Below are 57,671 nucleotides of genomic sequence, written 5' to 3' on the forward strand. Positions count from 1 at the left end.
AGGAAGCTGTCTCAGTCGCATTAAAGCCAGGCTCAATCTCAAAACTTAATGATTTATTCCATACAAAAAAGAACAGTGGAGATACCTGATTATTTAGGTATTTCCACTGTTTTTTCCTCTTCTTCTGAAATTGTTTCATTTGGATTTACTTTTGTCTCTTCTTTTAATTCCTCTCCTTCTGGAAGCGTAATGCTTATGGAAACTTGTTCTTCCGTTTCTGGAGGGAACGCATTCTTCTTCCTGATTGGAAGGTGAAAAAGAAATATCTTTAGTTTTACCACTCCCCGAAAGACCGGACTTTCTTTAATCTTACTAAAACAAACCCGTATTCCATATCTTGCCAATCGAATGATCCAGAACAGCGGAAGCAATACACCAGCCTTCTCAATAACAGGATAAATAGTCTCCATATATCTTCTGTCTGGAAATGTCCACTCTAACAGCTTGGCAAGCTTCTCTGCCTTTTTATTCCTTTCGTAGCAGTCCGCAACTGTCTTTATAAGCGGGAGGTATTGTTCACTGACCTCTCTTCCCTCAATCCCTTTTGATAGAATATAAGCTTCTATTGCCTCATAGATTTCCGCATTTTCCACAGCTGCTCCCGTACCAAACCAACGAAGCACCAAATACTCCAACCGCTCTGCAAATTCTGATATCTTAAGCTTCTTTAACCTTTCATAAATATATTTCCAGGAAAATTCCTCTGCATATGTCTTATAAAAAACCCAAAAATCAATTATTTGATTCAGACTTATTTCGCCTTTTGCATAGCAATCCGTCAATCTGCACATCCGGAATAAATACTGATCATCCAACGAAATCTCTTTTACAAATTTACTGTTCTTCTCACGAACAGGACTTTTTAACAGACTTTTAAAAAATCTTCTCATCGGTCTGCTGAAAAAGATGTTATAATCATAAAAGAACACCTTTACACTTGGAATACGATAATATAAATATCCGTTTTCCTGTATTGGACGTTCTGTAAAATCTCTAATTCTCAATAAATTTGCAATTGGATCTGTGTTCTTTTTGTCTGTACCAATTTCAATAAACTCACTGCAGCACATTTCTTCAATGGGATAATGCTTTACCATTTCTGAATAGTTTAAAAAAAAACAATGGATTTCTTTGTATTCCATTACAGCCTTTAACTGTTTTTCTCCTTTTCTCAATCGTTCTGTTCGATGAACTGCTTCCAGATACTTCTGAAAGAACTTTTTTTGAATCGGTTGTGGAATCGTTTCAGTGAGTCCCATAATTCCATAGTAAACAATATGAGCAACATGATGAAAATCTGCCAGACGAAACATCTTTTCCCAATTTAATTGCCGAAATGGTTCCGGAGTCTCCTTCTGATTCATTACTGCCGCAATTATATTTATTAAATACCTTTCTTCGTATCCTTTTTTCATAGTATACTTCCATCCTTAGCTGTCGAGGTACAAAAAACAGCAACAATTCATATATCAATATAAGATCAAGCCTTGCTCCTGTTGTGCCAATGATACAATCGCACGTTCAACGACCGCACCTTTCGTATCTTATGGAAAAATTACATTACATATTATATATCGGTTTTTATGTAAATTTCTTAACTTTGTCTGGTGTTTGTACGATACATATTATAGGCATCAAATATTTTATAATAGAAAAGGTGATTTTTTTGAGTGGAATTTATAATTTTATGATTCAAACTCTATTTCTAATAACAGTTCCCTTTACCACTACTTTTTCATTCAATCCTTCAAACAACATAGAAGTACCAATGGACTCCGCTGCTGCTGGAGCAGCTGATACAAATATTGAAATTCCTCAAGAAGGAAAATATGATTTAATGCTTGATAGTGCGGCAGGGCCGCTTACCTACTATAATCAAAACGACTCCAGGTGGGGGGATTATCTTTGGGGAGGAAAAGACCCTCTGTCTATCTATGGCTGTGGACCGACAATCATGGCCATGCTTATCACAAGCCTGACTGGGAATCAAGTGTTTCCTGCTGATATCGCTAATTGGGCAGCTGCAAACCGATGCTGGGCCCCCGGAGATGGCTCTTATCATAGTATTATTCGTGATTCTGCTTCTGCATTTGGTATTCAGGCAACCCCCATCCGAGAATATACAGCCGAACGGATTAAGCAAGAATTGAATTCTGGCCATCTTGTGGTGGCTTTGATGAAAAAAGGACATTTTACCCAAAGCGGACATTTTCTTATTATTACCCGCATGACAGATGAGGGGAAAATGCGTATCGCAGACCCAAACAATTACAATAATACAACGATTGACTGGGACCCGGCAATCATTCTTCACGAACTGAACCATCATTCTTCAAGCGGGGGGCCATTGTGGGCCATCAGCCTTCCGCAGTCTTACTGATAATAGGAATCTTTCCCTGCCAACCGCAAGCTAATATGGCGGTCCAAATCAATGGTCCGCTTTATCGCGGTTTGCATATTTTTGCATATTTCAACCAATTTTTCTTCCAGTGGAGTTTTCGGTTTTATCTTTTCCTCTCCTTTGATCCAGCCTAAGAGCTTAACCGCATCCTCCTGCTGGAGAACTGATGTGAGCCTCTGGATATTTCTTTCGCTTACATCTGCATTGTCCATCTCTTCCTGTCGCATCCCCAAAAGTATTTGTACTGATGTTCTATCGTTTCTGGACAACGCTTCCCCGATCTCTCTTGTTATTCTTTCAATTTCCAGGATATATTGATTCTTCTTTTGAACTTCTTTTAGAATCTCTATCAACATAGCCTCTTCCATCTTTTCCTCCTAATATTGCTCCTATCACCATTCGCAAATGGCTGGAGAGGATTGTCCCGCTCCAGCCATTTGAATTTATCTGCTTAATTTCTGGGCTTCTTTGAATGCATCCCGCAGGTCTATAATTAAGGGTCTGACTTCAGCTAATATCGCTGAATTCCTTCCGGCCATCGTACGGCTTAATTCATAAAGAAAGAAGTCATACAGCCTCCTTAATTCTGTACTGATATCAAAATTAAAATCTAATGTATTTTTTAGATAAGTAACTATATCAATGGAACGCTGCATTGATTGATCAAACAATTCGAAATCTTTTTTTTCCAAAGCAAGCTCTGCCCTCGTAATCCGTTTTAACAATTCATCATACAGAAGATTCAGCATCTCTCCTGGTGTCATTGTATTTACAGACTGCTCTTTATAATTCTGATATCCATTCATCATCTATACCGCCATTCTTAACCGCCTAAGGAAGAATTCAACCAACTGCTTTGAGAGTTCATTTGAGAAATTACTCTCTCCAGATTCGTGAACTGACTCACATACCGGTCTGTTTCCGTTTTCAACTGAGTCTGAAGACGTTTAATATAGGAGTCAACAGAGTCAATTGATTTTTGCATATAATTGGACAAGACACTTGTCGGGGCATATACAGAACCCGCTTTTTCAATCAAGGTACCTTTTACGGCTCCGGTCGTAGCTGCATATTTATTTGTAATTGCAGTCAACCTGGCCATAACTCCTCCCTTGTCATCCTTATTGGAATCCTCTGACCGGGTGAACAGCTTTTGCACCTCTTCCGGACTTGACTCTAGTGCTGCCCGAAACTTCGTTTCATCAAATACAAGCTTACCATTATCACCATAAGTACTGCTTGTTGTAATACCAAATGAACTCAGCTTATTCCTGTCTTCTGATCCAGCATCAAATATAAATCTAAGATCATCCGTCAAGGATCTTAGTTCACTGTCATTGAAAAGCATTCCAGCTTTTGCCTTTTCTTCCCACTTCTTAATCTGATCCTCTGACATATCCTTTTTTTGTTCCTCTGTAAGAGGCTCATAATCCCGATTTGGTTTTGTGCTTATTTGATCATCTACTAATTTAATGATTTCATTAAAATCCTTAACCATATCAGCGACTGCCGTTACAATCTTATCTGCATCTGTTTTGGAAGAAAAGGTCACTGGTACATCATCTGCGATAGGAGTCCCTTTATCATCATAGCCAAAAGTACCATTAACCGTGATGTTTAAACCGTCCAGATTAAAAGAATTGCTTCCTCGTACCAGTTCCGTTGGTTCGTCAGAACCTGCATATTGAACTTCCACAATCGCATCCTTACCAACTACGGCCTCGTCTGTTTTAACGCCAAATAAAGTACTTGCATTTTTGACATAATCACTATCAATCACTTTTCCATTTTGATCCAAGTCGCCAAAGACGATTTTTCCGCCGGCACCATCTACCGTGGACTCGATCGTAAATTTATCCGCATTTTTCAGATAGCTGATTTTAACGCCAGCATCAGAGGAATTGACTTTATTCATGATATCATTCATGGAACTTGCAAAGGTCAATCCTTCAATTTCTACCCCATTAATCTTCAGCTCTAACTTCGTTCCAAGTGCAGCCTGGGATACCTTAGTCCTGGCTTCTTTTATATTCTCAACAGAATCATCTATCTTAAAATCAGTTAGAATTTTGTCTATATCCGTATCAGACATGGCAGGATTGTTCTCTTTTATCTTATTTCTCAAATCGCCAATCGTGGCCTCATCTTTGAGTGAATCAATGGCTGCCTGAATTGTCTTATAACCAGGTAAGCTTTCTTCCATTCTATCTTCAATTCCTTTTAACCCGGATTCCTGGATGGAAGTATTCATGTTTAAACGATTGGAGGCATCATTAGAAATCTTCAATGCTCCATTCTTACCCATAACACCCCGATCTGATGAAGATATGGAAAGTATGGAGGAATCATCATTCACTCCTCCTTCTCTCACAGTTTCAAACGAAAGATTATAAGGACCAGTTGTTTCATTCGGCTGTACCTTTACTTTAATTCTGTTATCTCCAAATGCTTTATTAAGCTTTTCCTGCAGATCATTGGCAATATTGTCTAAGGACGCTTTGTCATTACCTGCAACCATCCGGGCCTCAAGTTCTGCCTGCGTGCCAAAGGAAATGGATTTTGATGTACCATTATAGGTAAAGGTAACGCTCTTTCCACCTAACCGTTCTGCAAAAGACTTCATTTCAAAAAACGAAGAGTTTCCTGCATCGTTGGGCTTATTGGCTTCTTTCTGGTTTTTCTTCACTACTTCTGATAAGCCTTCTGACGTAACCTTTCTGTCGCTTTCCTCCATCTTGTCAATATCCTTAAATCCCAAAGCGTCTAAAGCAGCCTTACTTCCACCTTCCACTAATAAGGTGTTGCCAGCCGTATCCTTAGATTTAAAATCCAGTTGAAACGGTGTTCCTGACAGCTCGCTGGCTTTTGAAGGATTTCCATCAACAGAACTGGCCGTAACATCAATCACATCGGCCAATGTCTTTCCATTGCCAATCGATACTTCCTTTAATGATCTGTTGATAGAATCAGCAGCATTCTTGCCATTGGAGTAGTCATAGGTAAATCCGTCATTCGTTGTTCCCGTACCAAGCGTTACACTAAAAGACTTACTGCCGTATTTAAAAGTTATATAGCCTCCCTCTAAGGTGCTGACTGGTTCTTCTCCTAAATTTATATTTCCAGTATTCAGGGAAGGATCGGATACACCTGCTTTAGAAGTCATAGAAGCATTCTTAGCCAACTGCTTTACACCAAGAATTGAAATAGAATCTGTAATCGAGGAACTTCCTGAAGCAGTTACATATTTGCTATTCGTTCCGGATACGGTAATATTACTTCTGGACCAGAAACTTGGACTGGATAGGTTTGTTGACGAATTGGTATAAGAAGCATATTTCTTGTTAAATTCAACCAGCTTTGAGCTGATCGACTGATATGCCTCCTGTTTCCATAATAAAGACTGTCTGCTCTTTTGCTGTTTTGCAATCTTGGCTCTGGTGGAGGCCGTCATTCCTTCAATCAAACTGTCTCTGTCCAAACCACTGGCAAGGCCGCCATAACCTCTGATAGAAGATGCACCATTGGTACTGCTGCTACTGCTCGATATTGATGCCATATATAAACTCCTTTCTATTATCTTATAACCGTTTTTTCGTCAAAATTCGGTTTTTTTCTTGTTTTTGCTATACTTATTTATCGACATATTGTATACTAAAGATAATAGTATTATCTTAATTTACGAATGGAGGTATAGAAGTTGTCAACGGTAATTACCATTACTAACCAAAAGGGCGGCGTAGGCAAAACAACCACTTCCTGCTCTCTTGCATGCGGTCTGGCCATGAAGCAAAAAAGAGTTTTGGCAGTCGATTTAGATCCACAGGGTAATCTGGGCTTTAGCCTTGGTCTTGAAATTGAATCCTGTGCTACCATATATGAAGTTTTTAAGGGTACAGCAACTTTGCAGGAGGCGATTCGTTCTGCAAAATATTGTGATGTTATTTCATCCAACATCCTTTTAAGCGGTGCTGAACTGGAATTTACCGGAAAACAGCGGGAAAGCATGTTGAAGAATATTCTTTCTACTGTAGCTGGTTACTATGACTATATTATCATTGATACTCCTCCTGCATTAAACATTCTCACTGTGAATGCTTATGCAGCTGCTGACTATCTGGTAATTCCCATGATTCCGGAAATCTTAAGCCTGTTGGGTGTTTCCCAGATTAAAGAAACGATCAATACGGTTCGGGCCTCTGTAAACCCCAATCTTGATGTTCTTGGCATTCTGCTTAATAAGTACAATTTCAGAACACTTCTATCAAAGGAAGTAAAAGAAATGGCTCAGGATATTGCGTCTCAGATAGGCACTATCGTATTTGATACACATATCCGCTCCAGTGTCAGTGTGGCGGAGGCACCGGCACAGGGCGAAAGCCTTCTGGATTATGCCCCACGGTCAAAACCTGCAATGGATTACATGTCATTGGTGGATGAGATTCTAAAATTGATTAATCAGCGTAAAAATTAATATATAATGAGAGGAGTTTGAAACAATGGCTAGAAAAAGCAGTAAGACTGCCCATGTCATGAATCTGTTGGCGGGTGAGGAATCAGAATCCTCCAAATCAGAAGCAGCGAAAGAGAATCTTGCTGCAAGTCTGAATACAGATTCCTCCGAAACGATAAAAGAGCTTACTGTATTGGCTCATAAAGCTTCCATTCAGACACAGGAGGGACCGTTGTCCCCTTCCCCCATTTCCATTATTGATATGTCTTCTTCTGCTCCTGACCCGGTTTCTGAATTGATCCGGCAACAGCTGGAAGAGGAGGAAGGGATTGCTCCAGAAGATGATACAGAATCTGTCCCTTTGGAAATTACATCTATAGAGAACAGCGTTCCAGAAGCTGATCGTTCTGTTTCTGAGGAATCTTCCAGTACAATGGACCCGGTTCCAAAAGAAGACGTGGCAACCCAAAGACCACCGATTCCAACCTACCAATATGTAAATGTTATGGAATATATCGTGAAAAGTTTGGTGGATACCTATGTGAGTAAATTTGACACCTGTTCCTGCGGACGATGCGTTGCAGACATCACAGCGCTGACGCTAACAAAACTAGCTCCAAAGTATATTGTTGTGGAATCAAATTCTGCATCTCCACTGTTAAATTTTTATACCAACCGATATTCGCAGCAGGTAATTGTTGAAATTACAAAATCCTGTTTTGTCGTAAAACAAAACCCACACCATTAGGCGTGGGTTTTTTCTTCTGAAAGATCTGTTTCCTGTTCTGCGCTGATAATGAGACTATTCCATATCTCATTTACCGCATCTACACAATCCATATATGTTTGTGCAAGTAATCCGGAAGGCAATCCAAGTTCGTCAGACATGGCTTTTACACTCTTCCATTCCGCATTTTCATAGCTTAAGATGAGTTTATATAGCGTGCCGCAGATTCCTTCTTTTTTTATTAAAGCATCTTTGATCTCCTGTGCTACCGGTATTTCCTTTAAAATCTCCTCCAACGGAGCATTGATCATGTACTGAAGGGTTGAAAACATTCCCATGATGTATGCTTCTGAGCGGAGAATCGGGAAATCACGGACATGGTCAGAAAGAACCATAGCAAAATTTGCTCTCAGGAATGATATTTTCATGATTGCTTCCAGAGCCTGATCATGATGAGAATCATTGTTAAAGCTCAGGAGATAAACCCACTGCTTTAACTGACTGATCCCCATGGTAATCAGGGCCTGGCGAATGGAGGATACTCTGCAGCGCATTGCAAAATAAGCAGAGTTTACAATCTTAAGAAGTGTATAACTCAAAGCGGTATCCCGGCTGATGATCTCTTCGATCTGCTCGATGTCCGGTTCATCCTTTGATACTTCTACAACCAACTGAAAGAAGTTTCCCTGCAGGAATTCCATACGGTTTACTTTTTTGGCCAATGCTTCTGCAACATAACTTCCTTCAACAAAATCAGCATTGATCTCCAAGGCAAGGTCGTAGTCTTCTTTTTCTTTCACACCAGTTGCAATACACTTTTTATCAAGACCTTTCATGGTGTTTATGATATTAATTAATGATTCCCGGTCTTTTGGATCTCTCTTATTCCCGATATCAATTTTTATGTATGTGGCAAAGTCCAGCATGGAGAAAAAACTGGGCGAAAACTGAAAATCATTAATAGCGAACTCATACCCTTCCGATCTGTACTTTCTAATAATCGTAGGTGCCAGAGGGTGAATCATAACATGATCTTCAATCTGGATTACCATTTTCTCTTTGTCAAAAATCCTGGGTGTATTTCGAAACAGCAAAGCCGGAGTAAAAGTAACAAAGGTAAGTTTATCATCTGCAAAACTATCGGAATTCTGCATAAGAAAATCCGAAATGGTGTCAGCAACTGCTACATCAGAACTGCTGTAGATGGAATTATAGTCCTTCTGAAACAATACTTCATATCCAACAATCCTGTCCTCCTTCAAAGCCTTAATCGGCTGTCGGGTGACATATCTATCCATTATTATTCTTCCTCCTCTGAGTCAGATGGTCTATTACTTCAACCAGATGGCCGATCTCCGGTTTACTCAACTGCTCATCAGCCCCTAACTGTTTTCCCTTTATCATCAATTCCTGATTGATCATGGATGAGAAAATAATAAGAGGTATCTGTTGTAGCTTAGGGTCCGTTTTTACAAGCTTTGTCAGCCTGTGGCCATCCATCTCCGGCATCTCAATGTCAGTTATGATAAGGCTTACTTTTTTCTCCAGATCGGAATCATCGCGTATCTTTTCCAGATAGTCCCAGGCCTCCTGTCCGTTATTTTTAAATGTCAGATTTTGATATCCGGCTTTTCTAAGCGCTGCTTCTATCATCTTTGTCAAAAGAATCGAATCTTCTGCAATCAGAATCGGACAGTCAATTGCGGTTCTCTGTCCAAGCTTATTAAGCTCGTCCAGCTGAATTCCTGTCTCAGGAGCAATTTCTGCAACGATTTTTTCAAAATCCAAAATCGTAACCAGGTCATCTCCGCACTGAGCTATCCCAGTCGCTACCCCTTCATCGCCCCGGCTGATGGTATCATCCGGTTTTTGGATATCCTTCCAAGAAATACGGCTGATTCCAACTACACTATGAACACGGAATGCGATATGCAGTTTATTGAAATTTGTAATAATAAACAAATCTTTCGGCTGCTTCTCAGAAACTCTTCCTGTCAGGTAGTGAGGAAGATCAATCACCGTAAGCAAAAGATCCCTTGGTTTGAAAATACCTTCTACAGAAGGATGGGCATGGGGGATAGGCTTTACTTTATCTGACATCATAATTTCACGAACTTTTGCAACATTGATCCCATATAACTCGCCATAAATGGTGAATTCCATTATTTCTATCTCATTGGTTCCTGATTCTAACAAAATTTCTGTTTCTGCCATACTTTTTCTCCTTTATCCCTATATGATCAGCAAAAACAACTGCCTACTGATTTATCGACACTCATCCGCTGGTTCATAATGCTTACATAACAATTTCTGCTCTTCCATATGTACGAATTTTGACCAATCCGGTACTGATATCAACCGACATGGTACGTGCATAATTTTCCCCAACATCCTCTGCTGCAAGCCGTATCCCTGATGCTTTTAATATCTGCTTTACGCTGGTTATATTTCTCGCTCCGATATTGCCAAGAGTGCTATTCCCCTGCAATTGGAACATCTTTGCCCCTCCGGCAATCTTAGCGATCAGCCTGGGCTTTCTGGCTCCCATTATTTCAATTTTACGAAAAGTTTCTGCAAGACCTGTATCTGCATACTTAAAAACATTTCCGTCTCCTGAACCGTATACTTCCGGGAGCATGATGTGTACAAGTGCTCCCAGCTTAATCATGGGATCATATAGACTAATGCCGATACAGGAACCAAGTGCATAAGTGATAAGTGTACCTTCCTGCCTGGCAAATTTCATATCCGCGATCCCTACTGTAATTTGTTTATCCATTCGTAATCCCCAGCTTCTCCATTAGAAAGTTTAATGATTCTATATCCGGCATCATCAAAAGATCGCTCTGGAGAGCTTTCCCCCCTATAACAAACTGTCCGCTGATCATCATCATCTTATCCGTCTGGTATCCAAACTCTACCATCGGTACGCTTAAAATGCCTCCAAGCATATTTACAGCAATATCAGGAACCGATAAATTAATGGTCACATCACTAAGTGTCGACATGGCATTCACATAAGAAGAAATGATAATGTTTCCAATTTCTTCAAGTGCAGAGGTTTCCATAACATTTAACTGATAATAGTCTTTTATTTCCTTCTGCATCACGCTGCTTAAAACTTCATTGATAAAATCAAGTTTCAGTATAAACAGCATTAATCCGTTGATTTCTCCAGTCATCTTTACCAGAATTGCAGCAACAATTTCCTCTGGATCACCAAGAAATTTTATGGCTTCGTTATAGCCAAGGATCTGAACATCAGGAAGAGTCATGCGCACGGATTTTCCAAGCATGGAAGACAGTGCAGTTGCGGAATTACCGGTTCCGATACTGCCGATTTCCCGAATCAGATCAAGGCCTAATCCATTCATTTCATCATAACGCCTTATTTTCATATAATCGCCCTCTTTCCTCAACGCATACGTTTATTATTTATCGCAGTGAATTAATTGTTGACTCCACTTCATCAGAAGTCTGTACCATTTTAAGCGCATAGGAATACGCTCTCTGAGCTTCCATCATTCTGGTCATCTCAAGGGCAAAATCGGTTCCTGACTCCTCCAGAGAACCTTTTACCACTTTTGCATTTTCCAGAAGAATGGGTTCGCCATTCTTTGCTGAAGCAACAAAACCATTGTCTCCCACACTATGAATGCCGTCCATTTTAGAGAAGGTGTACACACCAATCGCCCTTGGGTCATGTTCCCCCTCTTCCAGCTCCTCTTCTTCCTCTTCTTCTTCCTCTTCCCCATCAGGATAGGAAGTGGGCTTTACATCATAAGATATTTCTTCTTTATCCATATTCAGAACTCTTTTTCCATCTACATTCACCAGATAGAATTTATCTTCTGTTTTTGCCAGCTGAAAACGTCCGTCTCTTGAATAAGTGATGTCTCCTGTAACAGGGTCTTTTAACATAAAAAACCCTTCCCCTTCAATCGCGTAATCGTTCTCCAACCCAGTGGTGCGGGAAGGCATGACACTCATATTGGTCTTCACCGTATCAATTGTGGTGCCGCTTCCTGTTTTAGCGCCATTCTCTCCCTGCGCATTTCTTACTTCATTATAAATTAAATCAGAAAACACACCGTATTCTGGTTTAAAGCCTACGGTGTTGACATTTGCAATATTATTGGAAACAATATTAAGCTTTGTCTGCTGGTTCATTGCTCCCAAAGCTCCTATGTAAAAGGACTGATTCATCCGCTATACCTCCTTATACTCTGCCTATATCGCTTACGATCTTGCCCATAAGCTGGTCATACATCTTTAGAACCTGGGCTGCACTTTGTGAAGCCCTCTGGCTGGTCATCATGGCAGTCATCTGATCAATGGGATCACTATTGGATCGTTCCAGGGATTTCCACTGGATTCCCCCATCGACCGCATTCCCATCTGCAGTTGTAGTAAAGGTTCCGTTATTGCCTTTTACAAGCTGGTTATAATCATTAAAATCAAAAACCCCTATTTTTCCAAGTAATTGAGGCTCCTCCTCTTCTGAATCGGCTCCGTCTTCCTCTTTTCCAAGACCTTTTAACGGTACTTCATAGATATTCCCCGATTTATCAACCGAGATATGATCCGTGGTCATTTCAATGGGATTTCCGTCTTCTCCAAGCACTCTTCCAAGGGAAGATAAACAAAGATAGCCTTCCTGATCAATCTGAAAAGAACCATTTCTTGTATAGAGTCTGTTTCCTTTTGTATCCTGTACTGCAAAAAATCCTGGTTTTGTAAGGGCAAAATCTAAATTCTCCCCTGTTTCCTCTACATTTCCCTGATTGTAACTGGTCTTAGTTAATCCTACGGCCCGGATTGAGGACAAAGAACCGATCTGTGTTGCATTGTTTTTGTTTAAATTGCCATTGCGATATAGAATCTCATCTTTAAAGGTGGTACTGACCATACGGTCAGATTTATATCCTGGGGTACTTGTGTTAACCATGTTATTACTGATCGTATTCAAGTTCCGGTTCTGATACAGCATTCCAGATGCCAGATTATAAAATCCATGAAACATATTTTTTCCCCTTTCTTATTTCCCATTTATAAAATTAGTCAAATACAGCCGAAGTTTTTGTATCGCATTGGAGTGAATCTGCGAGATCCTCGGCTCACTGACGCTCATGACCTGTGCAATCTCCTTCATATTTAATTCGTCCATATAATACAAAGAAATAACCTTTTGCTCGTTTTCTTTTAAATTATTTATGGCAGAAACCAGAACCTGCTTAAATTCCTCCTGCAGATAATGGTCCTCCGGCTGGTCATTTTCATTAATGGAAGGGAGCTGAAGCACTTTTTTGCTTTCGTTACCTGCTTCCAGAACCATATCCAGAGAAAGAACACTGTAAATATTGGTTTTCCCCAAAGCCTCCTGATATTTTTCCAGACTGATATTCATATGATCCGCAGTCTCCTGGGGCGTTGGGAAACGGCCCAGCCGGTTACAAAGCTCCATAGCAGCGTTATCAAGATCTTTCGCATTCTTTCTGACGCTTCTCGGAATCCAGTCCTGCTTTCTTGCCATATCAATGATCATACCGCGTATCCGCTTGGAGATGTATGTTTCAAACTTGACATTTAATTCCGGATCAAATTTTTCGATCCCGCTCATAATCGTTAAAACGCCTTCATTTACAATATCTTCCACCTGTGCAAAGCTTAAATATACATCTCTCATTTGAATGGATATACTTTTAACCATATACATATAACGCATCACCAGCTCATGCTTGATCTTTATATCCTTTGTCTGCTTATATTTAATTAGTAAATCTTCATTGGTATTTTGGCTAAAATCCTGTTCCATTCCGACTAACACTGCCTTTCTGACATAAACACCCGTCAAACGGTAATATTTCCGACTGCCTGAATCTGAATATTATTTGCAATCTCATTAAATGAAAGGACATATACATTAGGATAAAACTGTTCCATCAAGCGATAAAAATACAGTCTGACAACCTGGCTCGTTAAAACTACCGGTTTCTGATTCAGATCACTGAATTTCTTAATCTGCTCACCCATCTGTCCGATTACCGATTGCATTACATCAGGGCTTAGGGCCAGATATACGCCCTGTTCTCCCTTAGCCATACTGCTGATAATATTTTTTTCCAGTTCTGCGTCCAGAGTCAAAACTTTCATTTGCCCTCCTTCGCAGAACATTCTGGTAATTGTTCTCTTTAAGGAAATTCTGATATTTTCAGTTATGACATCCAAATCCCTGGTTGTAGAGAGCGAGTCTACAATCGTCTCCAGAATCGTCTCCATATCCTTAATCGGAACTCCTTCTTTTATCAGGTTAATCAGAATTTTCTGAAGATTTCCATAGGTAAATTGATTTGGAAACAATTCATCCACCAACTCTGCGGAATGTTTTTTTACATTATCCAACAGCTGCATTACTTCCTGACGTCCCAACAGCTCATACGCATGCTGCTTAATGGTTTCAGACAGATGTGTAAGCATTACGGAAAGTGGGTCAATTACCGTATATCCATAGATTTCTGCCATTTCTTTATTCTCAGGACGGATCCATTTGCTGGGGATTCCATAGGCAGGTTCAATCGTTTCAATGCCGTCTACCTCTCCAGCAAGTACCGGTGGTTCAAGAGCGAGATAATAATCCACCAGGATTTCTCCTTTGGCTACTTCTTCGCCTCTGATTTTTATTACATACTGGTTGGTATTTAAACTGGAACTGTCTCTGAGTCTGACAGACGGAATCACAAATCCCATATCCTGGGCATACTGTCTCCTGAAAATGACGATTCGGTTAATCATCTTCCCGCCGCTGCTCTCATCAATCAGAGGAATGAGGCTATATCCAAACTCCATCTCAATGGGTTCCACATTGATCAACGTATAAACATTATTCACATCACGGTAATAAGATTCTTCATCAGAAGGTGGCTGAGCCAGCTCTTCCGCAGCCTGTGCCGCCTCAGCGACCTGGGTCTTAATAGCTGCCTCTTTCACTTTCCGCTCTAGCTGAAAGCCAGCTGCAACAAGAATTACAGCCATAAATGCAAGCTGTATTTTGGGCATTCCAGGTACTAACATCAATATTACCATGACGAAGCCGGTAAGCATGATCGCCTTGGGCTGAGCCAGAAACTGTGCGGACACATCTTCATTCAGACTTCCTTCTGATACGGCTCTGGTTACAATCATACCAGTGGCAGTTGCAACCAAAAGAGAAGGGATCTGAGAAACCAGACCGTCACCTACCGTAGCAATGCTGTAAATAGTCATCACTTCAGAAAATGGCAGATTGGACTGTACCATACCGATCACGGCACCACCGATAAAGTTGATGAAAGTAATAACGATGGCCATGACCGCATCACCTTTTACAAACTTGGTAGCACCATCCATCGCACCGTAAAAATCGGCTTCCTTCTGAATCTTATAACGTCTTAGCTTTGCTTCCTGTTCATTGATCAGACCGGAACTCAAATCGGCATCAATGGCCATCTGCTTACCTGGCATGGCATCCAGCGTAAATCTGGCCGCTACTTCTGATACACGTTCCGTACCTTTTGTGATAACAAGGAAGTTTACTAAAACTATGATTAAAAATACGATAAAACCGACAACGATGTTCCCCTGTAAAACGAAATCTCCAAATGCCTTAATTACCTGGCCGGAAGATCCCTGTTTGGACAAAATATTACGTGTGGAGGATACGTTCAACCCCAACCGCAACAATGTGGTAATTAAGAGCAGGGAAGGAAATATGGAAAATTCCAATGGCTCTCTAATATTCATGCTTATCAGTAAGATAATCATGGATAGGGCAATATTTATGATAATCATTACGTCCATGAAAAAAGGAGGCAATGGGATGATCAACAGAAGTACAATCATAATGACAAATATTACAACGGAATTTTTCAGTAAATTCTTCATTCTTTTACACCATTTCTTTCAAGTATCTCTTCTGCTTTTTTCTATTCTATGATTTTGTTATTCATACGGTATACGTAAACCAAGATCTCCGCAACCATACCATAATACTCCGGAGGAATCTCCGCCCCAACCTGAGTACTGGCATAAATCCCTCTGGCTAAGGGTTTATTTTCCAGCACGTACACTCCATGTTCCTCACCTACTGCGACGATCCTGAGTGCAAGCTCATCCTGTCCCTTGGCTACCAGCATCGGTGCATTGTCTTTCTCAAGATTATAGCGCAAGGCCACCGCATAGTGGGTGGGGTTACGGATAATCACATCTGCGGCAGGAACCGCCTGCATCATACGGGATTTGGCTCTTTCTCTCTGTAAATTACGAATCCGCCCCTTGATTTCAGGGTTTCCTTCTGTCTGCTTATATTCCTCTTTCAGCTCCTGCTTTGACATCTTAATCTGTCGCTCATAATCCCACCACTGATAGAAATAGTCAAACCCTGCAATCGCCAGAAATACAATGGACACCTTAAAGATCATATTCATTACGGAATTAAGAACAAATACTGTAGATTCCTTAAAATCCATATCAATGGTCCTTGCTACGCCTTTTAATTCCCCCATGATGATTTGATAAAGGATAATGGTTAATATGATGATTTTTATGATGTTTTTGATCAATTCCACCAGGCTTTTTAAAGAAATAATATTCTTGATTCCTTTCAGCGGATTCAGTCTGTTAAATTGAGGAAGAAGATTTTTCTTTGTGAAAATAAATCTAGTCTGCAGCCCTGTTCCTATAACTGCCAACAGCAAGGACACCAGCAGAATGGGCAGCGCACCTTTTATAATTGCCGTTACAGTGTCGGTATAAGCACTGGTTGTATAATCAGTCAACGTCTCAGTCATGGGTGCCAGACTTAAATATTTTATCATATAATCCCGCATCGTACGGTAAATCAGCGGAAACAGCATCTTCAGCATCACAAATGTTCCAAGAAGAGAACAAATCATGACCACATCTTTGCTTACTGCAACATGCCCTTTTTTTCGTTCATCCCGTCTTTTTTTCGGGGTGGCCTTCTCGGTCTTTGAGCCCTCTGCCATTTTCCTTCTTCACATCCTTTTCAATCATAGAAGTTGAATTGTACTCTGAATTGTTAAAAGCATCTGACTTATAATATCACCCAAATAGTCAGACATAGGGGAAAACAAGAAAATAAGCATCAACAAACCAATGATGATCTTGATCTGTATATTAATAACAAATACGTTGATCTGGGGAATAATCTTCATCAGTACCCCTACTGCTATTTCTGTTAAAAATTGTATCGCCAGAATTGGAAAGGCAAACTTAACCGCCATGACAATACATTGTATAAAGATTTCCAACATCGCCCATGCTACCTTTGTACCAAATACCACCTGTCCATAGGGCACGATATCGGCTGATGTTATCAAAAGCTTAAAAAGTGCCAAATGGCCATCGACCGCAAAGAACAGCAGGATAAAGTAGGTATAATAAATACTACCGCTCAGCGCAATCTGTGCGTTGCTTTGAGGATCATAAATAGTAGACATAGACAATCCCATCTGAAAATCAATGATAGACCCGGCAAATGTAATGATAAGAAAAAACAGTTCCATTACAAATCCGATCACATATCCCATGGCAAATTCTTTAATCAGCAGTACTGCATATTCTATAGAATTGACAGGCTCCGGTACCTGAGCAGAGGAAAAGGAATAAATGAGAAGCGTGAATACAATAACCATTCCACCCTTCACCTGCAGCGGAATATTTTTTCTTCCCAGTATAGGATTCAGCAGGATGAATCCTGACATCCTCATGAATACCAGGGAAAACAGCATCATCTGTTCGATATCCGGCATTTAAATCTTCCTCTCCTGCTTTCATCTAGCCCAGCATAGTGTTAAAAATATGTATCGTATAATCACTAAGCATTTCCATCATATTGCCTCCCATAATCAGAAGCATCAGTCCGATTACCAGCAGCTTGGGTACAAACGTGATGGTCTGCTCGTGAATCTGTGTGGCTGCCTGCAAAATTGATATCAAAATACCAATTACCATACTTACTACCAAAATGGGACCTGCAAGTTTAACTGCTGCCCCAAACATCTCATACATCAGGCTGCTAAGCGCAACTTCTGTCATTTAAATTCCTCCTGTCAGTAATGAAAACTTTTAACCAGATTTGTAAACAACAGTTCCCAGCCATTGACCGTCACAAATAAAAGAAGCTTAAAGGGAAGGGAGATCATCGCCGGCGGAAGCATTACCATACCCATGGACATCAGCGTACTGGATACAATAATATCCACCAGCATAAACGGCAGAAAAATCATAAATCCTGCTGTAAATGCTCTTTTCAGCTCAGAAGTCATAAATGAGGGAATTACAACTGTCATCGGAAGGTCTTCCAAATTCTCAGGCTTTTCTATTTTTGAGAGATCCACAAAAACATTTAAGGTTTCTGTTTCTGTCTGTTTCAGCATAAACCTTTTTAAGGGAACCTCTGCCCGCTTCAGCGCCTCTTCCTGTTTTATCTCTTCCCGTACATAGGGCTGGTATGCATTGGTGTTGATATCTTTAATTACAGGGTCCATAATGAACAGCGTTAAGAACAATGCGATTCCCACCAATACCATGTTCGGAGGTGTTTGCTGAATTCCAAGTGCATTTCTGGTAAAAGACAAGATAATGACAATCCTCGTAAAGGATGTCATCATCACTAAGATAGAAGGCATCAATGATATGATGGTCAGAATGAGAAAAAGCTCGAGGGTCGGTACCCGGCCGCCATTAATATTAATCAAGGCATCTGTATTCATTCTGTTCCTCCTTACTCATCTTTCCTGTGTCTGTCTGTATATTTCTTTAATAATTTTTTAAAATCAGGATATCCTTCTCCGCCTTCAGGCAGTGAGGCTCCAACGGTTTCCAAATTGATGTCTTCTTCTGCTACTTCCGCAAGAAGCGTAATCTGTGAAGATGCGATACCAATGAGGTAATAGTGACTGCCCAGCCGAACAACTGCAACCGCTTTATCCTGTCCCAGCGGAAGCCTGTCCAGCATCTGCATACCTGTTCCCCCACGTCTTAATCCGATGCCCTTCCCCAGACTCTTTGTAAATACATAGCTTAAGTAAAGAATCAGAATGGTAAGAATCAATACCGATGCCAGACTTATCACACTGTTCAACGACTGCCACTTCCTCTCTACATCATATTCCCTTTTACGATTTCCGTAATCCGAATTCCAAAATTGTCATCGACAACAACAACGTCCCCTTTGGCGATGCAGCGTCCATTTACGTATAAATCGACCTGATCACCTGCCAATTTATCAAGAACAACCAGAGATCCTTTTGTAAATTCCAGGATATCTTTCACCAGCTTTCTGGTTCTTCCTATTTCTACGGAAACCTCCAGCGGCACTCCCATGATCAATTCACGGTTTTCTTCCTGTTCCTCATAATTACCGGCTTTATCCTGTAAATTCTTTTGAGGAACCGGTTTTACATTGATTGTTTTCGGAGCAGCTACTTCCTTGCTTATGTTCTGCTGATCATTCTGCAGCTGCAATATCATCTGCTGCATCTGGTTCATCATTTGCTGCTGCATCTGTATCTGGCTCATTAACTGCTGTATGGATGATTGGTCTACACCTGGCATCTGTCCTCCTGCAATAGGTGCAGCAGCTGATGCTGTTGGCTGTACCGGTTTTGGCTCCTCTGCGATTTTGCTGCCAGCCAGAAGACTTTCGATCTCTGCCTGAGACAGTGTACCGCCTGACGATCCCCCAGCCGGCTGTGGTTCAGCTTTTGGCTGTGGTTCCGGTTCTGGCTTTGATTCCTGGGCTGCACCGCCGGATAAAAGCTTTTCAATCTCATCCTGAGACAAAATGCCGCTGCCTGAAGATGGGGCCGGTTTTTCAGATTCCTTCAATGGTTCCGGTTCTGAATCCTGTGTTTCCTGGGTAAAGAATCCGCCAACCAGTTCTTTTGCAAGGCTCGGAGGCATTACGTTAATAAATTCACTCTCCAAACGGTCCGCAATCTTTAATGTAAATCCTACTACGACCATTATTTCGTTTTCGTCGTAATATTTTTTCTTAAAATCATCTATATCCCCAATTTCAAAAGAACTGGGAGTGGAAATATTCACTGCCTTCGTCAAAAATTCAGAAAGCGCTGTTGCAGAGGCACCCATCATCTGATTCATAACTTCACAGATGGCACTGATATTAAGCTCATTTAACTCGAACTCTTCCTCCGGGGTCTCCATCCCCATCATCATATCCACGATTATCTTTACATCATGTTTTTTAAGAAGCATAATATTGCTTCCGCTTAATCCTGCAGTATATGTAATTTCCACCCCTACTGCCGGCTCCAGGTTTGAAATTTCAAACTCTTCCCTTGTTAATACTCTAACCACTGGCGTAGTAATATCAACTCTGGCATTGAGCATGGTAGATACTGCAGTGGCTGAGGCACCAAGGCTTATATTCAGTATTTCACCTATGGCATCAATCTCAAATGCGCTAAAATTCTTCGAATCCATACAACTTTTCTCCCTTTATACTCATTTAGCCCTCTATGCCATACTTTGCCTTATTTCCCGATTTCCAATGCCTTGGAAGCCATCATCTTTATGGCATTAAATGCAGTTATGTTGGCTTCATAGGACCTGGTTGCAGACATACTGTCTACGGTCTCTTTGATCAAATCCACATTAGGCATCTGCACATAGCCATCTTCATCCGCATCCGGATGTTCCGGGTTATAAACAGACTTTAAAGGACTGGTGTCATCCATAATCTGTGAAACCCTGACACCCCCTGTACTTTGCTGCAGACTTCTGCCTGCCGCATTCATCAGTGTTCTTTTAAAACTATTCTCGTTTCTGGCTTCAAGTACTACCATTTTTCTTCGATAGGGACCGCCGGCTTCTGTCCTTGTGGTATCAATATTTGCAATATTCTCAGATGCGACATCCAAACGAAGGCGCTGTGCGGTCATTGCTGACGCACTGATGTTCATAGAACTCAAAAATGACATAGGTACCCTCCTCAAATATCAGCTTTAGCCGATAATGCCAGTGACTGTCTTAAGAATACGGTCTGGCTTAAATGGCTTTACAATAAAATCCTTTGCCCCTGACTTAATCGCTTCAATAACCATGCTCTCCTGACCCATTGCAGAACACATAACAACCGCTGCATCCGGTGCCTTTGCCTTGATTGCCTTCAATGCTTCCAATCCGTCCATGTTCGGCATGGTGATATCCATAATAACCAGATCCGGATTAATTTCAGAGAACATCTGCACTGCCTGTGCACCATCAGAAGCTTCGTACAAATCCGTATAACCATTTTTAGATAACGTGTCCTTAATCATCATTCTCATAAATGCTGCATCATCTACTAATAATATTTTTGCCATTTCTTTACATCTCCTTTTATTATCCTAAATTACTTTATTTAATCCCTGACTCAGTTTTCACTGGTCTGGTAATTTCCCTTATCAACTAAATCATCAATCTGTACTGCAACATTCCTCTTGTGAACACCCAGCTGGCCTTTAAACCACGGCTGTTCCTCTACATACAGCTCTACGTCTGAATCCTTTGGAGTATTCAGATTGACAACATCCCCCACATGAAGGTTATAGATATCATCAAGAGTAATCACAGCATCGCCGACTTTTGCACGAACCAGTAAATCAGAACCTTTAATACTGTTAAAGATTTCCTGCCTGTTGTCCTGGCTCTTGAGCTCATCGCCCATCGCACTGTGTTTCTTCTTATCCATGATGGCAAATATGTTCATAAGCAATGATCCCGGTATACATACATTCAGCCTGCCGGTACATTCCTTTAATTCCACATCTATTACAACAATCACAATGGTTTCATCGACACCAATTTCCTGAAACATTCCCGGGTTTTCTTCCAGCCTGTCTAATTCAAAGTTTAAATCAACATAACTGGACCATGAATCTTTCAGCGCCCCGATTAAGTACTGAACTACTTTTTTGTACAGAGCCATCTCGATCTCTGTATAGGTATAATATTCATCAACGTCTGCTTCTTCCCCTACCCCTCCAAGCATACGGTCGATGAGGCTTAACATCAGACTCATACTGGCATTTATTAAAAGAGGAGGGCTCTGAGGAGCATTCGGGACTGTTACATTAACAATGGTCAGCACATCATTATCATTCAGTGCATTTCCAAACTCATAATAACGCTGTTCCTCTACCGTAATAACCGATAATTCACTGGAGGTCCGGTATAGGCCGTTAATCTGGGAACCAGCAATCCTGGAATAATTATCAAATATGCTCTTTAATATTTTTAGTTTATCTTTTGTAAATTTCTTAGGACTATAAAAATCATATTTTCTGTATTTCGTTTCGTTTCCTTTTTTTTCAATCTCATCGATCGGCTCATCCGTTCCCGCAAGGGAATTGAGCAGTGCATCAATTTGACTTTGGGATAATACTTCAGCCATCTGTTTCACTCCCGCTTTTTATTTGATTGTCCGTTTCTAACTGATCCTGATGGTATACCTGGTTGTAGTACTCTTCTAAGGATTTTTCCACCGTGTTGCTTTTGGTGATCAAAATCTCCACACGCCGGTTTCGTGCCCTCCCATCTTCGGTATCAAGTGGTGCAATCGGGCGATACTGGCCAAAACTCATACTCACCAGCTTTTCCGGAGAAATCGCATTTTTACTTTGAAGATATATGATAACTTCTGCAGAACGCTGTGCTGACAGCATCCGGTCATTGCGGATATTGTTCGGTCTTTCCGGATTCTCCTGAGACGTGTGTGCCAAAACCTGCACATCTTTTATCATGCCGTTTGCCCGCAAAAAAGCAGCCGCAAATTGGTCCAGTACTTCTTTGCCTTCCTGCCGGAGTACAGAGCTGTCTCCATCAAAAAATACTTTATCACGAAATGTTATAAATGTGAAGTCATCTCCAGGAGTTATCTCGACAGAATCCTGTAAATTCCGCGATTCAATTACCTGCTTTAAAACCTGGTAAAGTTGATCAAACTCTGTAATATCATCATTCTCAGAAGGAACATTTTGGACGGACTCTCTCTCATTACCACTTACCGGCGGTACATCGTTACCGCTCCCTTCCGACGAAATGGGTTTAAAACTTCCAACTAACATCTTCCATTTGTTCTGGTCAACATAAGAAACGGAATACAAAAGGATAAAAAAGCACAAAAGAAGCGTAACGATTCCACCATATGTATCCAGCCAGCCTCCGGATTCTTCCTGTTTCTTATACTTCTTAATCATATAACCACCTGTTTTAAGTTCTCTTAGTCGGAAATCATTTTACGATGCAGCATCCCCGCCGTATCCCCCGGTACTTTCATCTCTCATAAATTTTTTCTGCTGGCTTTGAGATAAATAAGAGAAAAGCTTTTCCACCAGAAATTTGGGATTATCCCCAGCCTGAATCGACAGCACACCTTCTATAATGATCTGCTTATATATTACTTCTTCTTCATTGCGGATCCGAAGTTTTTTTGCCATCGGCGCAAAGACCAGATGGGCCAGTATACAGCCATAAAAGGTTGCGATCAGTGCCAGTGACATGTCTGCACCAATGCTGCCTGCACCTTGGTCCATATTCACTCCCTTCAGCATATTGATTAATCCCACAAGAGTTCCTACAAGACCAAAGGCAGGTGCCAGTGAAGTACATTTTTCATAAATACTGATCTGCTGTTCGTGCCGGTCAATCAACGCATTGACTTCTCCCTCCAGAATCTCACGGATCCGTTCCGCGTCGACCGCATCAACAATCAGCATCACACTCTGTTTCAAAAAAGGATCCTGTATCATAGCGGCTTCTTCTTCCAGCACCAGTAGCCCCCTTTTTCTGGCTGTCTGTGCCATATCAGCAAACTTATAAATGACCTCACCTGCATTGTATTTCTGAGTTCCCAGCATGATTGCCACATGTTTGGGGATCTGGACCAGCATTCTAAATGGATAACTGGCAATAAGCGCTGCTGCCATTCCTCCGATAACGATGATAACACTGGGTACGTCAATAAAATTAACAACCTTTTCCACCCCGATCCCAACAACGATCAGAATAATCCCCAGTATCCACCCCACTATCAAAGATACATCCATGAATAACCTCCCGTTTTCCTTCAAACACGGATCATAGCTTCACTCTCTGAACCTCTTTTAAAATCCGTGCATTGTATTCCACTACCCGGTCAATGATCTCATCGACACTTTCCTGCACCACATAGTGCTTGCCATTCATCAATATGACATTGGATTCCGGAATGGATTCAATACGTTCAATTTGTGCACAGTTGATCACAAATTCCTCGTCATTTAACCTTGTCAAATGTATCATTGCATGATCCCCCTAAATCTGGAGAGGCAATACCTGCCTCTCCAAATCATTATAATGACTACCGCTTCATATTAACTAATTCTTCTAACATCTGATCGGTTACAGTGATGATCTTTGAATTGGCCTGGAATCCTCTCTGGGTGGTGATCATATCTGTCATCTCGGTGGCAAGGTCTACCTTTGCCATCTCAAGAGCGTTACCACGGATTCTTCCCTGTGTACCGCCGCCCTCGTACACACTGACATTTCCTGCACTGGCTCCAACTGTATAATAATACCCGCTGTCCTTTTCAAGACCTCCGGTATTCGTTACGCCGCCTAATGCAATCTTACCAATGATCACACTTACACTATCCAATGTAGTTCCCTGGACGGAACCATCTTCCAGAATCTTATAGCTGTCAAACTTGGCCAGGCTATCTGGATCTACCGCTCCTTTTTCCTGTGTTTTCGAGTTGGATTTTTGAGCATTGGCATAACTAGCTTCTGCATCAATTTGATCCTTTTTGGCGGATTTTTCTTTTGCTACAGCCGCATTTTCTGCTAATACAGCTGCATCACGTTTTCCTTCAATTGAATCAGGATCAACTTTTGCAAGCGCTGTCTGTATTTCCTTTAAATTATCCTTTGCATCATCCAGAGTTTTTTTCAAATTTTCATAATTGGCGTCTGTTTCCGGAATTCCCTGAATGGCATCATTCGCATCCCGATAAGCTTTAATTGCAGTTTTTAATTGTTCAGCCGTATACCCCGTACCTGTAGGTGATTTCCGAAGCGCGGACTGAGCAACCAGGAGATCTGCATCTGCATCCTCATAGGCTTTTAAAGCGGTTTCATATTCCTCTTTTAATGTTTTTGCCTTCACCGGATCTGTTTCACTGTTCCATGCGGCATAAGCTTTTTCTGATGCTTCTTTTGCATCATTGCGGATTTTTAATTTATCTGCAATTTTATTATTATCATATTCTAACTGATATTTATCTTTAGCAGCAATGCTTATCTTTCTGGCATCTGCCAACCCTAAAGAAGCGTTTTGATAAGCCACTCTCGCATCCTCTAATGCCTTTCTAGCTGCCTCTAACGCATTGTTTGATGTTTTTCCAGACACATTTGCCATATCTCCATTGGTAGGAATCTTTAAAGGACTCAATGCACTGGTATCAAAACTTTTATTCCCGCTTAAATCACTGTTTTTAAAACCATATACATAGTTACCACTGTCATCGACCAGATATCCGTTAGGGTCTACCTTAAATTTGCCGACTCTGGACAGGTATAAACCGCTGGATTTTACAGCTTCCTCTGAGTCCAGGGAAATGGTTCCTCCATTGATCATTGGCCCTACAAGAAAAAATCCGGTTCCTTCTATCATACAATCCAGACCGCTGTTAGACGGAGATACTCCTCCTGTACTAAAATCATATGAAATAGAACCAGTCGTAACGCCATATCCAACCTGATTACCATTTACCGCACCATATCCTCCATCTTCCGTGCTGCCACCAGATCCTGCGGAAGTAGTCTGATACATGGCGTCCTTAAAGGACATATTTGCAGCTTTAAACCCCCATGTATTCACATTAGCTATATTGTTACCGATAACATCCATTTTCGACTGATGTGCTCTAAGTCCTGCTACACCAGCAAACATTGATTTGACCATACGCTTTTTCCTCTCTGTACTTGATTGGCCGTTCTCCTGGGATCAATCGGACCCACAGGATAAGCCCCCTTAATGGTCCGGCTATAATAAAACGGCACTGTCAATTTTAGTAAAAATATTATCTTTCATTTCATTTCCCGACATGGTAGTAACAACCGTATTGTTGGGGACATTTACAATAAATGCACCTCTTTCACTTATTATCACCACATCTTTTGCACCTTTTGAACGGGCTTTTTCAACAGCAGACTGTAAGTCATTCAAAAATGAATCGGACATCTCAATCCCTCTTTCACTCACCCGCTCTGCCGCATGACGGGAAAATTGAAGATTTCCATTACTGTTTATGCGGCTATGAAGCAAATCACTAAAGCTGCTGCCACATTCTGTAATCGCTGCAGAGCTCCGCAGTTTCAACTGCCGGACGTCTTCATATTGATTTAACTTTTCAATCATGTAGCATCACCTGTCTTAATTATTGTTGTTGGCATCTGCTATGTCACTATCTTTTATGCTTTATTCGCCCTCACCAGTCTTTTTGTCAGAACCATCTGTACCGGTGTTTGTATTGGTATCTGTGTTTGTATTGGTATCTGTATCTGTATTGGTGTCTGTATTAGCATTGGTGTCTGTATTGGTATTGTTTCCTGTATCTGTATTAGCAGCAGTCTTATCGTATACGCTCATGATACCGGAAACAGGATAACCATCCTTTGAATTACCTTCAAGAAAAATAGTAGGACTTCCATTATAAATATCCACTCTGGATACGACACCTTCTTTATTAACCATATTCCCAGCCTTGTCGGTAGTGGCGATTAAAACCTTTTTGCCGATCATAGAGGTGCCATAGTTAATGGTATTGACTTTAGCAAAATCGTCCATCGCTGTGGAGAAATTATCCATCGCCTGCATCATGGCAATCTGAGTCATCTGAGTCATCATCTCTGAGTTGTTCATCGGACTTGACATATCCTGATTCTGCAGCTGGGCTGCCAAAAGTTTAAAAAAGCTCTCCGTACTCAGTTCACTATTCTTTTTGGCTGTGGTTGCTCCGGTCAGCGCATTCGTTGTTAAACCATTTACCTCATTCACCATACTTTATCTCCTTATCAATCACTTACTTGGCTGTATATACCGCTGTCTTCTCCAAAAAATCCAAGCCTCAGCTTTTGAATGAAATCCTCAGCATTGTCATCTGTGTGGTTCTGCTGCTGGTGATGCTGCTGCTGTTCCTGTCTTCCATCCTGTTGGTTTTGCTGCTGGTTCTGCAGATAATCAGCTTCCTGTTTATCAACCATGACCTGGAACGGACGTTCCACATTTGCTTCCAATATGGAACCAATTTCATTTGCTGAATGGGAGAGAAGTTTTAAAGTCTTGCTCTCGGAACAAACAATTGAAACATTAACCTGATTTTCTTCATAGGAAATCTTCAGAAGAATCTTTCCTAAATTGTGCGGTTCCAGCTGAAGTTCCAGATTATTCTTTCCAGTTCTGATCTGGCTTAAGATCTGTTCAGACAGCTTAGCCTCCAGCTCTTCCGGATTGTTTTCATTTACAGTTACCGCGACAGCTTTGTCTTCCATCCGAATCACGTGAGCCGGTTCAAAGCGTTTTTCCTGGACATTGCCCAAAACGTTTTCAGATACTTTTTCTTCTTTAACGGTTCCTTTTTTTTCAAAAAGCCTGCCATTCTTTGCCGCTGCCAGCACTTCTGCATTTGTACCGTCTTCCGTCAAAGCTGTGTCTGTCAATGCATCATTCGATAAAGCAGTCAGTTTCATGGCTTGATCTGCGTCTTTTAGCAGCTTCAATGCATCTGCCCCATCTGTCTGATCTCCTGTCTGCTGTGAGTTAAGACCATGGAGAAGAAATACACCCGAATCTTTTTTTGACTTTCCTGTGAGAACCTCCGAAAAAATGCCGTCGTTAGATATTATTTGCTTCTCTCCGACTGGCTGATTTTTCATATTGAATGGATTTAACATCTGAATCTGGCTGATTGTACCTGAGCGGTTTGCCGTTTCATGATTGACCGGTACTGCCCCGGCAGAGGCTTCCATTCCTGTCTGAGTCTCAAGCAATTTCTGTGCCGGAATGAAAAGTGCCGCCTCCTCACGTTGTAATTCATCCACCTTGCCATTCAAATGCGGTATTATGGCCTCTGCGCCAGGCGTTTGAGCATCTGATCCATGATTTTCGGATTCCATGTTCTTTTTCTGGTGTTTCTCCTTTAACAAGTTCTTAAAACCGGAAATACCATCCTCCGTCTTTCCCTCTTTTTTCTGAGTTCCTGACATCTGTCTGTCAACAAGGTCCACATAACTGTTCTTTATTTCCATCTCATTTCCCTCCTTTCTTTTCTGCCGTTAAGCATTTTTATCTATGGCAACTGTCTGGATTTCCCAGACAGATTACCTGCTTGCCTGAACCGACATTTTGTTGGAGACAAATTCCTCAATGAACAGTTCTTCGCTGCGCAGTACCTGTTTGTTATACTGCACAAGCTTCTTTTCTTTCAGCTTTTCAATAGAAGCCTTCTCTTTTCTGGCTTCCACCACCTCATTGCGTTTCAGTTCTTCTTTCTTTCTGAGTTTTTTCAGCGTTGCTTCCTCTAAAAGGATCTTTTGCTGCATATAAGTGATGTAGCACTCATACTCACGCATAACATTGACCGTCATGCCGCAATGGGTCTCCTCCTGAAACCGCACACAGGCAGCTTTTCTCTGTTCCGTCAAACTCCTGATCTTTTGTTCCTGCTGCTCCACCAGAGCAATGATCTGAGCATGTTCACTTTTCAAATTATCCAATGCCTGGTCCTTATAATTCAAAACAGTATCCAGTGGGAAACTAAATTTCTTCATTTGCAGCCTGCTTTCTCAACTTTATCTTAAAATTTCTTTCATTTTGTCAAGTATTTCTTCATAGCTGTTATTCTCCTGTATGCCCTGACAAAGAAATTCATTGATCTTATCAATCTTTGCAATTGCTATATCCAGCTTAGGATTGGTTCCGCTTTTATAGGCACCGATGGAGATCAGATCTTCATTCTTTTCATAAATGCTTAAAATATCACGAATCTGGGATGCCATCTTCCGGTGTTCTTCTGATACGATATTGTTCATCAGACGAGAGATACTGGCACTTACATCTATGGCCGGGAAATGGTTTGCGTTGGCCAGCTTTCTGCTGAGAACCACATGGCCATCCACGATCCCTCGTACCGTATCCGCAATGGGTTCATTGGTATCATCTCCCTCCACCAGAACCGTATAGATTCCTGTGATGGAGCCTTGCTCAAAATTACCGCTTCGCTCCAATAATTTAGGGAATTCCGCATAAATGGAAGGCGTGTACCCACGCGCTACCGGCGGCTCTCCAATGGCAAGTCCAATCTCCCTCTGGGCCATGGCAAACCTGGTAAGAGAATCCATCATCAGCAAAACATCTTTTCCCTGGTTTTTAAAATACTCGGCTATCGTGGTTGCAACCAGCGGGCACTTCATCCGAAGCATCGCCGGCTGGTCTGAGGTGGCGACCACCAAAACAGAGCGTTTCATTCCCTCCGGCCCAAGATCCTTCTCAATGAATTCCCGGACCTCGCGGCCACGCTCTCCAACCAGAGCCACTACATTGATATCCGCTTTTACATTCCTTGCAATCATACCAAGCAGCGTACTTTTTCCCACACCGCTGCCTGCAAAGATCCCGATACGCTGTCCTTTTCCTATGGTATTCATACCATCAATCGCCTTAACTCCAAATTCCAGTTTTTCTGTAATCGGAGGTCTGGTCATAGGATTTATGTACGGATTTTCGACATAATAAAAACGGGGTGATTCAAAGGGGCCTTTTCCATCCATGGGTTCCCCTTTTGCATCAATGATCCGTCCTCTTAAAAACTCACCTACCGGTATCTTTAAACGGCGCTTGGTATTTCTTACAAAACTGCCGGCTGCAATACCGCTCATATTTTCATATGCCATCAGCTGTATTTTATCATCTTTAAATCCGACCACTTCCACAGGGATCTGTTCCTGCTTATCCTCACTATAGATATAAGCGATGTCACCGATGCTGGCTTTGCCGCCAGATGCCTCCATGGACATCCCTACAATATTTTCAATCTTACCAATATGGTCAATGGTCTCTGTCTTCATAATAAGATCGGAAAGCTCCTTAAACATACGGACTCCTCCTGCTACAGTCTGGCGTTGTTCAGTATTCCCTTAATATTCTCGATCTGGGTGTTTACACTGACATCAATAATCTCTTCCGGAAGCTCTATGATACAGGTACCGTCTTCCGCATGATCCATGGAAATAATTTTAATATTTCCTGAGATGTGGGACAATTCATTCAACAATCCCACATCTCCCTGTATCATCATTCCAGCATCCTTTTGGGACACATAGATTTTTACCCATTGGGTCTTTTTCAGCTTCCCAGCTGCCCCGACAATCATTCGCTTTACGATCTCACCGCTTGATTTCAAGCTGGTCTGAATCACCTTTTCAGCAATGGTCAGGGTGATCTTCTTTAAATCATCAATATATTTTTCCAGAAGCCTTTCTTTTTCCTGTGTCACACTTTCAATCGAAGTCTTCATCGCAGAACGGAATTCTTCCAGCTGTAAATCATACTCTGACTTATGATCATGGTATGCCTTGGCGCTTCCTTCCAGGAGCCCTTCCTCATACCCTTCCTGATATCCTTTTTCCCTGGCCTCTACACAGATTTTATCTGCTTCTTCTCTGGCCTTTGAAAGAATCTCCTCTGCCCTTTTTGACGCTTCCTCATATATTTCCGAAGCCTGTTTATGGAGGTTCTTTGCTTCTTCTCTCAGCTGTTCCGCTTTATGGTCAATTTCCGGCTCCATGACCGGTTCTTCCAAGGAACCTTCTACCGGCTGCTGTTTTTTCGGAATCATAATAATATCATCAAATGTTTTGTTAAAGCCATAGTCCAAAACACGATCTGCGCTTTCCATCCCCTTAATAATATTAGGCAATGATATCATCCTTTCCGCCCTTGCTGATAATCAGCTCGCCTTCTTCTTCCAAACGTCTGATCGTAGCAACAATTCTCTGCTGAGCTTCCTGAACATCCTTCACACGAACATTGACCGTTACTTCCATATCAGATTTGATGCTTTCTTTCATACGGCTTGACATGTTGGCGAAAATAACTTCAGCAATCTGCTCTGTTGTTCCTTTAAGCGCATAAACCATATCCTTCATATCGCATTCGCGGATAAAACGCTGGATCGAGCGATTGTCCATGGTAACAATATCTTCGAATACAAACATCTTCTTTCGGATGGTATCTGCAAGACTTGCGTCCTTTTTCCCCAGTTCCTCGAAGATGAGCTTTTCGTTTCCACGGTCCATACGGTTCATAACGTTTGCAATGTAATCGATGCCGCCAATGGTTGTGTAATCCGTTGTAATGATTCCGGAGAATTTTCTCTTAATTTCATCTTCTACAATCTTAATACCCTCCGGAGACGCGCTCTCCATTCTTGCGATGGCTTCCACCACTTTAAAGCGCTTGTCGGGAGGAAGCTCTGAAATCAATTCTGCCGTCATATCTTCTGTTGTGTAAGAAAGAACCAGTGCAATGGTCTGGGCTCTTTCATGCTGCAGAATCGATAACAAGTTCTTTGAATCGCTTTTTCGGATAAATCCAAACGATCTGGATTTTAAGGATTGCGTCACTTTCTGAAGGAGATTGCTGGCCGTACTTTCCCCAAATGCCTTCTCCAGCACTGTTCTTGCATACTCCAGACCACCGTCTGTAACAACCTTCTGAGTCAAACAGGTTTTATAAAATTCATCGAGTATTTCTTCTGTGGCTTTTGCCTCTACATGACCAAGCTTCGCCACTTCAACGGTCAACTTTTCAATCTCTTCTTCAGACAGATACTTGTAAATCTTGGACGCTTTCTCTACTCCGAGCGAAACAATGACAGTTGCGGCTTTTTGTTCTGGTCTAAGGCCAGCTGTCATACTAGTTGCCATTATTGTCCCCTCCGTTCAACCATGTTTTCAGCAGTTGGGCTGATATCTCCGGATTCTGTTCCGCAAAGTCGCGGATGCTTTCACGCAGCTCTGCACCCCGGTCCACTTCCGGAACCACAATCTCGGGTTCTTCTTCCTTTACCTCCTCTGCCATCTCTTCCTCTTCCTTTATTTCATCCTCATCCTCTTCTTCCGTAATTTCAGGCAGAACAGGAACATCCTCCTGGCTGTCTTCAGCATCAGCAGCCATCGCTTTCTTCTTATTCCTGTGTCTTATTGCCAGAACAATGATCAATACAAGCAATAACAGGCCGGCTGCCGCCGCAATAAGAATCCACTGATTAATAAGAAGGCCGTTTACTCCTGTCTCAACCGGCGTATCCGGTTTTTTCGGTACTTCTACGGTATAGAACGGAGCCGCTACTGCTGTAATCTTTTCCGCTCTGTCCGCCTGCGCAATACCAGCGGCATTCCCCGCCAAATTACGAATATCATCCACTGTCAACGTGCCAAAATCAGCTCCATTCACCACAACAGAGACCGTGAGATTCTCAAGACTGCCTGGATTCACCTGTCCCTGTTCTTTAATCTGATTCACAAGGAACTTTCTGTCCAGAGTGCTGGACCCATAGGAATTATCCGCACCTGTACCGGTCCCTGCTGCATTATATTCGGGAATGTCGGCATTTGCCTCTGACCCTGCTACGCCGGACGCAGTCTGTTTATCACCGGAAAACTCTCTGCCAATGGATTCTTCTGAGATTATGCCTGTTTTATCGTTTTGGTCAATCTTATCCGGAGTGTTGTAAGTAATACTTTCACGGATCAGTTTATCCATATTGACCGTACACTTGGCAGAAACCTTTACATTTCCGTTTCCATATACAGGCCCTAAAACATTCATGACCTTTGCAGCAATCTGGTCCTCAATTACCTTGGCGATCTCTTCACTGGCTTTCCCATTATCAATACCTTCATCCTCTGAATCAACAGAAACCTCACGGCCATTTCCGTCAAATACAGAAACATTATCAATTACCATTCCCGGAATGCTTCGGGAAATCAAAAGCTGAATGGACTTGGCCTGTTCCTCCGTGGGAGAGCCCCCATCCTTCATAACTACAACAGCCTGGGCACTCGCTTCCTTTGCACTGTCCTCAGACAGCGCATACTTAGAAGATTCTCCCAGGGCTATCGTAACATATGCTTCTTTTACTCCATCAAAAAGTTGAATCGTTGATCCAATTCTTGTCTCCAGATCGTAAAGTTTGAAGGTCTGGCGGTCAGAATCTGTGGTCATTAAATTAACATTGTTTTTAAATACATCGTATGTAAAACCGCTTTTTGGATATCCTTCTGAGACAAGTTTTGCTCTGGTGATATCCATTTGTTCTGCGGGAACCAGAATGTCTCCACCCTCATATTGATAGGAGACTCCGTCTTCCTGAAGTTTTCCTATGATCTGCTTTGCTTCCTCGCTGCCTACACTCGTAAACATTACTTCATAAGGCTTCTGCCTCATTGACAATGCTATGATTACCGCTCCGGCTACAACTAAAACACCTACAACACCAGCTAAAACGATCTTCTTTGTTCTGCTGTTAAGATTGCCTAATAATTCCTTGATTTTTTCCATCGCATTAGTCCGCCCCGTTATCCATCTTAAATATTAATTCTAATGATCTCATTATAAGACTCCAATGCTTTATTCCTAAGCACTGTCAAAAGATCTACCGATAACTGGGCTTTTGCTGCCGCTGCAGGCACCGTATGTGCATCATCAATCTGTCCAGTAGACAATAAATATTCCTGAGTTGCCAAATCTTTATCTGTATCTTTTACATTCTGAATTGCCTCTTTAAAAATATCCTGAAACATGGTGCTTCCGGTCTGTCCGGATGTTACCTTTTTGTCATTCCCTACATTTCCTATCGAATTGAGCGGCTTGATGGGTGTAATGAACATCTGTTCCATATTATGTACCTCCTGTTTTAACCTTTAATGATCGTTCTAAGTCTGCTTATATCGCTGTTTAAAGCACTCAGTTCATATTGGTACTGTAATGTAGTCCGGGCCAATTCTACATTCTCTACGTCCATATTGACGTTATTCCCATCCATCCTTGCAGATTCATCATTCGTATTCCGTATAAAGTGCCTGGAACTTCCTATGATATTGCTTATTTCCTTGGATGTACCTCTTCTCCCTGCCATCAGACGCTTGCGGAATTCATCTTCAAACGTTACATATTGGGCTTTATACCCAGGGGTATCCCCATTGGCAATGTTGTTAAGGGTTATCTTTTGTTTCGACCACAGATAATCCAGAGTTTTCTCTGCCATGGAAATATTGTTTCCAAATATTGAATTCATCGGATTGTTCCTCACTTTCACTTCTTTAAAAAACTTTTCCTTCGTATCAGACTGTCAAATATGTAAAATGTAGTTAAATTTCGACAACCTATTGCAAAATCATATTATTTTTGTAATTTTAAACTTACTTTATTTTACATTTTATTACAAATATTGTCAAGAAAGTTCTAGTATGCCAATATCCAAATACTGGTTATATTAGGACCTTCTATTTGGCAATTTGTATAATCTCTTAATTTTCAAAGTACAAACGGAAAATCTTTCCTGTAGTTTTCCTATTTCTTCTTCCATAATTAATGAATCTTTTTCTGGAGGTAAAAATATAAATATCATTTTTCCATTTACAAGCTTGGTTTGCTAAAGCAAACAAAAGTGATTCATTTTTCAAAAATCTGGTTATATATTTCCAATTATTACCATTTCTATACATATATCGAAACCTGATTGTAAAATATTAAGTGATTTTAGTCGATTAATGTCTTTTTATCAGGATCTTTACACAACCGTTTTTTGGTATAAAGTAAAAACCGTAAAATGAACTTTTTTATATTAAAAAAAAATTATATTTTTTCAATTTTTTAATCTGTTCTGAAAACCGGTATTGCATATTTCTGCAACATTACAGAAACCATTTCCTGGTTTCATTTCCAATTGGTGTGTTTTAATCAAATTATGCTTCATATAATATAGCAATAAAGACATACCCCTTTAGTAACCTGTTAATTTATATCATTCAGGCATAATGAGAGATACTTGTCCCCAAAGGGCTTATCAAACAGGAAACACCATCATTCTGATGATATTATTGTTATAGAATAAGAGGACTTAAAATGAATACAGATACTTCAACCACAGGAACCATTGCTGCAGCAGAAGCAGAAGGGTTCTATAGAAAGGCAGTTAAACTCCAGAAATTTCTCATTCCCATTGCCCAGGAACTGAATATATCCTTATTTCATCAGCAAACAGATTACAGCAAGAGTCATTTAAAGATCATTTCCATCGTTCTGACTGAATTGGAACCCCTTTGTCTGGACCAGAAGGTGCTTGAACTGCCCATTTCTTACCGCGCCATGCACACAAATATCAAGTGGACCATAAAAAAAATATCCGAGCTCATTGAATCGGGTCTGATCAGCGAAGCAGAAGACCTGACAGAGTTTCAGCTGGTGCCATTTTTAATCGAATGGAAGGAGGATACTTACTTCTGGCTTTTGCTCTATCCTGATAAGAAGAAAATGGAACACTACTATAAATATGAATTTATTCCAAACCATAGAAACACATACGAAAACCGGGGAGAAAAATATCTGGTTTCTATATTAATTCCGGTCTATAATAAACTGGAGTATACAAAGAAGTGCTTAGAAAGTCTTTACAGAAACACGGACCTGTCAAAAAACTCCTGCGAGCTGATCCTTCTTAACGACGGTTCTACCGACGGGACAGAGGATTATTTCAGGGAACTGGGCGTACGCAAGGTGCTGACATTGAAAGAGAATGTAAAAGCTATGATCTTTTCCCTGATGTTTCGGGTGAGCGAAGGAAAATATGCTGTTTTTGTTAATAATGACACCATTCTAACAAGTCTCTGGCTGGATAATTTGCTGACCTGTATTCAGTCCGATCCGGACATTATATCCGTTGCTCCCAGCACTCCAAACACCAGCAACCGCCAGGGCATGGTGGCGGATTTCACTCCGGAAAATGCGGAGGAAACAGCAAAAAAGCATAATACTCCATGCCCCTACTTATGGGAAGAACGCTGCCGGCTTATGCCTGTTATTGCGCTTTACGATGTGGATAAGGTAAATACCATCGGGTTCGCTGACCGGTATTTTTATACTATGGAATTCTGGGATGATGATTTCAGTCTCCGTGCCAGAAGAGCCGGTTACAAACAGATTCTATGCAAGGACACCTGGTGCTATCACTTTGGCAGCGTTTCGGGGCGGGAATACCAGTTAAAAAACCGGACTCTGCAAAACGGCAGAATTCTATTCATGCAGAAACACGGCGTCGATCCATGGGGCAATAACTTCTGCTATGATCCTTACCTGCTGAACCATCTGGAGACTACCTTTAAAGACCAGCCTGTGGATGTTCCCATTCTTGGAATTGATCCCGGTTACGGGGCTGATGTGATACAGTTAAAGACGCTTTTAAAGAGACTGGGGAAAAACATCTCCTTTTCCTTTGCAATCAGTGACCCGAGATTAAAAGATGATATAAAACCATTAAAGGGCGTGACCTCTGTTTCCGAATCGGTCTTAGATCTGCACAGCCATATTCCGGAAGGAAGCTACCAGTATATTATAATAGGAAGAGAATTATCTGTTTATCCAAATTTTGCAGAGCTTTTAAAGGAATGTGCCTCACGGCTGAGAACCGGAGGAGTGCTGGCATTTTATGTGAACAATCCCTATTCTCTGGTTGTCAAAAAAGAACTGGAGGAAGAAAGGCTCTTAAACGGAAAACATTCGGTCACTCTGATTCCTGTCACAGAACCCATTTCCATTTTAGAGGGGTTTGGGATAAAGACCCGCTTAAATGCCATTCTGGAACCCAATCCTCCGGCTGAACTGAACAAAAACCGGACCGAACATTTAAACCGGTATTTGATCATTGCAGAAAAACCAGAATAAAGATATACAAAAAATGCGTCTTGAAACAGCTTAAAAGCTATTTAAGACGCATTTTCATGTGGTTGACAGATCTTATGCTTTTACATCAATTATGTGTCCCACACCGCTTCCGGGAAGCTGAGCAGATGCTGTCTGGCTCATCATGTCAAGCAGTCCTGCAGCCTGCTGTTCCTGATAATCCATGGCTTTCTTTGCGACACTAAGACTTGCGCTTTGCTGTAATCTGGCGGTACTCATCTCCATACTGACTGCTGCAATATCCATAGGTTCTCCCTTCACGAATCTGCACTTTCGGTAATTCCAAACATTGGCTACATGGTAACTATCGGCTTATGGGAATCCCATGATAAGAGTAGATTCGTAAAATTAAGTTTCCCTGTAACACTCCAGAGTAAACCAGAATTCCACTCCGCCTACCACGTTGCGGACGCCGCAGGATTGCCTGTGGGAATCCATGATTGCCTTTACGATAGAGAGTCCGATGCCGCTGCCTCCGTATTCCCTGGTATGGGCTTTATCCACTTTAAAGAATTTGGTCCATAATTTTGATAAATCCTCCTCTGGTATGCTTTGTCCCGTATTGAACACCGTTACCAGGGCTTTTTCCCCATTTTCCTCCGCAGTGATGACGATGTTACGTTCTCCGGACAAATGATTGAGGGCATTATTTAAATAGTTGGTGATGACTTCTTCAATTTTAAATTCATCGGCGTAAACAAAAATGGGACCGGAATCCTCCAGTTTTACAGTGGCCTCCTTATGCTGAATCAAAATTCCCGCCGAACTAATCACACCACGGATCAGCTCTGTTAAATCAAACCGTTCCAGCTGCAGGCTGTCATTGCCAAATTCAAGGGCTGTAAGATTCAGGAGCTGGCGAACCATTTTATTCATCTTATTGGCTTCATCCATAATGACTTCGCAGTAATAATCCCTGCTTTCCGGGTCTTCGGCCATTCCTTCCGTCAGCCCCTCTGCATATCCCTGGATCAGGGCGATGGGAGTTTTCAGTTCATGGGATACATTGGCAATGAAATCCTTCCGCATCTCGTCAATTTTCACTTTTTCTTCTATGTCCTTTTGCAGCTCCTCATTAGCTGCCCGCAGTTTTCCAATGGTATCTTTTAACCGGTCGGCCAGCTTATTCATGCTGTTTCCCAGCACACCGATCTCGTCTTCCTCTGTTCCATTGTATTTCACATCAAAGTCAAGATCAGACATCTTTTCCGATAAGTTAGCAAGGGTGAGAATGGGGGAAGTGATCCTTTTGGTTGTCAGGTAAATAATAATACTTCCTATTAGAAGTGCCACAATCCCCACATAAGCCAGGAACCGGTTGGAAAGGGAAACACTTTCCCGGATGCTGGCAAGCGGAATGGACAGGAGAAAAATGGTTTTATTGTCCGAAAAATACCCCCAGCTTTCCAGATAATAAGAATCGGAGCGGTGGTCATACGTCTTTTGGATCACATAATTATCATGCTTCTTTAAGACACTGGCATCGGGCATATCCTTTCCAAAGATGTAGTCCTCCACCTTGTTTTTTAAAAACTGCCGGTCACCGCTGGTTGACATAAGTGCCTCATCCGTGGTGCTGTCGATGAGGACCAGCATTAAGTTATATTTCTCCCCCATGGTGCGGAACAGCTTCTGGGCAGGACCTTCATTTTTATAGTCCTGATCATAGGTAGCTTTATAATAATCAATGATCCCTTTGCCGCTTTTATTGGCCTGTGCCACCATGTTGTCGATCTCCGTGTAGGCTTTTTCCAGAATATGCACCTTATCACTGGTATAAAAACGTTCCAGGAACCAGCTGTTGGCACACCAGGTAGAAAGAAGCATAAATGCCATCAGGCCCACAAAGATGATGGCGTAACGCACTTTAATGGAATGTTTCATTGATTCACCTCAAATTTATATCCCATTCCCCATATGGTTTTGATATAATCTCCTTTGTCTCCCATCTTGCTTCTCAGCTTTTTCACATGGGTATCTATGGTTCTGGCATCTCCGAAATAATCGTAATTCCATACATTATTTAAAATCTTTTCCCTGGACAGGGCAATTCCCTGATTTTCCAGAAAATAAGCGAGCAGTTCAAATTCCTTATAGCTCAATTCAATGTTTTTCCCGTCAATGGTTACCTGATGGGCGGCCTTGTCAATGCAGATTCCTCCAATCTCCACTTCATCTGCAGGCACTGCATTGCTTCTTCTTAAAATGGCTTCCACCCTGGCTACCAGAATTTTGGGACTGAAGGGCTTTGAAATATATTCATCCACGCCCAGATCAAAACCCTGTAATTCATCCCGTTCTTCTCCTCTTGCCGTCAGCATGATGATGGGAACCTGGGAATATTTGCGGATGGTTTTCAGTGTCTCCCAGCCATCCATCTTGGGCATCATTACATCAAGAATAATGAGTACAATGTCTTTCTGCTCAAAGAACACATCCACCGCTTCTTCTCCATTGGACGCCTCAGCCACAGTAAAGCCCTTTACGCTCAAAAAATCCTTAACCAGTTTTCTCATCCTTGCTTCGTCATCGACCACTAATATCTTTAACTGTTCCATTGCAACCTCCTGAAATCAGATCTCTTTCTCTCCGTGTATTTCTGAGACATATTGTAACAAATGATCCCGGGAATTTCTACATTTTCACAGAGATTTCACATGATTTGAATAGAAATAACTGTCCATAAGAGAATACCCTTAATGATCCGACACTATTCCGTTTTCTGGCAGCAAAAAGCAGATACATCCCGTAGAATGTATCTGCCGCAAAGAAAAAACTATCTTAATTCAGTTGTAGGAATGGTATCCATATCATCGAATGCCTGGTTCTCACCGCCCATGGCCCAGATGAAGGTGTAATTGCTGGTGCCGGCACCGGAGTGAATGCTCCAGGAGGGACTGATCACAGCCTGCTCATTCTGCATAACGATGTGTCTTGTCTCATTGCCTTCGCCCATCATATGGAATACCACATTGTTTTCTGGAATCTCGAAGTACATATAGATTTCCATACGTCTCTCATGGGTATGAGACGGCATGGTGTTCCATACGCTGCCTGGGTCTAAAACAGTCATACCCATGGAAAGCTGGCAGGTCTCCAGTACATCCGGATGAATGAACTGGTTGATGACACGTTTGTTGGAGGTCTCCATGGCGCCAAGAGGTTTCTTTGCTGCCTTTTCAATCGGAATAAAGGTCGTCTTGCAAGCCTTGTGTGCAGGAGCACTTACCATATAGAACTTTGCAGGATTTGCCGCATCTGCACTTGAAAAGGTAACTTCCCTGGTCCCTTTGGTGATGTATAAGCAGTCTTTATATCCCATCTTAAACTCTTCCCCATCTGCTACAATGGTTCCTGCTCCACCGATATTGAAAATACCGATCTCGCGTCTCTCAAGGAAATAGCCTGTACCAAAATTTTTCCAAATATCAATACCCTTGTCGATGGAAACAGTCTCTGTTGTCGGCATGCAGCCCAGGGTAACCATACGGTCTACATGGGAGTAAACAGCAACCACTTCATTGGCAACGTATAAATTTTCAATTAAAAACTCTTTTCTGGTTTCTTCTGTTGTATAACGTTTAAAATCTTTCTGATTTGCTGAATAACGGATATCCATTTATTAAAACCCTCCTTCTTTTTATATAGAAATAACTGACCACTCCCATGGTATCACATGCAAGTTTTTTATTCAACAGCTTCTTAGATTTATTGTGAAAAAAGTACAAAATGATGCAGAAAAGCCAGCGTTTTTTCGACGCTGGCTCCCTATAATCGTATGTATTGTTTGAATTAATTCAGTTTTTCAAAAATTTTATACAATCTTAAATTTTTCAACTTCATTTCGTAAAACATTGGCCTGTGCGGAAAGCTCCTCACTGGAAGCAGAGCTTTCTTCTGCTGTAGCTGCATTGCTTTGTACCACAGCGGAAATCTGACCGATTCCATAAGTAACTTCATTCATGGCCTCTGCCTGTTCTCTGGACGCACGCTCTACATTTTCCATAAGCACCTTTACCTGATTGGCCTGACCGGTCACTTCCCCAAGAATCTCTGCATTTTCTTTGGCAATGACTAAGCCTCCCTCCACTGCATGGGTTGCATTTTCAACCAATTCTGCGGTTTTCTTTGCGGCTTCGGCCACATTTGCTGCAAGCGTGCGCACTTCATCTGCCACAACAGCAAAGCCTTTTCCTGCCTCACCGGCACGTGCAGCTTCCACTGCAGCATTCAAGGCCAGTAAATTGGTCTGGGAGGCAATGGCATCCACCTCTTTTGTGATCTTTCCGATCTCGTCAGAAGCGCTTTTGATTTCATCCATCGCACTTAGCATCTGCTGCATCCTGGCATTGCTTTCTTCCACCCGCATTACGGTTTGTTCCACATAACCGGTTGCTTCTTCAATATGAGCGGCACTCTGTTCCACCTTATCAGAAACTTCCGCAATGGAGGAAGATAGTTCTTCAATGGTGCCTGCCTGCTCCGTCGCTCCTGCTGCCAGAGCCTGTGCTGCATCTGCCACCTGGGTGGAACCGGCATTGACCTGTTCCGCAGACTGACTGATGGTCAGCAGCGTCCTATTTAACTGCTGATAAATCAAAACCAGGGAATCATGGATGGGGGCAAAGTCACCGGCATAAACCTTATCCACCGGAAGTGTCATATCCCCCAGCGACATGCTTTTCATATGTCTGGTGATATCATTGACCACTTCTCGCATTTCTGTTATAAGCTCATCGGTGGCACGGGATAACACTTCCATCTCATCCCCGGTCTGGCTGATGGTAACGGGGGGTGTCTGCACATCTCCTTCCGCCAGAAGCTTTAAACGACCGGCGATAGAGGTCAGAGGGGCGGTGATCCGGTGCAGCACGGAAGCGAGTATCAAAAGTCCCACCACACATACAGCGACCGCAACCGCCAGGAGCAGTACCACCTCTGTCATTTTCTCCTTCTGGTGCTCTGCAACCGCCCGGTCGATGTCATCAATATAATTTCCAGTGCTGATGTACCAGTCATAGGGTTCAAATTTAAGGGTATAAGCCCGTTTTGCAAATACGCCATCCTGTCCGGGTTTTGTAAAATAAAAGTCCGTATATCCGCCTCCTGATTTGGAGCCGCTTTTAATCAAATCCCGGATATAAAAGTTTCCTGCCATATCCTTATCGTCGTAGCGTTCCTTGCCTTCATATTCCGGATTCCTATGTACCGCACAAATGCCTTTGGAAGTATCCGCCCAGAAATAGCCGTTTCCGTTGTCATACCTGGAGTCACGAACCAGGCTCTCCGCATTTTTTCGGGCTTCTGCTTCTGTGATCTCTCCATTTTCATACCGCTTGTAATTGACTTCCAGCACACTTACCATATTTTCGACTGCTATCTTTATCTTCTGGTCATAGCTTTGATAACTTTCATTAATCCAGTTTTGATATGCACGATTTAAACTTACGTAAAAAATTGATGTCAGCGCAAGAATTGTAAAAAATACCATAACACTGACAAATAAAATCAGCTTTCCTCTTACCTGCAATCGATGCATTTTCGATTTTATCATTTGAATGTCCTCCGTGATTGCACATACTTTTTCATATCCAATATAATACAACCATTATGATTGTAACGCAACGCAAGTTTAAGGGAAGCATGTTTGACTTTTCAAACTTTTATTGGTTTTTGTAATATCAATTGTAAAAATTTGTCGATTTTTATTGTAATATTTATTCTATATATTCTTTATAAGCTGTTTTTTTATATGAATAAATTGTCAATGCATATATCAGACAAATAAGGCTTAGATACAGAAAATGTAGTTAATTGTGATTTAATATCAAAAAATAACCGCAATTAAAATACGTCTTGATTCTGGTTTAAGCCCAATCAAGACGTATTTGTATCATTATGAAATAGAACCAGCAGTCAGGGACCGTTTTCTTCTATTTCTTTTTTGCAGCTTTGATCAATCTTAAATTACTCTGTAAACGGGGATCTTCGGGAGCATGTTCCAGCGCTTTTACGGCATGCTCTTCTGATACATCAAGCATCCCCAGCCGATAAGCTGCGATGGCACACAGATCATCGGGAGTGTAATCCCAGGAATACCCCATATTGACAAAGGTCCTGGATTTCTCTTTGATCTTTAATGCCTCTTCTGCCAGGAAATAGCACATGGGCCAGTCTTTCAGCTCATAACACATTTTAGCAAATTCCACATAGGGGTCCCTCATAGAAGGAACCTCTGCGATCGCTTTAAAATACCAGTTGTATGCTTCCTTCGTATTTCCCAGCCGATAATAAGATCTTGCGATCCACCGCATCGCTGCACAGCGCTCATCATTCCAGCCTGCAGAAGGAAGGTTTAAATAGTCTTTTAAGGTATCAATGCATTTCTGCCACTCACCTTTATACATATACTCTCTACCAAGATAGTAACGCATTCTTTCATCTTCCGGCGCTTCCTTCACTGCAAGCTCCAAAAGCGGCAGATAGGAGCCGCGGGATTTTGAGGGATCGGGATAATGACTGAGGATCATTCCTTCTATATATATGGTTTCCAGGGGCACTTCCCCATAGTATTGAACAAATTCATGAATGGGGCATTTCCACCGGAAGCCTTTCCGCTCATGGACCTTAAAGTAATAAAACTGGACATCCGGAGTTCCGTCTTTCTTCACACTCCAGTTGTATAGATAACGTCCTGTCTTCGCAATGGGACCTTGATGTATGGGCTTGTGGTTCAGCCATGCCTCCTCCAGCTTCTTCCGCCAGCCAGGGTTAAACACTTCATCCAAATCTGTGCAAACGCAAATATCCACATCCTCTGGGACATGATCGAGAGAAATATTTCTGGCTACATCAAATCTCCATGGTTTTACAATATCTACATAGACAATGGCTCCCCGCTCTCTTAACTTTTCTACGGTGCCATCGTCTGAACCGGTATCGGTGACCACAATCAGATCCGCTTCCTTCATGGAATCCATCCATTTGTCGACAAATTTAACTTCATTTTTACAAATAGCATACACACAGATTTTTAATTTGCTCATGATGCCACCCCCTCACCATGTTCTTTTTTTAGTCTGTATTCTATGAGTTTCAGATTATTTTTTAATCTCTCGTTGGAAGGGTCTTCCTTGAGTGCCTTTTTGGCATATTCCAGGGATTGTTCATACATCCCCAGGCAATAGGCACTGATTGCGCAATAATCATATAATGTATATCCCCAGCTTGCAGGGTCCACCAGATAGCTTCCGGTGCTTTGTGTGATTGTCAGTCCTTTTTCCGCCATGGCATAGCAAAGGGGCCAGTTTTTTTCCAGATAACCAGCCTTTGCAAGTGCAACATAGGGCTCCCGGACAATGGGACATTCTGCAAGTGCACGATACAGCCAGGATCTGGCCTCTGCTTTTTCACCTTTTGCATCATAAGAATGGGCAATAAAACGCATGGAGGCGCTGCGTTCTTCCGCCCAGGTTGCTGACGGCATCGTAAGATGATGCTTTAACATTTTGATTGCTTTGTCATACTCTTTATAAAATACATACTCTCTTCCAAGCCAGAAGGCAGCCCGGTCATCTTCCGGGTTCTCTTTGACGGATAACTCCAAAAGAGGAAGGTACTGGGTCCTTGGCTTTGACAAATCCGGGTAATGATTCAGAACAAGTCCATTGATCCAGCCATTTTTTTCCGGTTTTTCGCCGCTGTATTTCAACACCTCATGAACCGGATGGACCCAGCGGTATCCATGTCTTGCATGGATTTTCTCCATGGTAAACTGCTTTTTAGGAGTACCGTCAGGATTGGTGGAAAATGTAAATAAATAACTAGCCCGTGTCTGGTCCGGTTTCCAGGAGGATTCCAGCTTCTTTCTCCAGCCTGGTTCAAAGACCTCATCAAGGTCATTGGATACACATATATCAGCATCTTCAGGCACATGATCCAGAGCCACATTCCGGGCTGTATCAAAACGCCAGGGAGAAATGTTTTCCTCGTAAACCACAGCCCCTCTTTCCCGAAGCTTTTTCACCGTATCGTCCGTGGAACCGGTGTCTGTTACGATTACTTCATCAGCTTCGGATACCGCATCCATCCAGCGGTCTACAAACTGCTCTTCATTTTTACAAATGGCATACACACATATTTTGTAATGATTCACTATGAACAACTCCTTTCGGGGATCTTTTGTTCCCTACAGGTAACCGGCTTTGAACCCCAAATTATTCTGCTAAGTTAAATATATGCGTTTAGGACTTGTTCTGTGAACCCGGAGAAGCAGATGGGACTAATTTACCCCGTAGACCAACCGGTATATTTCCTTTTTATAGACATCAAATTCTTTTTCCGCCACCGGACCTCCATAGCTCATGATCATCAGCTTTATCGGTTCATCTTCCGGTTTTAACGGCATCTGCAGGTAATCAAAGGAGTTAAGATAAAACCCAAGACGTTCATAAAATCTGGCCCTGCGGGCTGTCATCGGATCGTCCTCTGTTACAGGCTCTATCTCAAGGAAAACCGGTTTTTCCGCTTCCGCTAATACCTCTTCAACCAGTAATTTTCCATAACCTTTTCCCCGGCTTTTTTCCGCAGTGGCAAGATGTTCTAAAAAAACACAGCCCGGCAGATTCCAGTATCCCAGGAATGCGGCAACCTCTCCTTCCTCCTCTGCAATGCGGATTCTGTAATCCGGATTTTGAAAGACTTTTTTCTGGCCTTCTCTGGTCCGGCGCTCCACTTCTGGAAAAGCTTCTTCATAAACTCTGTATATTTCCTCAAAGCGGGATTGGGGGGTGTTTAAAAGCATAATTTCATCTCCTAGCGTATTTGGTCATCATTTTCTTACCAGTGTATCATTCTCCGGAAAAAGATACAACCCTGGAAAAAGCCTGTCCCGAAAAACGGAACAGGCTTTTGTATGCCGCACTTTACTGAATGGTAATTCTGCCCTGACCGGCAGGATCCTGATACGCCTCACCTACGTTGCCGCCCAACTGATTGCGGATATAGGAGAAAAGGATGTCTACGTCTGTGATCACCTCATCACGAAGTATTTTGCTGTCTTTAAACATGGCCATCCCGTCTCCGCCTGATTTTAACATGTAGTTGTGGGACGCCACCGTATAAGTCTTATGAACATCAAGGGCCTCATCACCAACCATAATATCAGAGACACGGTACGCACCGTTTACTTGAACAAAGTTTCCTTTTTCGTCCAACTGGACATTGGAGGCCGCCTTAGAATTGATGGTGTAGGTAAGGCCGGAAACCTGAAGAAAACCGCCGCTTTCTTTTGGATAATTCCTGGCCCCCATTTCAAGGGCATCCTTGATCTGCTGTCCGGTTACCTCAGCCACACATCCCATATTGCCGAACGGGAATACGGAAAGCGTATCGTTGTAGGTAATGGCACCTGCTTGAATGCTGGCTCTGATGCCGCCGCCGTTTGTCAGTCCGATATCAGCTCCCAATACCTGACGGTACGCGTCTGCACTTAAATCACCCAGATTGGTTTCTCCGCTTCTGACTTTACGGTTTCCGGTGGCCGGATCATTCACAGTCAGCTCCACATCCGAATGTCCGATCACCGCTTTCAGTGTCTCGTTATACTGAGCCTGAATGTTTTTGATGAACTGGTCCGTATCATGATCGACGGCTTTTCCATCTGCTGTTACGGAACTTTTTGCCGGTATTACAAGCCGGGTCCCTATCGTCAGAACATCCGGGTTTTTGATGGTTTCTCTGTTGGCTTCATAAATTTCCCGGTAACGGTTATAAGAACCTAATTCTCTTTTTGCGATCCGGCTCAAGGAATCGCCCTTTTTTACGGTATATGTACTTGTTACTACAGCTTCGGGAACCTTGGAAACCAGTTCGCTTGCAATGGTTCCGTCGGTTTTAATGGTAAGCTTTCCAATATTTTTAAGTTTTGTTCCTGTCTGGGTAAGAAGCACAGCCCTGCCCTCTTTATTCTTCACATATTTATTGTATTCTTCATGGGAATGGCCGTCGATCAGTACATCAATTCCTTTTGTATGCTTGATCACGTTATCTGATGTCCACGGTTCTGTGGTCCCGTTTTCTCCCAGGTGTCCAACTAAAACCACATAATCCGCTCCTTCTGCTTTTGCCTGATCCACCGAAGACTGAATCTGGGTATAGAGCTTTTGGCCGCTTTCATCTTCACAGAAACCATAGATATAGTTTCCGGTTTCATCCTGGAAATACTTGGGTGTGGATTTTGTAAAGCTCTCCGGTGTGGTGGCACCGACAAATGCAACTTTAGTATCCCCATAGGTAAACATCTTATATGGGGCTAACACAGGTAAGCCTGTCCGCAGATCCATAAAGTTGCTGGAATAATACCCGCTGTTTAATTTTCCTGCCAGTTCCAGGAAACGGGGCATCCCGTAATCAAACTCATGATTGCCTGGTACTGCAAAATCATACCCCACCTGATTCATGATATCAATCAAGTATCCTCCGTCTGACAGTGTTCCGATGGGTGCTCCCTGAATGGCATCTCCACCATCGACCAGCGTCACATAGGGGGTCTGGGCCTGCATTTCCTTCTTATAGAGTGCCAGTCCGGCATATCCAATATTGTCATCAATTCCACAGTGGACATCATTGGTGTATAGAACCACAATATCCTTGTCCGCAGCCAAAGAAGTGACGGAGATGCCTGTTGTCAAAGACACAACCAGGAATAGAATAAGCCCCAATGACAGAACCCTTCTTTTTATACCTTCTTTCATTGCTTAAATCCTCCTTTTGAAACGTGCATTTTTTTCATTATAGCAGATTTATGTAAAAATAATATATTATTTTCTTAAAATTTACCAATTATCTGATATCTTTTCAGAGATAATTTCAAAAGAATCGAAAGTGGGGGCAGGAAACGGTATTTTTCATATAAAAAAGAGTGCCCTCCGCTTGTAAAAATCTTTGGCAGAGGTACACTCTCGTTTAATTATTCATTTTCATCGCTGATTCCAATTCCCAATTCATCCAGCTGCTTTGAATCTACCGGAGCAGGAGCTTCTGACATCAGACAGGAGGCATCTTTTACCTTAGGGAAGGCGATTACATCACGGATGCTGTCTGCACCTACCATCAGCATAACCACACGGTCAAGACCATAGGCAAGGCCTGCATGAGGCGGAACCCCATACTTAAACGCATCCAACAAAAAGCCGAACTGTTCCTGTGCCTGCTCTTTGGTAAAGCCCAGCAGCTCCAGCATCTTGGACTGGATGTCGCTCTGGTGGATACGGACAGAACCGCCGCCAAGTTCCGTACCGTTTAATACGATATCGTATGCTTTGGCACGGACCGCACCAGGGTCGCTGTCAATCAGAGCCCAGTCTTCATCCATAGGCATGGTGAACGGATGGTGCATCGCTGTATACCGTCCCTGTTCTTCGTTATACTCTAAAAGCGGGAATTCTGTTACCCATAAAAACTTAAAATCATCCTTTTTCAGAAGATCCAGCTGTCTTGCAAGCTCTAATCTCAAGTTACCCAGTACATCAAATACTACCTTGTCACGGTCTGCTGCAAACAGCAGAAGATCTCCTGGCTTTCCGTCCATTGCATCTGCCAGCGCATGAAGTTCTTCTTCGGTCATGAATTTGGCAAAGGAGCATTTGTAAGTTCCGTCTTCGTTAATGGCAAGGTAGGCAAGGCCTTTTGCGCCAAACCCTTTTGCATATTCCACAAGAGCGTCGATTTTTTTACGCGGCATGGCTCCCTGGCCTTCGGCATTGATCCCGCGGACAGAGCCGCCCTGTTCCAGTGCACCTTTGAAGACTGCAAATTCTGTATTTCTGACTACGTCGGAAACATTTTTCAGTTCCATGCCAAAACGCATGTCCGGCTTATCTGAACCAAAACGGTCCATTGCTTCCCGCCAGGTCAGTCTCAGGAGAGGAACATCAATATCCACATTACAGATCTCCTTGAATAATTTCTTCAACAGTCTTTCATTGACTTCCAAAACATCCTCTACATCAACAAATGACAGCTCCATATCAATCTGAGTGAATTCCGGCTGCCGGTCGGCACGAAGGTCTTCATCCCGGTAGCACCTTGCAAGCTGGAAGTAACGGTCATAACCGGAGCACATCAGCAGCTGCTTATAAAGCTGGGGAGACTGGGGAAGGGCATAAAAGGCCCCTTTATGAACCCGGCTCGGCACCAGATAATCGCGGGCGCCTTCCGGTGTGCTTTTAATCAGCGTCGGGGTCTCAATCTCCAAAAATCCCTCTTCCGCAAGAAATGCTCTGGTCAGTGTAGCGACCTGGCTTCTTACCTTAATATTCTTTTGAATGTCTGGTCTTCTTAAATCCAGATAGCGGTATTTTAATCTCAGTTCTTCCTTTGTCTTGCTGTTTTCTTCAATCGGAAATGGGGGAGTCTCGGATTCGGACAGAATTCTTAAGCCCTTTGCACGTACTTCAATCGCACCGGTTGCAAGATGTTCATTGACACCGCCGGCCCGGCTCTCAACCACACCGGTGACTGCGATCACAAATTCACTCCTTAACTTTTCCGCTTTTGCAAAGCTTTCCGCTTCGCAGCTGCTCTCTTCAAAAATAATCTGCAGAATTCCGGAACGGTCTCTCAAATCGACAAAGATAAGCCCTCCCTTATTTCTGCTTTTCTGAACCCAGCCCATAACAGTAACTTCACTGCCTATATCTGCTGTGGTAACCTCTGTACATCTATGGGATCTTTTTAATCCCAGCATTGACTCTGCCATATTATCCTCCTGATATCCTTACTTCAGCTCTTCTTTGTAGAATTCCTTGAACTGGGTATACCCTTCCTTTATAAGACTTTCCTTCTGGAATTTTTTATTCTTATTCATCTGGGAAACCAAAACGGTCACTCCCTTGGCCCGTTCTTCCATCGCCTCTTTCATAACCTGGTTGGTGACTTCATCACTTACGCCTTTTTCAATGAGAAATACTTTTTTCTCATCACTTCCAGGTACGGTAAATCCTTCGTCCATTAAAATCGTGATGATCCGCTCAAAACCGATGGAAAATCCGCAGGCCGGAGTATCCATGCCTGTAAATTTGCCGATCATCTTATCATAACGGCCGCCTCCGCCTACGGAACCCGGGAATCCGTCTACCTGGATCTCAAAAATAGTTCCGGTGTAATAAGACATCCCCCGTACCAGAGTCGGATCAAACCGGATCTCAAACTTGCTGGTGGATATGCCGCTCACGCTGTCCATGATTGCCGCCAGATTCTCTGCTTCCCCCGGTTTTAAAACACCGTTCAAAACGGCTCCCAGGCTGCGCACTCCTGCAGAATCAAAGGTGACGGAATCAAAAAGAGACAGATATTTCCTGATCTTTTCCTCTTCATAGCCTGCCTCGGAAAGCTCTCTTGCCACACCGTCCATGCCAATCTTGTCCATCTTGTCCAAAATGATAAATACCTGGTCATAGGCTTCTTCCGGGAAACCGCAGTATGCTGCCATTCCCTTTAAGATGTTCCGGTCATTGATCCGGACCGTATATCCTTTAAAACCGATCTTTCCAAGGAGTGTGGTGGTCGCAAGGATGAGTTCAATCTCTGCCATTCTGGTAGGATCTCCAAGGATGTCGATGTCACACTGTACAAACTGTCTGAAACGGCCTTTTTGCGGACGGTCTGCTCTCCATACACTTCCCATCTGAAGGGATTTAAAGGGAGAGGGCAAAACGGCTGCATTGTTGGAATAATATCTGGATAAGGGAACCGTTAAATCATAACGGAGTCCGCTGTCTACCAGATCATTTTCCTCCCTGGCCTCTTCTAAATTTAATTTTTCCCCGCGTTTCATGATCTTAAAAATCAGCTTCTCATTGTCACCGCCCTGTTTGCTGGAAAGATTCTCGATATGTTCCACACAGGGAGTCTCAATGGAATGAAAGCCAAAGCCACCGTAAGTTTCACGTATCTGTTTCATTACGTATTCACGCACCTGCATCTCAGCGGGGAGAATATCCTTCATTCCGGTAACCGGTTTCTTTTTTAATGCCATTTTATTCACTCCGTTTTTCTGAATTTATAAATTTATCCTGCCTCTATTGTAAATTACATTTCCAATTTTGCAAGCATTTTTTCTTTTCTCTCCAGCATTTCATCAATCCTTGTGATGTATTGCTCCACATCTTTTACATTTTCCACCCGCTCCAGACGGTTTTCTGATGGGAATACCACTTTCGTGGTGGTTCCTGCACCCAATGCGATGATGGTCTGTTTTTCCTCCATGATCAAAATGTTGTAAATACAGGCTTTGCCGGGAAGGGAATAACCTACATTCTCAAAATTCCCCGCCATGTTCTTCTGGCGGTACAGGTAGTAGGGTTCCTGCCCCATTTCTCTGGCATAAGCAGCCGTTAAATCAATCATCTCCTGGGTGTTGGTGATCTTTAAATCGCCATACTTTTCCTTGAACATATTCAGACGCGCCGCACGCTTGATGGCAAGGGAATGAACGGTGATGCTGTCCGGGCCTAAGGCTTTTATCTCTTCCATGGTATGCTTCACATCATCCATATCCTCTTCCGGCAGGCCGATGATGAGATCCATATTGATGTTGTCAAAGCCTAAGGATCTGGCCAGGTGATACTGCTCCTTAACCATATCCACCGAATGTCTCCGCCCAATGATGGATAATGTCTCCTGCTTCATGGTCTGGGGATTGATGGAAATCCGGGTCACTCCATGTCCTTTTAATACCCTTAGCTTGTCCTCTGTAATGCTGTCGGGCCGTCCGGCCTCCACCGTAAATTCCTTGACCGTCTGAAAATCAAACGTTTCCTTCAGTCTTTTGATCAGCCGGTCCAAATGAGCGGCGGAAAGGGAGGTGGGGGTACCGCCTCCAATATAGACGGTATCCAGCGTCCTTCCTTCCATCTTTGCCGCTGTATAATCCATTTCCCGAAACAACGCCTCTAAATACTCTTCCATCCGTTTTTCCCACTGTGCGATGGGGAAAGAGGTAAAGGAACAGTATAAGCAGGTGGTGGGGCAAAAGGGGATTCCCACATATAAGCTGTAACCATGAGCATAGTCTATATCAGAAAGAAGATTCCATTCCCTTTTTGCGATCTCAATGCTCAAATCAATTTTTGCATCACTGGTTAAGTAGGTCTCCTTCATATAAGCCCGGACAGCTTCCTCCGGCTGTCCTTCCATAAGCTTTGTCATGGCGATCTTGGTGGGCCTGATCCCGGTTAAGGTCCCCCATGGAAGTGTCTTCCCGGTAAGTTCCCTTGCCATGCCGTAAAGCATCCTCTTAATGCGGTTTTTCGTATCAAACCGGTCCCCAAACTGGACAGGAGTGCTTTCGGAGCATTCCCTTGCGTTGTCCATATCCTTTATCCGGAGTCCGAAACGGTCCGCCCCTGTCTGGCTATGGACCAGAAGGCGGTAGGTTTCATTTGCATCCTCTTCATGAGCAAACGTTTCTCCCGGATAAAATGCCATCAGCAATTCCCGGATATCCTGTTCAAAAGACTGGTCGTCTAATATTAATCCTATCATGTTCTTTTTCCTATCCTCTGTATAATGCAACCGGATTGAAGGCTTTCTCGTGGCCGATCGTGGTCATTTCGCCGTGTCCGGGGTAAACAAGGGTATCTCCCGGCAGTATAAACAGCTTTTCCCGGATGGAGTTTATGATCTTGGACTGATCTCCGGTTGGAAAATCCGTTCTTCCCAGGGATTCCAAAAAGAGAGTATCACCGCTGACTAAGACCTCCTCCTCTGCCGCATAAAAGCAGATGGAGCCTTCGGTATGCCCCGGAGTATGGATCACCTGAAACGAGATTCCTCCCACCTCTAACCGCTCCTGATCCTTTAAGTCCCGATCCGCCTCCAGAGAATAGGCTCTCCCAAACGAAGCAGATAAATTAACGGAGGGGTTCTGTAAAAGCTCTTTTTCCTGTTCTCCGGCATAAATCCGTATCTCGGGAAATTCACGTCTGATGTCTTCCACCCCAAGAATGTGGTCAAAATGTCCGTGGGTTAAGAAAATCGCCTCCGGTGTTACTTTTAGCTCCCTGCAGCGGGCAAGGATATCGTTTCCCTGTGCGCCTGGATCTACAATGACTGCTTTCTTATAGGCTTCCCGGTAAAGGATGTAGCAATTGGTGCCGATTTGTCCCACCGGATAAGTTTTGATTCTGAAATCACTCATGATTTTGTCTCCTTACTGATATTATCTGTATGTATTTCTGTCTCACAGGGTAAAAACGGGAATATCCGTACCATATTGCAGCTTCACTCCATAGTGGTCCGCATATTCGGTCCACAGCAGATTCTTTTCCTGTCTTGTGGTGATAAAATAATCCGATGCTGCAAACAGGCTTTGTATCTCTTCTTCTGCGGTTCCTTCCTGCAACAATATCCGGGCATTTTGATTCTTGTGCTCCTTCAAAAACTCCCTGAGCAAAGCATCATGCCCCTTTCCCCCGCCAGAGGGAGGAAGATACAAAATAAGCCGTGTCTCCGGCCAGAGTTCCGGGGAGGAACTATACTCTTTTATGACCTTCTGCCATACCGGAAACGGTTCTTCCACATCCGGAATAAAAAGGATGTTCTTCCGGTCATCTTTTTCAATTACCGGTGCTGCCGGACTCCAGAATTCCTCTGCTTCCGTTTGATAGGCTTTAATGAACTCCTCCACCGGCAAAAGGAGAGCTTCTTTTCGTTCCAGCAGCTTATCCGGACTCCAGTTCCACCATGCGATGGCGTTGAGTGCAGTTCTCTGCTCCTCCGGGAAACGGTACCCAATGATCTTTGCGGGATTTCCTGCTGCAATTGCATAGGCAGGAACATCCTTTGTGACCACGCTTTCCGCACCTATGATGGCTCCGTTGTGAATGGTGACCCCGCTTATGATCGTCACCCCATGCCCAATCCAGACGTCGTTCTGGATCAGAACGGAGCCCTTTCGCTTTAATCTGCTTTTCGTACTTCCGCTTATAAAGGAGGGACTTCCCTGAAAAACGGATTTATAATCGTGATTTAGATTCACCAGGAATGTTATTTTTTCTGCCAGGGCAGAATATTTGCCTATTTGTATACAATGAACACCTTCCGCGTAGTTAAAATTGATTCCGGACTGGATCTCAGCTCCCACAATATAACTGTCAACGTCGATTTGTAACAAGGGAAACTGCATTTCCGATCCTGGTACCGGCAGCGGACAAACCGTTGCCTGTCTGATGGTATAAGGGTTGTAGCGCACACCCTGTATCATCCAAATTCTCCTTTCCATCACGGATCTTCGGCTAAAATTAAGAAAACTGCGCTATCCCGCAGTCCTCTCAATGTCTATAACACCCTCGATTTGTCTCAGCTTATCAACCAGTTTTCCCAGTTCCTCCACTCCGTGGATATCAAAGGTCATGGTTATGGTCGCCTTGCCCTGTTTGTTGGTTCTGGAATTCATGGAAGTAATGTCGATCTGCCGTTCCGTAAATACCTTGGATATATCAACAAACATACCGATTCGGTTATTGGCAAATATTTTGATTTCTGTGGAATACCTCTCTTTGGTATCGTCACCCTCCTGCTCCTGCCATTCTGCGTCAATGAGCCGGTTTCTCTCCTCCTCCGGCAGATTAAAGACATTGATGCAGTCGGTTCTGTGAATGGAAATTCCTCTTCCTCTGGTCACAAAGCCGACGATCTCGTCTCCCGGCACCGGGCTGCAGCATTTGGAAAAACGAACCGCAAGGTCATGAATACCCTTGACGACAATGCCGCTTCCGGAACGCCGCTTAATGGGAAGCTTGTTACTCATGTCTTCAATGCCATTTAAAATGGTATTGTCCGTAACTTCCTTCTTTAGTTTTTTATCCCTCTCATCAATCATCTTATTGATGACCTGGCCCTCTTTTAATCCGCCGTGGCCGATGGAGGCAAGAACGGACTCCCAGTCGCGGAACGCATAGCGCTTCATGACTTTTTCCTGGTACTCCGGCTTGTTAATATCCGAATAGGTAATTCCTTTTGCCTTGCAGTAACGGTCCACCATCTCCTTGCCGCGGATAATGTTGTCTTCCTTCAGCTCGGTCTTGAACCACTGGTTGATCTTATTCTTGGCCTGCGTGCTCTTTACCAGATTCAGCCAGTCTCTGCTGGGACCCTTGCTGTTTTGTGAGGTTATAATCTCTACCTGGTCCCCGTTCTGGATCACATATTCAATATTGACAAGTTTGCCGTTGACCCTGGCTCCCACCATCTTATTGCCTACGGCACTGTGAATGGAGTATGCAAAGTCAATGGGCGTTGAACCGCTGGGAAGATTTTTTACATCACCGGAAGGCGTAAAGCAGTAAACACTGTCGGAAAACAAATCCAGATCGCCCTTTACCATGTTTAAGAACTCCAGGTTATCGGACATATCCTTCTGCCATTCCAGTATCTGGCGCAGCCAGCTCAGCTTCTCTTCTTCTTTTGCGGCCGCCACCTGCCCGCTGCCGCTTTCCTTGTACTTCCAATGGGCCGCGATTCCGTATTCTGCCGTCCGGTGCATCTCATAGGTACGGATCTGTATCTCAAAGGGCTGACCATTGTTGCCGATCAACGTAGTGTGAAGGGACTGGTACATGTTAGGCTTTGGCATGGCAATGTAATCCTTGAAACGGCCCGGAATCGGCTTATACATCTCATGGATCACTCCAAGGGCCGCATAGCAGTCCTTGACGCTTTCCACGATGATCCTGACTGCAAACAGGTCATAGATCTGGTCCAGGGTCTTATTCTGATTCACCATCTTTTTATAGATACTGAAAAAATGCTTTACACGGCCATCTACCCTTCCTTCAATTCCGGAAGCACGCAGATGCTCCTGTACCTCGTCAACAATGCTCTTTACAAAGTATTCCCTGGCATCCTTTTTTAGTGATATTTTCTCTGCCAGTTCGTAATACGTGTCGGGATGGAGGTACTTTAAGGATAAATCATCCAGCTCAATCTTGATCTTTGATATACCGAGACGGTGTGCGATGGGAGCATAGATCTCCATGGTCTCCCTTGCCTTATCCTTCTGCTTCTCCGGCTTCATATACTGCAGAGTCCGCATGTTGTGCAGGCGGTCAGACAGCTTAATAATGATGACACGGATATCTTTTGCCATGGCTAAAAACATCTTCCTCAGGTTTTCCGCCTGAAGCTCCATCTTATCCATGGACCAGGATATCTGGGTCAGCTTTGTTACACCGTCCACTAAAAGAGCCACTTCCCCGCCGAATTCCTCTCTCAGCTCATCTAAGGACATCACGGTGTCCTCCACCACATCATGGAGGATGCCTGCTGCAATGGTTTCCTTATCCATCTCCAAGTCCGCCAGTATAATGGCAACGCAAAGAGGGTGAATGATATAGGGTTCACCCGATTTTCGTTTTTGGTCCTTATGCGCATCGTATGCGATTTGATAAGCCTTTTGGATCATGGTAAGATCATCGGATGGATGGTATCTTCTGATGCATTTCACCAGTTCTTCATAAAGAACCTCGGGGCTTGTAAAATCTGCCGGAGCTTCCAATTCCGTATCCAGCCTCCGCTTCTCCTGTCTTCCCATTCCCAAAGCTGTCTCATTACTATTTTCCATGATTGGATAATCTGCCATATACCGTCACCTTTTTTTGTAGCATTCCCAGTATTCACCGTTTTTTAAACGTAGTTATCATTCATTATAATTATTATTGTCGAAAAATGCAATTATTTTTTCTTTCTCTGCCTGATCTAAAAAAGCCCCTTCCAGCGCATAACGGTTCATCTGCCTCAAATCTGCTTCTGTAAATCCCAGATATTTCTTGATAAGCTCCGCTTCCTTGTTAAGGGTCGTATCCGATACGGTAATGTTGTCCGTATTGTAAGTCACCCGGATTCCTCTGTCATAAAAAGCCTTCAAAGGATGCTCTTTGATAGACGCAACTGCCTTTGTCTGTAAGTTGCTGATCACACACATCTCTAATGTAATCTTTTCCTTTTTCAAAAGGTCCATACACGTTTCCGAATGGATGGCCGCACAGCCATGTCCAATTCTCTTTGCGCCGTAAGACACCGCTTTTAAAATATGATCGCTATCCCCGCACTCGCCTGCATGAATGGTAAAGGGAATGTCTTTCCGGTAAGCCTTTTTAAAGAGAGGCTCAAAATGTTCCATCGGCACCATTCCCTCCGGTCCGGCAATATCTACACCTGCCACACCTTTCTTTAAATAAGATCCGGCAATCTCAAAGGTTTCTTCATTTTCACGGTCAGAGCCGTTGACCATGGAACAAAGCAGGACTCCGGCCTTTATGGATGAGTGTTCCATTCCTTTTTCCACTCCACGGATCACTGCTTCCACCGTTTTTTCCTTAGAAAGCCCTTTTTTTATATGAAGCTGGGGTGCAAACCGGATTTCAGCATAGATAACCCCCTGTTTCGCCAACCGCTCCACCAAATCCTTTGATGCCAGCTCCAGGGCCTTTTCGGTCTGAAGCAGCTGCCCCGGTAAATCAAAGCACTTTAAATACTCCACCAGACTTTCGCAATTTTCTCCCACGGAGACACATTCTTTCATACTGCGCCCCTCAAAATCATATCCTGTCTCATCTGCCAGCTGCCTGATCACCTCAATGGACAAAGAGCCGTCCAAATGCAAATGGAGATCCGTTTCCGGTCGTTTCATAACGATCCCTCCTTCCTTCATTGGAAACATTCTATCATATTCCCGGTAAAGCAACAATCCGTTTCCAGGATTATCTAAAATGGCAGACGGGAAAATCCGTCTGCCATTTTAAAGAACCACACACCATAAGGGTATGGTGATCAAAGACAACAGAGTGGTCACTACCACGCACTTTGTTGCAAAAATATAATCTCCGTCATACTTTGCAGCAAGTATGGCGGTGGTGCTGCCGGCCGGCATTCCGGTAAGAAGTACGGATATTCCGGAAAGCAGGGGATCTACCGAAAACAGACGGCAGCCTGCAAATACCAGCAGGGGGATCAAAAACAGGCG

The 57,671-nt window shown here is 42.8% G+C and carries 57 protein-coding genes (2 of these 57 running past the window's edge); 5 read left to right on the plus strand and 52 right to left on the minus strand.

What is annotated here, in order from left to right:
* Positions 1-89 carry the end of a carbon storage regulator gene (locus VIG27_RS13805; protein ID WP_394523105.1) on the plus strand. Its footprint begins 163 nt before the window's first position, so 89 of the gene's 252 nt are visible here — the last part of the coding sequence; its start codon lies beyond the left edge, outside the window; its stop codon occupies positions 87-89.
* On the opposite strand, the gene VIG27_RS13810 is transcribed toward VIG27_RS13805, so the two are convergent.
* Positions 90-1,415, minus strand: coding sequence for a nucleotidyltransferase family protein (locus tag VIG27_RS13810; RefSeq protein ID WP_394523106.1), 1,326 nt, complete (start codon positions 1,413-1,415; stop codon positions 90-92).
* A gap of 131 nt (positions 1,416-1,546) precedes the next feature.
* Here VIG27_RS13810 and VIG27_RS13815 point away from each other — a divergent pair, with 131 nt between their 5' ends.
* The gene (locus tag VIG27_RS13815; RefSeq protein ID WP_394523107.1) at positions 1,547-2,380 is read left to right on the plus strand and encodes a C39 family peptidase; all 834 of its coding nucleotides are present in this window, start codon (positions 1,547-1,549) and stop codon (positions 2,378-2,380) included.
* Here the strand turns inward: VIG27_RS13815 and VIG27_RS13820 are convergent.
* From VIG27_RS13820 to fliD, 3 genes are all read right to left on the minus strand, one after another.
* A complete protein-coding gene (locus tag VIG27_RS13820) occupies positions 2,374-2,769 on the minus strand; it encodes a hypothetical protein (RefSeq protein ID WP_394523108.1) in 396 nt (131 codons plus the stop codon). The two genes, VIG27_RS13815 and VIG27_RS13820, sit on opposite strands and share 7 nt — an antisense overlap.
* Positions 2,770-2,844: 75 nt before the next feature.
* A complete protein-coding gene (gene fliS, locus VIG27_RS13825; RefSeq protein ID WP_394523109.1) occupies positions 2,845-3,210 on the minus strand; it encodes a flagellar export chaperone FliS in 366 nt (121 codons plus the stop codon).
* 14 nt (positions 3,211-3,224) lie between these two features.
* Positions 3,225-5,957: a flagellar filament capping protein FliD gene (gene fliD / locus VIG27_RS13830; protein ID WP_394523110.1), complete on the minus strand. Its 2,733-nt coding sequence runs from the start codon at positions 5,955-5,957 to the stop codon at positions 3,225-3,227.
* 141 nt (positions 5,958-6,098) lie between these two features.
* Between fliD and VIG27_RS13835 the strand changes: the two genes are divergently transcribed.
* Positions 6,099-6,872, plus strand: coding sequence for a ParA family protein (locus tag VIG27_RS13835; protein ID WP_394523111.1), 774 nt, complete (start codon positions 6,099-6,101; stop codon positions 6,870-6,872).
* A gap of 25 nt (positions 6,873-6,897) precedes the next feature.
* On the plus strand, positions 6,898-7,599 hold the full coding sequence (locus tag VIG27_RS13840) for a late competence development ComFB family protein (protein ID WP_394523112.1): 702 nt from the start codon (positions 6,898-6,900) through the stop codon (positions 7,597-7,599).
* Here VIG27_RS13840 and VIG27_RS13845 read toward each other — a convergent pair.
* The 31 genes from VIG27_RS13845 to flgB form a co-directional block, all read right to left on the minus strand.
* Complete coding sequence (locus VIG27_RS13845; RefSeq protein WP_394523113.1) at positions 7,596-8,876, minus strand: EAL and HDOD domain-containing protein; 1,281 nt, start codon at positions 8,874-8,876, stop codon at positions 7,596-7,598. The genes VIG27_RS13840 and VIG27_RS13845 overlap by 4 nt on opposite strands.
* The gene (locus VIG27_RS13850) at positions 8,869-9,792 is read right to left on the minus strand and encodes a chemotaxis protein (protein ID WP_394523114.1); all 924 of its coding nucleotides are present in this window, start codon (positions 9,790-9,792) and stop codon (positions 8,869-8,871) included. The genes VIG27_RS13845 and VIG27_RS13850 overlap by 8 nt, the downstream gene beginning before the upstream one ends.
* Before the next feature lie 82 nt (positions 9,793-9,874).
* Positions 9,875-10,357 carry a chemotaxis protein CheD gene (locus VIG27_RS13855; protein WP_394523115.1) on the minus strand — a complete coding sequence of 161 codons (483 nt, stop codon included), beginning with the start codon at positions 10,355-10,357 and terminating at the stop codon, positions 9,875-9,877.
* A complete protein-coding gene (locus VIG27_RS13860) occupies positions 10,350-10,976 on the minus strand; it encodes a chemotaxis protein CheC (RefSeq protein WP_394523116.1) in 627 nt (208 codons plus the stop codon). The genes VIG27_RS13855 and VIG27_RS13860 overlap by 8 nt, the downstream gene beginning before the upstream one ends.
* A 37-nt stretch (positions 10,977-11,013) precedes the next feature.
* Entirely contained in the window at positions 11,014-11,784 is a 771-nt protein-coding gene (locus VIG27_RS13865) for a flagellar hook-basal body protein (protein ID WP_394523117.1), read from the minus strand.
* 13 nt (positions 11,785-11,797) lie between these two features.
* Positions 11,798-12,601: a flagellar hook-basal body protein gene (locus VIG27_RS13870; protein WP_394523118.1), complete on the minus strand. Its 804-nt coding sequence runs from the start codon at positions 12,599-12,601 to the stop codon at positions 11,798-11,800.
* Positions 12,602-12,616: 15 nt separating this feature from the next.
* Positions 12,617-13,393: a sigma-70 family RNA polymerase sigma factor gene (locus VIG27_RS13875; RefSeq protein ID WP_394523119.1), complete on the minus strand. Its 777-nt coding sequence runs from the start codon at positions 13,391-13,393 to the stop codon at positions 12,617-12,619.
* Between the two features lie 35 nt (positions 13,394-13,428).
* Positions 13,429-15,498, minus strand: coding sequence for a flagellar biosynthesis protein FlhA (gene flhA, locus VIG27_RS13880; RefSeq protein ID WP_394523120.1), 2,070 nt, complete (start codon positions 15,496-15,498; stop codon positions 13,429-13,431).
* 41 nt (positions 15,499-15,539) lie between these two features.
* Complete coding sequence (gene flhB, locus VIG27_RS13885; protein ID WP_394523121.1) at positions 15,540-16,601, minus strand: flagellar biosynthesis protein FlhB; 1,062 nt, start codon at positions 16,599-16,601, stop codon at positions 15,540-15,542.
* Between the two features lie 24 nt (positions 16,602-16,625).
* Positions 16,626-17,387, minus strand: coding sequence for a flagellar biosynthetic protein FliR (gene fliR, locus VIG27_RS13890; protein ID WP_394523122.1), 762 nt, complete (start codon positions 17,385-17,387; stop codon positions 16,626-16,628).
* A gap of 25 nt (positions 17,388-17,412) precedes the next feature.
* The gene (locus VIG27_RS13895) at positions 17,413-17,673 is read right to left on the minus strand and encodes a flagellar biosynthetic protein FliQ (RefSeq protein WP_394523123.1); all 261 of its coding nucleotides are present in this window, start codon (positions 17,671-17,673) and stop codon (positions 17,413-17,415) included.
* Positions 17,674-17,687: 14 nt separating this feature from the next.
* On the minus strand, positions 17,688-18,350 hold the full coding sequence (fliP, locus tag VIG27_RS13900; protein ID WP_394523124.1) for a flagellar type III secretion system pore protein FliP: 663 nt from the start codon (positions 18,348-18,350) through the stop codon (positions 17,688-17,690).
* An 11-nt stretch (positions 18,351-18,361) separates the two neighbouring features.
* Positions 18,362-18,712 carry a flagellar biosynthetic protein FliO gene (locus VIG27_RS13905; RefSeq protein WP_394527594.1) on the minus strand — a complete coding sequence of 117 codons (351 nt, stop codon included), beginning with the start codon at positions 18,710-18,712 and terminating at the stop codon, positions 18,362-18,364.
* A gap of 26 nt (positions 18,713-18,738) precedes the next feature.
* The gene (fliN, locus tag VIG27_RS13910; RefSeq protein ID WP_394523125.1) at positions 18,739-20,085 is read right to left on the minus strand and encodes a flagellar motor switch protein FliN; all 1,347 of its coding nucleotides are present in this window, start codon (positions 20,083-20,085) and stop codon (positions 18,739-18,741) included.
* Between the two features lie 50 nt (positions 20,086-20,135).
* Positions 20,136-20,582: a flagellar basal body rod protein FlgC gene (gene flgC, locus VIG27_RS13915; RefSeq protein ID WP_394523126.1), complete on the minus strand. Its 447-nt coding sequence runs from the start codon at positions 20,580-20,582 to the stop codon at positions 20,136-20,138.
* 24 nt (positions 20,583-20,606) lie between these two features.
* Entirely contained in the window at positions 20,607-20,966 is a 360-nt protein-coding gene (locus VIG27_RS13920) for a response regulator (protein WP_394523127.1), read from the minus strand.
* A gap of 50 nt (positions 20,967-21,016) precedes the next feature.
* Positions 21,017-22,036 carry a flagellar motor switch protein FliM gene (locus tag VIG27_RS13925; RefSeq protein WP_394523128.1) on the minus strand — a complete coding sequence of 340 codons (1,020 nt, stop codon included), beginning with the start codon at positions 22,034-22,036 and terminating at the stop codon, positions 21,017-21,019.
* Complete coding sequence (locus tag VIG27_RS13930; RefSeq protein WP_394523129.1) at positions 22,029-22,841, minus strand: OmpA/MotB family protein; 813 nt, start codon at positions 22,839-22,841, stop codon at positions 22,029-22,031. Before VIG27_RS13930 ends, VIG27_RS13925 begins: the two co-directional genes overlap by 8 nt.
* A 39-nt stretch (positions 22,842-22,880) precedes the next feature.
* Positions 22,881-23,690 (minus strand): motility protein A, encoded by an 810-nt coding sequence (locus tag VIG27_RS13935; protein WP_394523130.1) that lies wholly within the window; start codon positions 23,688-23,690, stop codon positions 22,881-22,883.
* Positions 23,691-23,721: 31 nt separating this feature from the next.
* Positions 23,722-23,925, minus strand: a complete 204-nt coding sequence (locus VIG27_RS13940; RefSeq protein ID WP_394523131.1) for a flagellar FlbD family protein — start codon at positions 23,923-23,925, stop codon at positions 23,722-23,724.
* Positions 23,926-23,983: 58 nt separating this feature from the next.
* Positions 23,984-25,588, minus strand: a complete 1,605-nt coding sequence (locus tag VIG27_RS13945) for a flagellar hook-basal body complex protein (protein ID WP_394523132.1) — start codon at positions 25,586-25,588, stop codon at positions 23,984-23,986.
* A gap of 81 nt (positions 25,589-25,669) precedes the next feature.
* Positions 25,670-26,044 carry a TIGR02530 family flagellar biosynthesis protein gene (locus VIG27_RS13950; RefSeq protein ID WP_394523133.1) on the minus strand — a complete coding sequence of 125 codons (375 nt, stop codon included), beginning with the start codon at positions 26,042-26,044 and terminating at the stop codon, positions 25,670-25,672.
* 60 nt (positions 26,045-26,104) lie between these two features.
* Positions 26,105-26,686 (minus strand): flagellar hook capping FlgD N-terminal domain-containing protein, encoded by a 582-nt coding sequence (locus tag VIG27_RS13955; RefSeq protein WP_394523134.1) that lies wholly within the window; start codon positions 26,684-26,686, stop codon positions 26,105-26,107.
* Between the two features lie 14 nt (positions 26,687-26,700).
* Entirely contained in the window at positions 26,701-27,933 is a 1,233-nt protein-coding gene (locus VIG27_RS13960; protein WP_394523135.1) for a flagellar hook-length control protein FliK, read from the minus strand.
* Positions 27,934-28,005: 72 nt separating this feature from the next.
* Positions 28,006-28,455, minus strand: a complete 450-nt coding sequence (gene fliJ, locus VIG27_RS13965; RefSeq protein ID WP_394523136.1) for a flagellar export protein FliJ — start codon at positions 28,453-28,455, stop codon at positions 28,006-28,008.
* Between the two features lie 21 nt (positions 28,456-28,476).
* Entirely contained in the window at positions 28,477-29,778 is a 1,302-nt protein-coding gene (gene fliI, locus VIG27_RS13970) for a flagellar protein export ATPase FliI (RefSeq protein ID WP_394523137.1), read from the minus strand.
* A gap of 14 nt (positions 29,779-29,792) precedes the next feature.
* Positions 29,793-30,602 carry a FliH/SctL family protein gene (locus tag VIG27_RS13975; protein WP_394523138.1) on the minus strand — a complete coding sequence of 270 codons (810 nt, stop codon included), beginning with the start codon at positions 30,600-30,602 and terminating at the stop codon, positions 29,793-29,795.
* The gene (gene fliG, locus VIG27_RS13980) at positions 30,595-31,611 is read right to left on the minus strand and encodes a flagellar motor switch protein FliG (RefSeq protein WP_394523139.1); all 1,017 of its coding nucleotides are present in this window, start codon (positions 31,609-31,611) and stop codon (positions 30,595-30,597) included. Before fliG ends, VIG27_RS13975 begins: the two co-directional genes overlap by 8 nt.
* On the minus strand, positions 31,601-33,247 hold the full coding sequence (gene fliF / locus VIG27_RS13985; RefSeq protein WP_394523140.1) for a flagellar basal-body MS-ring/collar protein FliF: 1,647 nt from the start codon (positions 33,245-33,247) through the stop codon (positions 31,601-31,603). The genes fliG and fliF overlap by 11 nt, the downstream gene beginning before the upstream one ends.
* Before the next feature lie 26 nt (positions 33,248-33,273).
* Positions 33,274-33,585: a flagellar hook-basal body complex protein FliE gene (locus tag VIG27_RS13990; RefSeq protein WP_394523141.1), complete on the minus strand. Its 312-nt coding sequence runs from the start codon at positions 33,583-33,585 to the stop codon at positions 33,274-33,276.
* Between the two features lie 17 nt (positions 33,586-33,602).
* Complete coding sequence (gene flgB / locus VIG27_RS13995) at positions 33,603-33,983, minus strand: flagellar basal body rod protein FlgB (protein ID WP_394523142.1); 381 nt, start codon at positions 33,981-33,983, stop codon at positions 33,603-33,605.
* Between the two features lie 830 nt (positions 33,984-34,813).
* On the opposite strand from flgB, the gene VIG27_RS14000 reads away from it, so the two are divergent.
* A complete protein-coding gene (locus VIG27_RS14000) occupies positions 34,814-36,628 on the plus strand; it encodes a glycosyltransferase family 2 protein (RefSeq protein ID WP_394523143.1) in 1,815 nt (604 codons plus the stop codon).
* A 72-nt stretch (positions 36,629-36,700) separates the two neighbouring features.
* On the opposite strand, the gene VIG27_RS14005 is transcribed toward VIG27_RS14000, so the two are convergent.
* The 17 genes from VIG27_RS14005 to VIG27_RS14085 form a co-directional block, all read right to left on the minus strand.
* Positions 36,701-36,892: a YjfB family protein gene (locus tag VIG27_RS14005; protein ID WP_394523144.1), complete on the minus strand. Its 192-nt coding sequence runs from the start codon at positions 36,890-36,892 to the stop codon at positions 36,701-36,703.
* Between the two features lie 102 nt (positions 36,893-36,994).
* The gene (locus tag VIG27_RS14010; RefSeq protein ID WP_394523145.1) at positions 36,995-38,530 is read right to left on the minus strand and encodes a sensor histidine kinase; all 1,536 of its coding nucleotides are present in this window, start codon (positions 38,528-38,530) and stop codon (positions 36,995-36,997) included.
* Positions 38,527-39,204, minus strand: coding sequence for a response regulator transcription factor (locus VIG27_RS14015; RefSeq protein WP_394523146.1), 678 nt, complete (start codon positions 39,202-39,204; stop codon positions 38,527-38,529). The genes VIG27_RS14010 and VIG27_RS14015 overlap by 4 nt, the downstream gene beginning before the upstream one ends.
* A 218-nt stretch (positions 39,205-39,422) precedes the next feature.
* Positions 39,423-40,265 (minus strand): 5-dehydro-4-deoxy-D-glucuronate isomerase, encoded by an 843-nt coding sequence (gene kduI / locus VIG27_RS14020; protein WP_394523147.1) that lies wholly within the window; start codon positions 40,263-40,265, stop codon positions 39,423-39,425.
* Positions 40,266-40,460: 195 nt separating this feature from the next.
* On the minus strand, positions 40,461-42,200 hold the full coding sequence (locus tag VIG27_RS14025; RefSeq protein WP_394523148.1) for a methyl-accepting chemotaxis protein: 1,740 nt from the start codon (positions 42,198-42,200) through the stop codon (positions 40,461-40,463).
* Positions 42,201-42,579: 379 nt separating this feature from the next.
* Positions 42,580-43,692 (minus strand): glycosyltransferase, encoded by a 1,113-nt coding sequence (locus VIG27_RS14030; protein ID WP_394523149.1) that lies wholly within the window; start codon positions 43,690-43,692, stop codon positions 42,580-42,582.
* Positions 43,689-44,801, minus strand: coding sequence for a glycosyltransferase (locus tag VIG27_RS14035; protein WP_394523150.1), 1,113 nt, complete (start codon positions 44,799-44,801; stop codon positions 43,689-43,691). The genes VIG27_RS14030 and VIG27_RS14035 overlap by 4 nt, the downstream gene beginning before the upstream one ends.
* Before the next feature lie 126 nt (positions 44,802-44,927).
* Positions 44,928-45,449, minus strand: coding sequence for a GNAT family N-acetyltransferase (locus VIG27_RS14040; protein ID WP_394523151.1), 522 nt, complete (start codon positions 45,447-45,449; stop codon positions 44,928-44,930).
* A gap of 121 nt (positions 45,450-45,570) precedes the next feature.
* A complete protein-coding gene (locus VIG27_RS14045; RefSeq protein ID WP_394523152.1) occupies positions 45,571-47,400 on the minus strand; it encodes a 5'-nucleotidase C-terminal domain-containing protein in 1,830 nt (609 codons plus the stop codon).
* Between the two features lie 215 nt (positions 47,401-47,615).
* Positions 47,616-49,406: an aspartate--tRNA ligase gene (aspS, locus tag VIG27_RS14050; protein WP_394523153.1), complete on the minus strand. Its 1,791-nt coding sequence runs from the start codon at positions 49,404-49,406 to the stop codon at positions 47,616-47,618.
* Between the two features lie 18 nt (positions 49,407-49,424).
* Complete coding sequence (gene hisS, locus VIG27_RS14055) at positions 49,425-50,684, minus strand: histidine--tRNA ligase (RefSeq protein ID WP_394523154.1); 1,260 nt, start codon at positions 50,682-50,684, stop codon at positions 49,425-49,427.
* A gap of 53 nt (positions 50,685-50,737) precedes the next feature.
* Positions 50,738-52,192, minus strand: a complete 1,455-nt coding sequence (hemZ, locus tag VIG27_RS14060) for a coproporphyrinogen dehydrogenase HemZ (RefSeq protein ID WP_394523155.1) — start codon at positions 52,190-52,192, stop codon at positions 50,738-50,740.
* Between the two features lie 10 nt (positions 52,193-52,202).
* The gene (locus tag VIG27_RS14065; RefSeq protein WP_394523156.1) at positions 52,203-52,847 is read right to left on the minus strand and encodes an MBL fold metallo-hydrolase; all 645 of its coding nucleotides are present in this window, start codon (positions 52,845-52,847) and stop codon (positions 52,203-52,205) included.
* Positions 52,848-52,889: 42 nt separating this feature from the next.
* Positions 52,890-53,912, minus strand: coding sequence for a CatB-related O-acetyltransferase (locus tag VIG27_RS14070; protein ID WP_394523157.1), 1,023 nt, complete (start codon positions 53,910-53,912; stop codon positions 52,890-52,892).
* Positions 53,913-53,963: 51 nt separating this feature from the next.
* The gene (locus VIG27_RS14075; RefSeq protein WP_394527595.1) at positions 53,964-56,240 is read right to left on the minus strand and encodes a RelA/SpoT family protein; all 2,277 of its coding nucleotides are present in this window, start codon (positions 56,238-56,240) and stop codon (positions 53,964-53,966) included.
* Between the two features lie 105 nt (positions 56,241-56,345).
* The gene (gene add / locus VIG27_RS14080; RefSeq protein ID WP_394523158.1) at positions 56,346-57,338 is read right to left on the minus strand and encodes an adenosine deaminase; all 993 of its coding nucleotides are present in this window, start codon (positions 57,336-57,338) and stop codon (positions 56,346-56,348) included.
* A 108-nt stretch (positions 57,339-57,446) separates the two neighbouring features.
* Positions 57,447-57,671 carry the end of an AEC family transporter gene (locus VIG27_RS14085; RefSeq protein ID WP_394523159.1) on the minus strand. It continues 684 nt past the right edge of the window, so only the last 225 of its 909 coding nucleotides appear in the window; its start codon lies beyond the right edge, outside the window — the gene reads right to left on this strand; its stop codon occupies positions 57,447-57,449.

It is taken from the genome of Lacrimispora sinapis (assembly GCF_043633585.1).
GTDB classification, from domain to species: domain Bacteria; phylum Bacillota; class Clostridia; order Lachnospirales; family Lachnospiraceae; genus Lacrimispora; species Lacrimispora sinapis.

Coding starts and splice junctions, on each gene's coding strand:
- hemZ (WP_394523155.1), bottom strand. CDS start 52,192: ATGATAGGATTAATATTAGACGACCAGTCTTTTGAACAGGATATCCGG.
- VIG27_RS13945 (WP_394523132.1), bottom strand. CDS start 25,588: ATGGTCAAATCAATGTTTGCTGGTGTAGCAGGACTTAGAGCACATCAG.
- VIG27_RS13865 (WP_394523117.1), bottom strand. CDS start 11,784: ATGAATCAGTCCTTTTACATAGGAGCTTTGGGAGCAATGAACCAGCAG.
- VIG27_RS13920 (WP_394523127.1), bottom strand. CDS start 20,966: ATGGCAAAAATATTATTAGTAGATGATGCAGCATTTATGAGAATGATG.
- fliD (WP_394523110.1), bottom strand. CDS start 5,957: ATGGCATCAATATCGAGCAGTAGCAGCAGTACCAATGGTGCATCTTCT.
- flhA (WP_394523120.1), bottom strand. CDS start 15,498: ATGAAGAATTTACTGAAAAATTCCGTTGTAATATTTGTCATTATGATT.
- VIG27_RS13950 (WP_394523133.1), bottom strand. CDS start 26,044: ATGATTGAAAAGTTAAATCAATATGAAGACGTCCGGCAGTTGAAACTG.
- VIG27_RS13925 (WP_394523128.1), bottom strand. CDS start 22,036: ATGGCTGAAGTATTATCCCAAAGTCAAATTGATGCACTGCTCAATTCC.
- add (WP_394523158.1), bottom strand. CDS start 57,338: ATGAAACGACCGGAAACGGATCTCCATTTGCATTTGGACGGCTCTTTG.
- VIG27_RS14025 (WP_394523148.1), bottom strand. CDS start 42,200: ATGATAAAATCGAAAATGCATCGATTGCAGGTAAGAGGAAAGCTGATT.
- fliN (WP_394523125.1), bottom strand. CDS start 20,085: ATGGATTCGAAGAATTTTAGCGCATTTGAGATTGATGCCATAGGTGAA.
- VIG27_RS13860 (WP_394523116.1), bottom strand. CDS start 10,976: ATGAAAATAAGGCGTTATGATGAAATGAATGGATTAGGCCTTGATCTG.
- flgB (WP_394523142.1), bottom strand. CDS start 33,983: ATGAATTCAATATTTGGAAACAATATTTCCATGGCAGAGAAAACTCTG.
- fliR (WP_394523122.1), bottom strand. CDS start 17,387: ATGCCGGATATCGAACAGATGATGCTGTTTTCCCTGGTATTCATGAGG.
- VIG27_RS13940 (WP_394523131.1), bottom strand. CDS start 23,925: ATGATACATTTGACAAGGTTAAATGACGAGGAATTTGTGATCAACTGT.
- VIG27_RS14040 (WP_394523151.1), bottom strand. CDS start 45,449: ATGCTTTTAAACACCCCCCAATCCCGCTTTGAGGAAATATACAGAGTT.
- kduI (WP_394523147.1), bottom strand. CDS start 40,265: ATGGATATCCGTTATTCAGCAAATCAGAAAGATTTTAAACGTTATACA.
- VIG27_RS14000 (WP_394523143.1), top strand. CDS start 34,814: ATGAATACAGATACTTCAACCACAGGAACCATTGCTGCAGCAGAAGCA.
- VIG27_RS14005 (WP_394523144.1), bottom strand. CDS start 36,892: ATGGATATTGCAGCAGTCAGTATGGAGATGAGTACCGCCAGATTACAG.
- VIG27_RS13815 (WP_394523107.1), top strand. CDS start 1,547: ATGGAAAAATTACATTACATATTATATATCGGTTTTTATGTAAATTTC.
- VIG27_RS13855 (WP_394523115.1), bottom strand. CDS start 10,357: ATGGATAAACAAATTACAGTAGGGATCGCGGATATGAAATTTGCCAGG.
- VIG27_RS14015 (WP_394523146.1), bottom strand. CDS start 39,204: ATGGAACAGTTAAAGATATTAGTGGTCGATGACGAAGCAAGGATGAGA.
- flhB (WP_394523121.1), bottom strand. CDS start 16,601: ATGGCAGAGGGCTCAAAGACCGAGAAGGCCACCCCGAAAAAAAGACGG.
- VIG27_RS13935 (WP_394523130.1), bottom strand. CDS start 23,690: ATGGATGTATCTTTGATAGTGGGGTGGATACTGGGGATTATTCTGATC.
- fliS (WP_394523109.1), bottom strand. CDS start 3,210: ATGATGAATGGATATCAGAATTATAAAGAGCAGTCTGTAAATACAATG.
- VIG27_RS13955 (WP_394523134.1), bottom strand. CDS start 26,686: ATGGTGAATGAGGTAAATGGTTTAACAACGAATGCGCTGACCGGAGCA.
- VIG27_RS14070 (WP_394523157.1), bottom strand. CDS start 53,912: ATGATACAGGGTGTGCGCTACAACCCTTATACCATCAGACAGGCAACG.
- VIG27_RS13930 (WP_394523129.1), bottom strand. CDS start 22,841: ATGATTAAGAAGTATAAGAAACAGGAAGAATCCGGAGGCTGGCTGGAT.
- fliF (WP_394523140.1), bottom strand. CDS start 33,247: ATGGAAAAAATCAAGGAATTATTAGGCAATCTTAACAGCAGAACAAAG.
- VIG27_RS13990 (WP_394523141.1), bottom strand. CDS start 33,585: ATGGAACAGATGTTCATTACACCCATCAAGCCGCTCAATTCGATAGGA.
- VIG27_RS14075 (WP_394527595.1), bottom strand. CDS start 56,240: ATGGGAAGACAGGAGAAGCGGAGGCTGGATACGGAATTGGAAGCTCCG.
- VIG27_RS13875 (WP_394523119.1), bottom strand. CDS start 13,393: ATGGAACAGGATTTTAGCCAAAATACCAATGAAGATTTACTAATTAAA.
- hisS (WP_394523154.1), bottom strand. CDS start 50,684: ATGGCATTAAAAAAGAAACCGGTTACCGGAATGAAGGATATTCTCCCC.
- VIG27_RS13845 (WP_394523113.1), bottom strand. CDS start 8,876: ATGGATAGATATGTCACCCGACAGCCGATTAAGGCTTTGAAGGAGGAC.
- VIG27_RS14030 (WP_394523149.1), bottom strand. CDS start 43,692: ATGAGCAAATTAAAAATCTGTGTGTATGCTATTTGTAAAAATGAAGTT.
- VIG27_RS13960 (WP_394523135.1), bottom strand. CDS start 27,933: ATGGAAATAAAGAACAGTTATGTGGACCTTGTTGACAGACAGATGTCA.
- VIG27_RS14045 (WP_394523152.1), bottom strand. CDS start 47,400: ATGAAAGAAGGTATAAAAAGAAGGGTTCTGTCATTGGGGCTTATTCTA.
- VIG27_RS13840 (WP_394523112.1), top strand. CDS start 6,898: ATGGCTAGAAAAAGCAGTAAGACTGCCCATGTCATGAATCTGTTGGCG.
- VIG27_RS13850 (WP_394523114.1), bottom strand. CDS start 9,792: ATGGCAGAAACAGAAATTTTGTTAGAATCAGGAACCAATGAGATAGAA.
- fliI (WP_394523137.1), bottom strand. CDS start 29,778: ATGTTTAAGGAGCTTTCCGATCTTATTATGAAGACAGAGACCATTGAC.
- VIG27_RS14010 (WP_394523145.1), bottom strand. CDS start 38,530: ATGAAACATTCCATTAAAGTGCGTTACGCCATCATCTTTGTGGGCCTG.
- fliP (WP_394523124.1), bottom strand. CDS start 18,350: ATGAATACAGATGCCTTGATTAATATTAATGGCGGCCGGGTACCGACC.
- flgC (WP_394523126.1), bottom strand. CDS start 20,582: ATGTCATTTTTGAGTTCTATGAACATCAGTGCGTCAGCAATGACCGCA.
- VIG27_RS14065 (WP_394523156.1), bottom strand. CDS start 52,847: ATGAGTGATTTCAGAATCAAAACTTATCCGGTGGGACAAATCGGCACC.
- fliG (WP_394523139.1), bottom strand. CDS start 31,611: ATGGCAACTAGTATGACAGCTGGCCTTAGACCAGAACAAAAAGCCGCA.
- VIG27_RS13820 (WP_394523108.1), bottom strand. CDS start 2,769: ATGGAAGAGGCTATGTTGATAGAGATTCTAAAAGAAGTTCAAAAGAAG.
- aspS (WP_394523153.1), bottom strand. CDS start 49,406: ATGGCAGAGTCAATGCTGGGATTAAAAAGATCCCATAGATGTACAGAG.
- VIG27_RS13870 (WP_394523118.1), bottom strand. CDS start 12,601: ATGTTTCATGGATTTTATAATCTGGCATCTGGAATGCTGTATCAGAAC.
- VIG27_RS13810 (WP_394523106.1), bottom strand. CDS start 1,415: ATGAAAAAAGGATACGAAGAAAGGTATTTAATAAATATAATTGCGGCA.
- VIG27_RS13895 (WP_394523123.1), bottom strand. CDS start 17,673: ATGACAGAAGTTGCGCTTAGCAGCCTGATGTATGAGATGTTTGGGGCA.
- fliJ (WP_394523136.1), bottom strand. CDS start 28,455: ATGAAGAAATTTAGTTTCCCACTGGATACTGTTTTGAATTATAAGGAC.